Origin of the sequence: Anaerocolumna aminovalerica, from assembly GCF_900115365.1 — a bacterium.
Classification (GTDB): domain Bacteria; phylum Bacillota; class Clostridia; order Lachnospirales; family Lachnospiraceae; genus Anaerocolumna; species Anaerocolumna aminovalerica.
In genome coordinates, this window is sequence record NZ_FOWD01000020.1 from 1 (window position 1) to 57,671 (window position 57,671).

General features: G+C 36.5%; 48 protein-coding genes and 3 pseudogenes (1 of these 51 running past the window's edge). 40 read left to right on the plus strand and 11 right to left on the minus strand.

Annotated elements, in window-relative coordinates; all coding sequences use genetic code 11:
- Positions 1-323 precede the first annotated feature (323 nt).
- The 11 genes and pseudogenes from BM183_RS11900 to BM183_RS11955 form a co-directional block, all read left to right on the plus strand.
- Positions 324-464 (plus strand): annotated as a pseudogene (locus tag BM183_RS11900) (YdcP family protein); the annotation flags it as partial.
- A 52-nt stretch (positions 465-516) separates the two neighbouring features.
- Positions 517-1,911, plus strand: coding sequence for an FtsK/SpoIIIE domain-containing protein (locus BM183_RS11905; RefSeq protein WP_091687104.1), 1,395 nt, complete (start codon positions 517-519; stop codon positions 1,909-1,911).
- A 174-nt stretch (positions 1,912-2,085) separates the two neighbouring features.
- A complete protein-coding gene (mobT, locus tag BM183_RS11915; protein ID WP_091687105.1) occupies positions 2,086-3,303 on the plus strand; it encodes a MobT family relaxase in 1,218 nt (405 codons plus the stop codon).
- Positions 3,304-3,331: 28 nt separating this feature from the next.
- A complete protein-coding gene (locus BM183_RS11920) occupies positions 3,332-3,553 on the plus strand; it encodes a hypothetical protein (RefSeq protein ID WP_091687106.1) in 222 nt (73 codons plus the stop codon).
- Positions 3,554-3,625: 72 nt separating this feature from the next.
- Positions 3,626-4,318 (plus strand): DUF4145 domain-containing protein, encoded by a 693-nt coding sequence (locus BM183_RS11925; RefSeq protein WP_091687107.1) that lies wholly within the window; start codon positions 3,626-3,628, stop codon positions 4,316-4,318.
- An 84-nt stretch (positions 4,319-4,402) separates the two neighbouring features.
- Complete coding sequence (locus BM183_RS11930) at positions 4,403-4,897, plus strand: antirestriction protein ArdA (protein ID WP_425549703.1); 495 nt, start codon at positions 4,403-4,405, stop codon at positions 4,895-4,897.
- Between the two features lie 84 nt (positions 4,898-4,981).
- A complete protein-coding gene (locus BM183_RS11935) occupies positions 4,982-5,374 on the plus strand; it encodes a conjugal transfer protein (RefSeq protein WP_091687109.1) in 393 nt (130 codons plus the stop codon).
- Positions 5,358-7,808 (plus strand): annotated as a pseudogene (gene tcpF / locus BM183_RS11940) (conjugal transfer ATPase TcpF). Before BM183_RS11935 ends, tcpF begins: the two are co-directional and overlap by 17 nt.
- On the plus strand, positions 7,808-10,117 hold the full coding sequence (locus BM183_RS11945; RefSeq protein WP_422664686.1) for a CD3337/EF1877 family mobilome membrane protein: 2,310 nt from the start codon (positions 7,808-7,810) through the stop codon (positions 10,115-10,117). The pseudogene tcpF and the gene BM183_RS11945 overlap by 1 nt, the downstream one beginning before the upstream one ends.
- Entirely contained in the window at positions 10,114-11,112 is a 999-nt protein-coding gene (locus tag BM183_RS11950) for a bifunctional lytic transglycosylase/C40 family peptidase (protein WP_091687110.1), read from the plus strand. Before BM183_RS11945 ends, BM183_RS11950 begins: the two co-directional genes overlap by 4 nt.
- Positions 11,113-11,128: 16 nt before the next feature.
- Positions 11,129-12,034, plus strand: coding sequence for a conjugal transfer protein (locus tag BM183_RS11955; RefSeq protein ID WP_091687111.1), 906 nt, complete (start codon positions 11,129-11,131; stop codon positions 12,032-12,034).
- Between the two features lie 84 nt (positions 12,035-12,118).
- Here BM183_RS11955 and BM183_RS11960 read toward each other — a convergent pair whose 3' ends face one another.
- On the minus strand, positions 12,119-12,415 hold the full coding sequence (locus BM183_RS11960; protein ID WP_091687112.1) for a DUF6809 family protein: 297 nt from the start codon (positions 12,413-12,415) through the stop codon (positions 12,119-12,121).
- A 22-nt stretch (positions 12,416-12,437) separates the two neighbouring features.
- Positions 12,438-12,749, minus strand: coding sequence for a hypothetical protein (locus BM183_RS11965; RefSeq protein ID WP_091687113.1), 312 nt, complete (start codon positions 12,747-12,749; stop codon positions 12,438-12,440).
- Between the two features lie 115 nt (positions 12,750-12,864).
- Between BM183_RS11965 and BM183_RS11970 the strand changes: the two genes are divergently transcribed.
- The 9 genes from BM183_RS11970 (at position 12,865) to BM183_RS20730 (ending at position 19,735) form a co-directional block, all read left to right on the plus strand.
- Positions 12,865-13,134: a helix-turn-helix domain-containing protein gene (locus tag BM183_RS11970; protein WP_091687114.1), complete on the plus strand. Its 270-nt coding sequence runs from the start codon at positions 12,865-12,867 to the stop codon at positions 13,132-13,134.
- Positions 13,135-13,437: 303 nt separating this feature from the next.
- Complete coding sequence (locus BM183_RS11975; RefSeq protein WP_091687115.1) at positions 13,438-13,992, plus strand: RNA polymerase sigma factor; 555 nt, start codon at positions 13,438-13,440, stop codon at positions 13,990-13,992.
- 1 nt (position 13,993) lies between these two features.
- Positions 13,994-14,659, plus strand: coding sequence for a DUF4367 domain-containing protein (locus BM183_RS11980; protein ID WP_091687116.1), 666 nt, complete (start codon positions 13,994-13,996; stop codon positions 14,657-14,659).
- Between the two features lie 173 nt (positions 14,660-14,832).
- The gene (locus BM183_RS11985; protein WP_091687117.1) at positions 14,833-16,293 is read left to right on the plus strand and encodes a hypothetical protein; all 1,461 of its coding nucleotides are present in this window, start codon (positions 14,833-14,835) and stop codon (positions 16,291-16,293) included.
- A gap of 279 nt (positions 16,294-16,572) precedes the next feature.
- Positions 16,573-17,511, plus strand: a complete 939-nt coding sequence (locus tag BM183_RS11990; RefSeq protein WP_091687118.1) for a hypothetical protein — start codon at positions 16,573-16,575, stop codon at positions 17,509-17,511.
- 64 nt (positions 17,512-17,575) lie between these two features.
- Positions 17,576-18,019 carry a hypothetical protein gene (locus tag BM183_RS11995; RefSeq protein ID WP_170847984.1) on the plus strand — a complete coding sequence of 148 codons (444 nt, stop codon included), beginning with the start codon at positions 17,576-17,578 and terminating at the stop codon, positions 18,017-18,019.
- Positions 18,020-18,476: 457 nt separating this feature from the next.
- Positions 18,477-18,899, plus strand: coding sequence for a sigma-70 family RNA polymerase sigma factor (locus tag BM183_RS12000; RefSeq protein ID WP_091687119.1), 423 nt, complete (start codon positions 18,477-18,479; stop codon positions 18,897-18,899).
- A 14-nt stretch (positions 18,900-18,913) separates the two neighbouring features.
- Positions 18,914-19,126: a helix-turn-helix domain-containing protein gene (locus BM183_RS12005; RefSeq protein ID WP_253294823.1), complete on the plus strand. Its 213-nt coding sequence runs from the start codon at positions 18,914-18,916 to the stop codon at positions 19,124-19,126.
- Positions 19,127-19,567: 441 nt separating this feature from the next.
- Positions 19,568-19,735 (plus strand): hypothetical protein, encoded by a 168-nt coding sequence (locus BM183_RS20730; RefSeq protein ID WP_170847985.1) that lies wholly within the window; start codon positions 19,568-19,570, stop codon positions 19,733-19,735.
- Here BM183_RS20730 and BM183_RS12015 read toward each other — a convergent pair.
- Positions 19,732-20,094, minus strand: a complete 363-nt coding sequence (locus tag BM183_RS12015; protein WP_091687121.1) for a helix-turn-helix domain-containing protein — start codon at positions 20,092-20,094, stop codon at positions 19,732-19,734. The two genes, BM183_RS20730 and BM183_RS12015, sit on opposite strands and share 4 nt — an antisense overlap.
- A gap of 154 nt (positions 20,095-20,248) precedes the next feature.
- Here BM183_RS12015 and BM183_RS12020 point away from each other — a divergent pair, with 154 nt between their 5' ends.
- The 3 genes from BM183_RS12020 to BM183_RS12030 are packed head-to-tail and all read left to right on the plus strand — an operon-like array spanning position 20,249 to position 23,864.
- Entirely contained in the window at positions 20,249-21,766 is a 1,518-nt protein-coding gene (locus BM183_RS12020) for a recombinase family protein (protein ID WP_091687122.1), read from the plus strand.
- 15 nt (positions 21,767-21,781) lie between these two features.
- A complete protein-coding gene (locus BM183_RS21385) occupies positions 21,782-21,946 on the plus strand; it encodes a DUF255 domain-containing protein (protein ID WP_091687123.1) in 165 nt (54 codons plus the stop codon).
- A gap of 37 nt (positions 21,947-21,983) precedes the next feature.
- Complete coding sequence (locus tag BM183_RS12030; protein ID WP_091687124.1) at positions 21,984-23,864, plus strand: thioredoxin domain-containing protein; 1,881 nt, start codon at positions 21,984-21,986, stop codon at positions 23,862-23,864.
- A 52-nt stretch (positions 23,865-23,916) separates the two neighbouring features.
- On the opposite strand, the gene BM183_RS12035 is transcribed toward BM183_RS12030, so the two are convergent.
- The 3 genes from BM183_RS12035 to BM183_RS12045 all read right to left on the minus strand — a co-directional run bounded on the left by BM183_RS12035 (position 23,917) and on the right by BM183_RS12045 (position 26,749).
- On the minus strand, positions 23,917-25,185 hold the full coding sequence (locus BM183_RS12035; RefSeq protein WP_170847986.1) for a peptidoglycan-binding domain-containing protein: 1,269 nt from the start codon (positions 25,183-25,185) through the stop codon (positions 23,917-23,919).
- A 206-nt stretch (positions 25,186-25,391) separates the two neighbouring features.
- The gene (locus BM183_RS12040; RefSeq protein WP_091687126.1) at positions 25,392-25,646 is read right to left on the minus strand and encodes a YkgJ family cysteine cluster protein; all 255 of its coding nucleotides are present in this window, start codon (positions 25,644-25,646) and stop codon (positions 25,392-25,394) included.
- Positions 25,647-25,768: 122 nt separating this feature from the next.
- The gene (locus BM183_RS12045; RefSeq protein WP_091687127.1) at positions 25,769-26,749 is read right to left on the minus strand and encodes an aromatic acid exporter family protein; all 981 of its coding nucleotides are present in this window, start codon (positions 26,747-26,749) and stop codon (positions 25,769-25,771) included.
- A 362-nt stretch (positions 26,750-27,111) separates the two neighbouring features.
- Between BM183_RS12045 and rbr the strand changes: the two are divergent.
- From rbr to BM183_RS12105, 12 genes and pseudogenes are all read left to right on the plus strand, one after another.
- Positions 27,112-27,711 (plus strand): annotated as a pseudogene (gene rbr / locus BM183_RS21505) (rubrerythrin).
- Between the two features lie 308 nt (positions 27,712-28,019).
- Positions 28,020-29,552 (plus strand): response regulator transcription factor, encoded by a 1,533-nt coding sequence (locus BM183_RS12055; RefSeq protein ID WP_170847987.1) that lies wholly within the window; start codon positions 28,020-28,022, stop codon positions 29,550-29,552.
- Entirely contained in the window at positions 29,549-31,429 is a 1,881-nt protein-coding gene (locus tag BM183_RS12060; protein ID WP_091687129.1) for a sensor histidine kinase, read from the plus strand. The genes BM183_RS12055 and BM183_RS12060 overlap by 4 nt, the downstream gene beginning before the upstream one ends.
- 183 nt (positions 31,430-31,612) lie before the next feature.
- Complete coding sequence (locus tag BM183_RS12065) at positions 31,613-33,004, plus strand: ABC transporter substrate-binding protein (RefSeq protein ID WP_170847988.1); 1,392 nt, start codon at positions 31,613-31,615, stop codon at positions 33,002-33,004.
- Positions 33,005-33,119: 115 nt separating this feature from the next.
- Positions 33,120-34,052, plus strand: a complete 933-nt coding sequence (locus BM183_RS12070) for a carbohydrate ABC transporter permease (RefSeq protein ID WP_242960980.1) — start codon at positions 33,120-33,122, stop codon at positions 34,050-34,052.
- 11 nt (positions 34,053-34,063) lie between these two features.
- Positions 34,064-34,900: a carbohydrate ABC transporter permease gene (locus tag BM183_RS12075; RefSeq protein ID WP_242960981.1), complete on the plus strand. Its 837-nt coding sequence runs from the start codon at positions 34,064-34,066 to the stop codon at positions 34,898-34,900.
- Positions 34,901-34,913: 13 nt separating this feature from the next.
- On the plus strand, positions 34,914-37,262 hold the full coding sequence (locus tag BM183_RS12080) for a glycoside hydrolase family 3 C-terminal domain-containing protein (RefSeq protein ID WP_091687132.1): 2,349 nt from the start codon (positions 34,914-34,916) through the stop codon (positions 37,260-37,262).
- Positions 37,263-37,542: 280 nt separating this feature from the next.
- The gene (locus BM183_RS12085) at positions 37,543-38,376 is read left to right on the plus strand and encodes a MerR family transcriptional regulator (protein WP_091687133.1); all 834 of its coding nucleotides are present in this window, start codon (positions 37,543-37,545) and stop codon (positions 38,374-38,376) included.
- Between the two features lie 137 nt (positions 38,377-38,513).
- Entirely contained in the window at positions 38,514-39,551 is a 1,038-nt protein-coding gene (locus BM183_RS12090; RefSeq protein WP_091687134.1) for an NAD(P)H-dependent amine dehydrogenase family protein, read from the plus strand.
- Positions 39,552-39,831: 280 nt separating this feature from the next.
- Entirely contained in the window at positions 39,832-40,449 is a 618-nt protein-coding gene (locus BM183_RS12095; protein ID WP_091687135.1) for a DNA-3-methyladenine glycosylase, read from the plus strand.
- Between the two features lie 108 nt (positions 40,450-40,557).
- Positions 40,558-41,250 (plus strand): iron-sulfur cluster assembly scaffold protein, encoded by a 693-nt coding sequence (locus BM183_RS12100; protein ID WP_091687136.1) that lies wholly within the window; start codon positions 40,558-40,560, stop codon positions 41,248-41,250.
- A gap of 18 nt (positions 41,251-41,268) precedes the next feature.
- Positions 41,269-42,279 (plus strand): GGGtGRT protein, encoded by a 1,011-nt coding sequence (locus BM183_RS12105; protein WP_091687137.1) that lies wholly within the window; start codon positions 41,269-41,271, stop codon positions 42,277-42,279.
- Positions 42,280-43,586: 1,307 nt separating this feature from the next.
- Here the strand turns inward: BM183_RS12105 and BM183_RS12115 are convergent.
- The 3 genes from BM183_RS12115 to BM183_RS12120 all read right to left on the minus strand — a co-directional run bounded on the left by BM183_RS12115 (position 43,587) and on the right by BM183_RS12120 (position 44,830).
- Complete coding sequence (locus BM183_RS12115; protein ID WP_091687139.1) at positions 43,587-44,117, minus strand: rubrerythrin family protein; 531 nt, start codon at positions 44,115-44,117, stop codon at positions 43,587-43,589.
- A 334-nt stretch (positions 44,118-44,451) separates the two neighbouring features.
- Positions 44,452-44,604, minus strand: a complete 153-nt coding sequence (locus BM183_RS20735) for a hypothetical protein (protein WP_170847989.1) — start codon at positions 44,602-44,604, stop codon at positions 44,452-44,454.
- A gap of 19 nt (positions 44,605-44,623) precedes the next feature.
- Complete coding sequence (locus tag BM183_RS12120) at positions 44,624-44,830, minus strand: hypothetical protein (protein ID WP_091687140.1); 207 nt, start codon at positions 44,828-44,830, stop codon at positions 44,624-44,626.
- Between the two features lie 355 nt (positions 44,831-45,185).
- On the opposite strand from BM183_RS12120, the gene BM183_RS12125 reads away from it, so the two are divergent.
- Positions 45,186-45,440, plus strand: a complete 255-nt coding sequence (locus BM183_RS12125; protein ID WP_091687141.1) for a phage holin family protein — start codon at positions 45,186-45,188, stop codon at positions 45,438-45,440.
- A gap of 165 nt (positions 45,441-45,605) precedes the next feature.
- Here BM183_RS12125 and pepF read toward each other — a convergent pair whose 3' ends face one another.
- The gene (gene pepF, locus BM183_RS12130; protein WP_091687142.1) at positions 45,606-47,408 is read right to left on the minus strand and encodes an oligoendopeptidase F; all 1,803 of its coding nucleotides are present in this window, start codon (positions 47,406-47,408) and stop codon (positions 45,606-45,608) included.
- A gap of 435 nt (positions 47,409-47,843) precedes the next feature.
- On the opposite strand from pepF, the gene BM183_RS12135 reads away from it, so the two are divergent.
- The 4 genes from BM183_RS12135 to BM183_RS12150 all read left to right on the plus strand — a co-directional run bounded on the left by BM183_RS12135 (position 47,844) and on the right by BM183_RS12150 (position 56,592).
- Complete coding sequence (locus tag BM183_RS12135) at positions 47,844-49,673, plus strand: bifunctional homocysteine S-methyltransferase/methylenetetrahydrofolate reductase (protein WP_091687143.1); 1,830 nt, start codon at positions 47,844-47,846, stop codon at positions 49,671-49,673.
- A gap of 64 nt (positions 49,674-49,737) precedes the next feature.
- A complete protein-coding gene (locus BM183_RS12140; protein WP_091687144.1) occupies positions 49,738-52,236 on the plus strand; it encodes a homocysteine S-methyltransferase family protein in 2,499 nt (832 codons plus the stop codon).
- Between the two features lie 58 nt (positions 52,237-52,294).
- Positions 52,295-54,544, plus strand: coding sequence for an ABC transporter ATP-binding protein (locus BM183_RS12145; RefSeq protein ID WP_091687145.1), 2,250 nt, complete (start codon positions 52,295-52,297; stop codon positions 54,542-54,544).
- A 227-nt stretch (positions 54,545-54,771) separates the two neighbouring features.
- On the plus strand, positions 54,772-56,592 hold the full coding sequence (locus BM183_RS12150) for an ABC transporter ATP-binding protein (RefSeq protein ID WP_091687169.1): 1,821 nt from the start codon (positions 54,772-54,774) through the stop codon (positions 56,590-56,592).
- 533 nt (positions 56,593-57,125) lie between these two features.
- On the opposite strand, the gene BM183_RS12155 is transcribed toward BM183_RS12150, so the two are convergent.
- Positions 57,126-57,671, minus strand: the 3' portion of a protein-coding gene (locus BM183_RS12155; protein WP_091687146.1) for a MerR family transcriptional regulator. 222 nt of this gene lie beyond the right edge of the window; the window shows 546 of its 768 coding nt (coding positions 223-768); its start codon lies beyond the right edge, outside the window — the gene reads right to left on this strand; the stop codon is at positions 57,126-57,128.

Here is a 57,671-nt window from a genome sequence, read left to right on the forward strand (position 1 = left end):
GTTGTACGTAAAATAATAACTTTAATAGAATCATCAAAAGACTGGATTTACATATATAATGATTTAATTTACGAAATTCAAAAATGTCGTTCACAAATCCGCCGTAACCGGAAATATGAACGACAAATGACACGTAACAGAAGAAAATATCACAAAAACTCAAAACCAACTTTATAAGTATATTTAAGTGAATATTTGCAAAAAGCCTATTCTGTTAGGTTTATTTATTATACTCTTTTTTTAAAAAAATGAAAATATAAAATATAAATAATATAATATTTTTCTTGTAGAAATTTGCTATCATCTAAAGTTGACGACATTGGGCGGATACCGTGGCAACGGCTAGCTTTCAAGGTGCAAATGTGGACTGGTATATCAAAGCAGAGGATATTGTCTTGAAAAAGGGTGCTGCTTCTGCCGGAAATCCGCAGCAACCGAAAAAGGATATGCCTGCCGGAAAGTAAAAGTTCCTGTTAGGCAGGCGCTTTTAAATCAAAGAAAAGGAGTGATTCAGGCATGAAACAGTTTTTCTTCCGTGGCAAGCGGATTCGCCCCACGGACAAGGAGTTAGTTTTCCATGTTACCCTTGCCGCTTTGCTTCCGGTCTTTCTGCTGATTGTTCTGCTGTTTCATGGCAAGGCAATCATACAGATGGACTGGAAGAACAGCTCTCTTTCACAGATATGCAATATCAATTTCCCGTACCTGCTTATCAGCATGGGCGTGGCAGGCATGGTGTGTCTGGCGTTGGCTGTGCTGATTTATCATTATCGCCGTGATACTATAAAACAGCTCTATCACCGCCAAAAGCTGGCGAAGATGATTCTGGAAAACAAGTGGTATGAAGCAGAACAGGTACAGTCTGACGGATTCTTTAAAGACTTATCTTCCAGCCGTTCCAAAGAGAAAATTACTTATTTCCCCAAACTGTACTATCAGCTTCAAAACGGGCTGATTCAGATTCGGGTGGAAATCACACTGGGGAAATATCAAGACCAGCTTTTACATTTAGAAAAGAAGCTGGAAAGCGGCTTGTACTGTGAGCTGACCGACAAGGAATTAAAGGATTCCTATGTGGAATATACCCTGCTCTACGATACCATTGCAAACCGTATTTCCATAGAGAACGTACAGGCACAGGGCGGCAAGCTCCGGTTGATGAAAAATGTGTGGTGGGAGTATGACAAGCTCCCCCATATGCTCATTGCTGGCGGAACGGGCGGCGGCAAGACGTACTTTATCCTGACACTGATTGAAGCCCTGTTCCGCACCAATGCTGTCCTTTATATCTTAGACCCGAAGAACGCCGACCTTGCCGATTTACAAACCGTTATGCCAAATGTCTACTATAAAAAAGAGGATATGCTTGCCTGCATTGATTCGTTCTATGAAGAAATGATGAAGCGCAGCGAAGACATGAAGAAGATGGAGAGCTACAAGACAGGCGAAAACTATGCCTACTTGGGACTTCCAGCTCATTTTCTTATCTTTGATGAATATGTTGCGTTCATGGAAATGCTGGGAACCAAAGAAAATGCTGCTGTTCTGAATAAACTGAAACAGATTGTCATGTTAGGACGGCAGGCAGGCTTTTTTCTCATTCTTGCCTGCCAGCGTCCAGACGCAAAATATCTAGGGGACGGAATCCGTGACCAGTTTAATTTCCGTGTTGCTTTGGGGCGCATGTCAGAAATGGGTTACGGTATGATGTTTGGAGAAACCGACAAGGACTTTTTCTTAAAGCAGATAAAGGGACGTGGCTATGTGGATACGGGAACCAGTGTCATATCAGAATTTTACACACCTCTCGTACCAAAAGGGCATGATTTTTTAAAAGAAATAAAAGCTCTGATAGACAGCAGGCAGGCGGCACAGGCGGCGTGCGAAGCGAAAGCCGCAGGTGACGACTGACTAGCTGGCTGGTGTGGCGCAAGCCACGCCAGCACGTAACCCCCCGTATCTAACAGGGGGGTACAAATCAACAGGATACAGAACATAAAAAGGTGAAAATCCTTTGTGGTATAAGGGTTTTCTATAGAAATGGCGTATGTCAGCTTGGTATGAAAAGTTGACATACGTTTTTTGATGGGAGGAATTTTACTGAATACTGATACATGGGTACAAGAATTACGAGAAAAGCGTTCTTCTTACGGCATTTCCCAAAGAAGACTTGCAGTAGCCGCCGGAATCACACGCCAGTATCTAAGCGATATGGAAACCGGAAAGATAGTTCCATCAGAGGAATTGCAAGCGTCCATTTTGGAAGCACTGGAACGGTTCAATCCCGATTCTCCGTTGGAAATGCTCTTTGACTATGTGCGGATTCGCTTTCCAACGCTGGACGTTAAGCATATTGTTCAGGACGTTTTGAAATTGAAGCTATCCTATATGCTCCATGAGGATTACGGTTTTTATTCCTATGCAGAGCATTATTCACTGGGTGATATTTTTGTACTGGTATCCCCCGAACAGGAAAAAGGGGTTCTCTTGGAGCTAAAAGGGCGTGGCTGCCGCCAGTTTGAAAGTTATCTGCTTGCACAGGAACGGAGCTGGTATGAATTTTTCATGGATTGTCTGGTTGAGGGCGGTGTGATGAAGCGGCTTGACCTTGCCATCAATGACAAGGCAGGCATTTTAAATATTCCAAACCTGACGGAGAAGTGTCAAAAAGAAGAATGTATTTCGGTCTTTCGCAGCTTTAAGAGTTACCGCAGCGGCGAACTGGTACGGCGTGAGGAAAAAGAATGTATGGGTAATACGCTTTATATCGGCTCTTTGCAGAGTGAAGTATACTTTTGCATTTATGAAAAGGATTATGAGCAGTACAAGAAAAATGATATTCCCATAGAAGAAGCCGAAGTGAAAAACCGCTTTGAAATCCGGCTGAAAAATGAGCGTGCCTACCACGCCTTACGTGACCTGCTTTCTTATGACAATCCAGAGCAAACCGCTTTTAAGATTATCAACCGATATGTCCGATTTGTGGATAGGGATAATACAAAGCCCCGTTCCGATTGGCAGCTCAACGAAGAATGGGCGTGGTTTATCGGAGAAAATCGGGAAAGTATGAAGCTGACCACGAAGCCGGAGCCGTATTCCTTTCAGCGTACCTTAAACTGGATTTCTCATCAGGTAGCACCCACGTTAAAGGTAGCCATGAAATTAGATGAACTCAATCATACGCAGGTGGTAAAGGAAATTATCACCCATGCAAAGCTGACCAAACGGCACAGAACCATTTTAAAACAGCAAGCCGCTTCCACAAAGGAACTGATTGTAAAAGAAACGGACACTGCCCTGTGATTCGGGCAAAAAGGAAGGGAGAAATATTATGAATTTCGGACAGAACTTATACAACTGGTTTTTAACCAATGCGCAATCGCTGGTACTACTGGCAATCGTGGTCATTGGATTGTACTTAGGATTCAAGCGTGAATTTTCCAAACTGATTGGATTTTTGGTGATTGCCTTAATTGCGGTTGGACTGGTGTTCAATGCTGCTGGGGTAAAAGATATTTTGCTGGAACTATTCAATAAGATTATTGGGGCTTAAATGATTGTGAAGAAAGAAAAAACTTGTTATACTTGTTTATATTAAATACGATAAAAAGGGGTGGATTTTAATTTGATTAGCAAGGATATTCTTTCTTCAAAATTTGTTGATGACTATATCAATGAATGTCCCCATTGCAATAAGGGAATACAGGCAGAGATTTTATATCAATATTCAGAGGATTTTGATGGAACTACTTATGTAGACGTCATGGGGAAATGTCCAATATGTAAAAGAATTTTCTGGGGAAAATATAACTATGAACATTTATTTGACCCTCTTGGCTTTCCACAGTTTATCGAACCAGCTACATACTATCCTCAAAAGCAAACAGAAACAGCTTTTAGTAAGGAAATATCGACTATCTCAAAGGAATTTGTAAAACAATACCATCAAGCGGAAACAGTTGAACAATTAGGAATATCCGATGTATGCGGATTGGCTTATCGACGAGCTTTTGAACATTTAGTAAAAGATTTTGCTGTCGTTTTAAATCCCGACAAACAAGATGAAATACTTTCTGATACCAAATTATCAAATGTTATTGCTAATCGTTTGCCAGAAAAGTATGGAATCGAAGAAATTAAAGAGATTGCTAATCGTGCTTGGTGGCTGGGAAATGACTATGCTCATTATACAAAACACTATGTTGATAAAGATATTTCCGATTTAAAAGAATGTATTGATATTACGCAAAATTATATGACGCTATACTTAAAATACAATCATCAAGTATCAACCATTGAAAAAAAGCCTAATAGATAAGAGAAATTATGCAACTGATTCTTTGTGAGTTAGTTGCTTTTTTCATACCCATTTTTAGAAAGGACGTGATGATTTCACATGGAAATGCAGGTCTATATTTCAAACCTTGGCAAATACAATGAGGGCGAATTGGTCGGCGCATGGTTCACCCCACCCATTGACCCCGAAGACGTAAAAGAAAAAATCGGTTTGGACAGCGAATATAAGGAATATGCCATACATGATTATGAGCTGCCCTTTGACATTAACGAATATACGTCCATTGAGGACATTAACCGTTTGTGTGCTCTGGCAGAAGAACTCTCCGGCTCACCCATTGAATCTGAAATGAAAGAGATTCAGCAAGCCTTTTTTGGCAGCTTTGAAGAAATGGTAGAACACGCAGACGATATTCTCTGTTACCCCGATTGTGATGATATGGCAGACGTAGCACGCTATTTCATTGAAGAAACGGGAGCCTTGGGTGAAGTGCCTGCCAGTCTTCAAAACTACATTGACTATGAAGCCTATGGGCGTGACTTGGAGCTGGACGGAAACTTCCTAGTCACCGCTCACGGTGTATTTGAATATGCAGGATAACAACATAACGTAACTTTAAGGGCAGCTCTTTTCTAAGGACTGCCCTTTTCTTATGCAAATTTTGAAAAGAAAGGACAGGTATTTATGAAGAAAATACGAAGCTATACCAGTATCTGGTCAGTGGAAAAAGTTCTTTATTCCATCAATGACTTTAAGCTGCCGTTTCCCATTACCTTTACCCAAATGACATGGTTTGTAGTATCGCTCTTTTTCGTGATACTCTTTGGCAGCCTGCCGCCGCTGTCCCTGATAGACGGGGCGTTTCTCAAATACTTTGGGATTCCACTTGCCATTACTTGGTTCATGAGCCAGAAGACCTTTGACGGAAAGAAGCCATACGGCTTTTTAAAATCGGTTATGACCTATCTGGCACGCCCCAAAATCACCTATTCCGGAAAGCCTGTAAAGCTGCAAACAAAGCGGCATACCGAAGCCATCACAGCAGTTAGGAGTGAAGTTTATGACGTATCCGATTAAATATATCGAAAACAATCTGGTCTGGAACCATGACGGATAGTGCTTTGCCTACTATGAACTGATTCCCTACAATTACTCGTTCCTAAGTCAGGAACAGAAATTTCAGGTACACGATTCCTTTCGTCAGCTCATTGCACAAAACCGTGATGGAAAAATCCATGCCCTGCAAATCAGTACGGAATCCAGCATACGGGCAGCGCAGGAACGTTCTAAACAGGAAGTGACCGGCAGATTAAAAGAAATTGCTTATGAAAAAATTGACCAGCAGACAGAAGCCCTGATTTCCATGATTGGAGAAAATCAAGTGGACTACCGTTTTTTTATCGGGTTTAAGCTGCTCTTAAACGAGCAGGAAGTCACGTTAAAAAATATTGGAAAGAACATGGCAAACACCTTTTCTGATTTTATCCATGAGGTCAACCATAAGCTCATGGGGGATTTTGTTTCCATGAGTAATGATGAAATTGGACGTTTCTCGAAGATGGAAAAGCTGCTGGAAAATAAGATTTCTCGCCGCTTCAAGATCCGCCGCTTGAATAAAGACGATTTTGGATATCTCATGGAGCATTTACACGGGCAGTCCGGCACTGCCTATGAGGATTACGAATATCCTCTGCCAAAGAAAAAGCTAAAAGGAAAAACGCTGGTAAAGCGTTATGACCTGATTAAGCCTACCCGCTGCCTGATAGAAGAAAATCAGCGGTATTTGAAAATCGAACAGGAGGATTCCACCACCTACGCCGCCTATTTTACCATTAACTCCATTGTAGGAGAACTGGATTTTCCCTCTTCTGAAATCTTTTATTATCAGCAACAGCAATTTACCTTTCCCATTGATACCAGTATGAATGTGGAGATTGTGGCAAATAAAAAAGCCCTTTCTACTGTCCGCAATAAGAAAAAGGAACTGAAAGACCTTGATACTCACGCATGGGAAAGTGACAACGAAACCAGCAATAACGTCATGGAAGCCTTGGATACGGTCAATGAATTGGAAACCAATTTAGACCAGTCCAAAGAAGCCATGTATAAGCTCTCTTATGTGATACGGGTATCGGCTCCTGATTTGGAAGAATTGAAACGCCGCTGCAATGAGGTCAAGGATTTCTACGACGATTTAAGCGTGAAGCTGGTGCGTCCCTTTGGAGATATGCTGGGCTTACACGGTGAATTTCTTCCTGCCAGCAAGCGGTACATGAACGATTATATCCAGTATGTAACTTCTGATTTTCTGGCAGGCTTGGGTTTTGGAGCAACACAAATGTTAGGAGAAAATGAGGGTATTTATGTGGGATACAGTCTGGATACGGGAAGAAATGTGTACCTAAAGCCTGCCCTTGCCAGTCAGGGTGTCAAAGGCTCCGTTACCAATGCCCTTGCTGCCGCTTTTGTAGGCTCGCTGGGTGGCGGTAAATCCTTTTCTAACAACATGATTGTGTACTATTCCGTATTATTCGGAGCACAGGCAGTCATTGTAGACCCAAAGGCAGAACGTGGGAACTGGAAAGAAACGCTGCCGGAGATTGCAGAAGAAATTAATATTGTCAATCTCACCAGTGAAGACAGGAACAAAGGCTTGCTTGACCCATATGTGATTATGAAAAATCCAAAGGATTCGGAAAGCCTTGCTATTGATATTTTAACTTTTCTGACGGGAATTTCCTCCCGTGACGGGGAACGCTTCCCTGTCCTTAGAAAAGCCATTCGTGCGGTAACAAACAGCGAAGAACGGGGATTACTAAAAGTCATTGAGGAATTGAGGGTAGAGAATACGCCTGTCAGCACCAGTATTGCTGACCATATCGAGAGCTTTACGGACTATGATTTTGCACAGCTTTTATTTTCCAATGGTGAAGTCACACAGTCCATCAGTCTAGAAAAACAGTTGAATATCATACAGGTGGCGGATTTGGTGCTGCCGGACAAAGAAACCGGATTTGAGGAATATACCACCATGGAACTGCTCTCTGTTGCCATGCTTATTGTTATCAGTACCTTTGCCCTTGATTTTATCCATACTGACCGGAGCCTTTTTAAGATTGTAGACCTTGACGAAGCATGGAGCTTTTTACAGGTGGCACAGGGAAAAACCTTATCTATGAAGCTGGTGCGTGCCGGACGTGCCATGAACGCAGGTGTTTATTTTGTGACCCAGAATACCGACGATTTACTGGACGAAAAGCTGAAGAACAATTTAGGGCTGAAATTTGCGTTCCGCTCTACGGATATCAATGAGATTAAGAAGACCTTGACCTTTTTCGGTGTGGACGCAGAGGACGAAAACAACCAGAAACGCTTACGCAACTTGGAAAACGGTCAATGCCTGATTAGTGATTTATATGGTCGTGTAGGCGTGATTCAATTTCACCCGATATTTGAAGATTTGCTTCATGCCTTTGATACCCGTCCTCCGGTCAGAAAAGAGGTGGAATGATGAATCAGCTTGTAACAGGCAGTGAAAAAAGAAAATGGAGCTGGCAGCGTACAAAAAAAGTGGTGATGACCGTATTTTTAATACTGGGAATTGCTCTTTTTCTTGTATCCGCATTGGGAACGGTGGCATATGCCGCCGGACTGGTTGATGATACTGTGAAAGCCGGAAATGAATACAGCCGATACCCATTAAATAATTACCAGCTTGATTTCTATGTGGATAACGGCTGGGACTGGCTTCCGTGGAACTGGCTGGACGGCATTGGAAAGCAGGTCATGTATGGGCTTTATGCCATTACCAATTTTATCTGGACGATCAGCCTGTACCTCTCCAACGCAACGGGCTATCTGGTGCAGGAAGCTTATTCGCTGGATTTTATCTCCGATACGGCGGATTCCATTGGAAAGAACATACAGACCATTGCCGGAGTGAGTACAAGCGGACTTTCCCCTGACGGCTTTTATAGCGGCTTTTTGCTGATTCTCATTTTAATTGTGGGAATTTACGTTGCCTATACGGGGCTTATCAAACGGGAAACGACGAAAGCCATTCATGCCGTGATAAATTTTGTAGTGGTGTTTGTACTGTCGGCGGCATTTATCGCTTATGCGCCAGATTATATTGGGAAAATCAATGACTTTTCCTCTGACATCAGCAACGCCAGCTTATCCTTAGGAACCAAAATCGTCATGCCAGATTCGGAAAGTAAGGGAAAGGACAGCGTTGACCTTATCCGTGACAGCCTGTTTTCCATACAGGTGAAACAGCCGTGGCTTTTATTGCAGTTTGATAATTCAGACAGTGCGGCAATTGGAGAAGAACGAATTGAAAGCCTGCTCTCTACCAGCCCTAACGCAAACAGCGGCAAGGACAGAGAAGAACTTGTGAAAGAAGAGATTGAGGATAAGGACAATACAAATCTCACCATCACAAAGACCATCAACCGCTTAGGTATGGTATTTTTCCTGTTCCTGTTTAATATAGGGATATCTGTTTTTGTATTTCTGCTGACTGGGATTCTGATTTTCTCACAGGTACTTTTTATTATTTATGCCATGTTCCTGCCTATCAGTTTCCTGTTGAGCATGATTCCAACCTTTGAGGGTATGTCAAGGCGTGCTATTACAAAACTATTTAACACTATTCTCACAAGGGCAGGAATTACACTGATTATTACCACGGCATTTAGCATTTCCACCATGCTCTATACCCTGTCTACAGGATATCCATTCTTTCTAGTGGCATTTTTACAGATAGTCACTTTTGCCGGAATCTATTTTAAGCTGGGGGATTTAATGAGTATGTTTTCCCTGCAAAGTGGCGATTCCCAAAGCGTAGGAAGACAGATAATGAGAAAACCCCGTATGCTTATGCAGGCTCATATGCACCGCTTGCAACATAAGCTGGGGCGTTCCGTGGCGGCAATGGGAAAAAGCCAGTATACCACAAAAAAGACAGGAACAGGTGCAGGAACTTCCAGAACAACGCAGGCAGACCATACCCGACCGGACAAGGAAGCTGCCAGCAGACCCGAGCAATCTTCTTTTGGGAAACATGCCGGAGAAGTAGCCGGAAAAGTGATGGATACCAAAGACCGGATTCGGGATACCGTAGGACAGCTAAAGGAGCAGGCAAAAGATATGCCCGTAAATACCAGATATGCCCTTTATCATGGAAGAATGCAGGTATCAGAGGGAATACAGGATTTTACCTCCGGCGTGACACAAACCAGGGCTTTCAGACAGGAAGAACGGGAGAATAAAGCCAAAAAACGGAGAAACACCATTGCACAGCGTCGGTCAGAAATGGAACGGGCAAGCCAACGGACAGCTTCTCATTCATTTGATTCAGGAAAGGCACCAAAAGCTGGCGGTTTGGTTCATGAAAGACCTACTACTGCTCCAACCCGACAATCCCGTCCGATAGCTGACAGTCCGACACAAGCAACCAGACCAACCGTACAGCCAGAAACTGCCAGAACTACCACCCAAAGACCTGTTGTTTCTGCAAAAGGAGAACAACAAAGACTTGCCAAAGTACCCGACCATCAGGCTGACCGAACAGAGCGGCAGGCAGAAAGACAGGGTTCTTCTGAAAGACAATCCACACAAAGAGCCGCTTCTTCCGGTCAAAGGGAACGTACCTTCCCGGTGGAACGTCAAGTACAATCCATTGGTAGCACTGCTCCTGTTGAAAAACGGGTATTACGGCAATCTACTCAAAAGCGCAGATTTACTGTAAAACGAGAACCGAAAATAAAAGGTTCTACGATTCCTCCGACCAGCAGGAAGGAGGAATCAAAGCCATGAGAGGAAAGCATATCCTGATTGCATTTTCCGGTGTCTTCCTCTTGATTTTCTCTCTCCTTTTACTGGTGGTGATTCTTTTTTCGGAGGAAGAAGACGGAGGATATGACCTGTCATATGGTGGTGCAAATGTGTCAGCGGAAGTGCTGGTACACAAACCAATGTTAGTAAAGTACGCCAGAGAATACGGTATAGAGGATTACGTCAATGTGCTGCTTGCAATCATACAGGTAGAATCCGGCGGTATGTTGGAGGACGTAATGCAGTCCTCGGAATCTATGGGCTTGCCACCAAACACGTTAAGTACAGAGGAATCCATCAAACAGGGGTGTAGGTATTTTGCTTCTCTGCTGGAATACACAAAAGAAAAGGGCTGCGACTTAAATTCCGTTATCCAGTCTTATAACTATGGCGGCGGCTTTCTTGACTATGTGGCAAAGCGTGGAAAGAAATACACGTTTCAGCTGGCGGAGAATTATTCAAAGATACAGTCGGACAGTGTGAAAGTTCCCTATTCCAATCCTATCGCTGTCCAGAAAAACGGCGGCTGGCGGTACAATTACGGAAATATGTTCTATGTATTGCTGGTATCGGAATACCTGACCATGGTGCAATTTGATGATGAAACGGTGCAGGCAGTCATGACGGAAGCCCTAAAATATGAGAGCTGGCAGTATGTTTACGGCGGTGCTTCTCCGACCACTTCTTTTGATTGCAGCGGTCTGGTTCAGTGGTGCTATGGAAAGGCTGGAATTTCCCTGCCACGAACCGCACAGGAGCAATACGACGTGACCCAGCATATCCCTTTATCTGAAGCAAAGGCTGGGGATTTGGCCTTTTTTCATTCCACTTACGACGCAGGTACTTACATTACTCATACAGGGATATATCAAGGAAATAACCGCATGTTCCATGCCGGTGACCCAATCGGCTATGCCGATTTAACCAGTTCCTATTGGCAGCAACATTTAGTTGGTGCAGGAAGAATCAAACGATAGAAAGGACGATACTTATATGGATTTAAGGAAAAATGACAGAAAGCCAAGGCAGGAAAAAGAAAAGAAAATACGCGTTTACAAAGTAAACACCCACAAGAAAACGGTCATAGCCTTATGGGTACTTCTGGTAGTTAGCTTCTGTTTTGCGGTCTATAAGAATTTCACCGCAATCGACATACACACCGTTCATGAAACAAAGGTAATTGAGGAAAAAATTTTGGATACCCACAAGATAGAAAATTTCGTGGAGGATTTCGCCAAAGCCTATTATTCTTGGGAACAGACAGCGGTTTCTATTGATAACCGGAATGAAGCAATCAAGCATTACCTGACCGCAGAATTACAGGCACTCAATACCGATACAATCCGAAAGGACATTCCTGTTTCGGCTGCCGTCAACGAAGTACAGATTTGGTCTGTGGCGCAGGACGGAGAAAATCAGTTTAACGTGACCTATACGGTAGACCAGCTTATTACGGAGGGAGAAAACAAAAAGACGGTACGTTCTGCTTATGAAGTGGTGGTTTATGTTGATGGCTCTGGAAATATGGTTATCACAAAGAATCCCACCATTTGTAGCGTACCTGAAAAATCCGGCTATGAACCAAAAGCAAAAGAAAGTGACGGAACCGTAGATGCAATAACGATTAATGAAATCAATGAGTTTTTAGCAACGTTTTTCAAGCTCTACCCCACCGCCACCGCAAAAGAATTGTCCTATTATGTGAATGACAGTGTATTAAAACCAATTGGGAAAGAGTATGTGTTCTCGGAGTTGATAAATCCAGTCTATAGCAGAAGCGGCAATCAAGTGTTGGTATCTATTTCTGTAAAATATCTTGACCAGAAGACAAAGGCAACGCAAATATCACAATTTGATTTGGTGTTGGAAAAGAACGGGAGTTGGAAAATTGTAAAATAAAAATAACTAGAAGGGATTCTTTTATTTAATCAGCTTAAAATTAGTGGGAAGACTGTTGTATCCTTCCCACTAATAAAAGCTATTTCAGTCATTGTAAATTTCTTCTGTTTCCTTTATTATATCCATAGCCAATAGCACTCCAATTGTAAACGCATAAGAAAAAAGATTATCTTCCTCGCTGGTGGATAGTTCCATATGCAATTGCGATAATTCCTGAAATCTTTCACAATCGTCCAATGACATTTTCGATATAAAATAGCGTTCTTCCTCTTCTATCTTACTTAGCAATTCATTGTACTTTTCACTGTGAGAACCGTGTCGTTCCCATGGGATAATATTACCGTTATAAAGATCATGCAAAATCCGTTTCTTAAAAAGCATAATTTAATTCCTCCTGTTCTCTTCAATCAAAATGATGTATAAGTTCCTCAATAATATCTTCTTTATGTCCGTCTTCCCATTGGGCAATTAGCATTTGTATAAACATTGCTTCTGTTAAATTTTCCATATAATTATCTTTCCTGTGAACCATCAAAAATACCAGCATAATTTCATACATAGATTCTTTTGCAAGTTTTTTTAGTATATCCTGCATCGTTTGTATATTAATGTTTTCACAGTCAGGTGTACAAATTATATGCCACCAGCCAGGATAATCCTCAATCCATTTTAAAAATCTAATTGTTTGCTTATCCCTTTCATTTTCTTTAGCCATATAATATCCCTCCTTTCTATCACTTTCTATCACTTTCTAGTGATAATTTTACCACTAAACCGTGATACAATCAAGAAAAAATCACTATAAAGTGATAATCGAGGAGGTATCTGTTATGACAAAGATTATTCAAGATGTTAATTTAGGTACCAATATACAAAGGTTCCGAAAAGAAAAAGGGCTAACACAAGAACAAATGTGTGCAAAATTAGAGTTAAGCGGAAGACCTATGATACAGTCTACATATGCTCAAATAGAAACTGGCGTTCGTAATATATTTACAAGTGATCTAATTGCTATTACCAGAATATTGGGCGTTAACTTTAATGAGATGTTTAGTGGATTGGAACCAATAAACAAATACGAAATAGAAAGTCAGGATTAACCATTTTCTTCACTTTTTACTTCATCTACAAAAATCTTTCTTACAAATAGTTATAAAATAATAAAAAAATAACGGGTTACTACATACGATTTTTATATGTAACCCGTTATTTTTTTATTATATTTCCATATTGGTTGTATTTTTTATTGTACTAAACCATTTGTATAATACTTTTAGTTTCTTATAATTTAATGTATAATATTGTTATATTTTAGAATCAGTATTAAGAAATTATGTAAAGGTGTAAGTATAATTTTTGATAGAGAAAATTGATAAAGCTTATGGTTTTAAAGGGGGTACATAATGCTGACTTTTTATTTAAGTGTTATAGATACAGAGGAAGATAAAATAAAATTTGAATTGATATATGAGCAGTATGGTAAATTAATGTTTTATATAGCAAATCAAATTTTAAAAGATAACTTTTTAGCGGAAGATGCGGTACACGATTCATTTATTAAAATAATAGAGAATTTAGATAAGATCCAAGATGTGAATTGTCACAAAACAAAGAGCTTTATTGTTATTATTGTGAAGAATCATGCAATTAACATGTACAATAATCGTAAAAGAAAATTCTGTGTTTCTCTTGATGAAGTACAGCATATACTTTTTAAAGACTTTGATGATTCTGTTTTAGAAAACGGTGATGAAAATAATATAAATAATTTAGGTGACATAGGTAAAGCAATTGTGCAATTACCCGCGATGTACAAAGATGTCATGATTCTAAAATTTGTACATGAATTAGCGAATAAGGAAATTGCGGCTTTACTGAATATTAATGAAGCTACTGTACGCAAGCGTATAGAACGTGCGAAACAAAAAATTCAAGCTTCATTAGAAAAGGAGAATTGAAATGTCTTATAGTTTTGACGATGATAAATTGAAAGAAGCTGTAAAGAAAGTTGATGAATATTATATTAATTCTCTTCCAAGGAATGATGATATTGAATATCAGTTTTCTAAAAGATTTCAAAGGAGAATGAAAAAACTTATAAAACAAAGTATGAAAAAAGAAAATTCTGTAAGAACAACTTTTATAAACAAACGGATAGCAGTTGTTTTCTTAAGCATCTTTATACTGCTTGCCTCTTCTATGAATGTATCTGCTGTTCGAAGGGCAGTTTTTGAATTTATATCCTATGTATATGAAAAATACACGGAAATAATATTTGATAATTCTAAACCTATTACAAAAGGTGAATTTACACCATTTACACCTTCCTATATTCCAGAGGGCTTTACGATTAACTTAGAAGATTTGGATGGTAGTGTGTATCTGGAATATATAAAAAGTGATGATTATATTATATACGAACAAAAAAATAAGGAAGATGTTACCAGACATATAAATACAGAAGGTATTGAAGTTGAGGACACAGAAATAAATGGGCAGCCAGCAATATATTACTCTAATTATGGAGTACAAAATCTGATCTGGCATGATGAGTTATATATGTACTCCATCTTTTCAACACTAAATAAGGAAGAAGTTTTTCGAATTGCAATGAGCATTCAGTAATAAAACATAAAAAAATAGAAATTACTCCCTCTTTTTTGTCACAATACCCCTCTCTCATTTGTTTTTATATGTATAAGAGCAGATGAAAGGGGTGATTCCATTGGTTTAAATATTTACTTTTATAATACAGAAACGATTGCAAGGAAACTATTGGATAAAAAGGAGGGAATTTTATGAACATAAAACGATTATTAGGTTGTATATTAGCCGTGTGTATGGTATTTAACACATCTGTTGCTGCTTATGCTGCAAGTGCCACGGTTCTCCAAGGAGATACGGATAGTGCCAGCGATGTTGAGGAATTTGAAAAACAATTAAAAGCTAATGGATATAGTGTTACATATAAAGGTTTTAGAGGTAATAGGACGAGCAGCAGTACGAAAGCTACGGGAGCAAATTTAAAAACTGCGAGTACGAGTGGAAACGATGTAATTTATTGGAGTAGTCATGGCAGTAGTACACCAAGCTTAAATGTGATTAATGGGCCATCGTTCAAGACATTGGATTATTTCAATCCAACCTCTTCATCACCATTAAAGATTGCTATTTTTGCGGCATGCTATCAGCTTGATGGAAATTCAAACCGTGTATCTTTCGCAAATAAAATGCGTAACTCAAAAGTTCGAGTCATAGCTGGTTATCATGAACAAGCACCTTCTTCGCAAGATAAAACGCTTGTGGATCATTTTTTTGTAGCAGTTAAAGATGGTAATTCAGTACGTTACTCATGGGAAGCGGCGAATGTCGAGGTTGGAAAAAGCGGTTCGTGGATAGTACTTGCCTATAAAGACGGGTATAATGAATACTATCGAATGCCGGGATTTAAGAATGAACGTAATAGCGAATATCCAACACCTACATCATCTACACCTATTTATCGTTACTGGGGGTTATCTAATCCGGCGGCTGAAGTTAAAGCAGTTATGCCTTCCGGTGATAAAGCATCTGAATACTTGAGTGAGGGTGTTCCTTTAAAAATTGTACCAATCAGTGACGAACCTAAAATTGGAGCAGATGATATTAAAAATATAATGCCAGACGTTACCATTGCTTCTTCAAATGATTCTCAAAGAATTACAGTTCGCGAGCCAAATGATATAGCTATAGGTAATGTAAATGAGGCAAATACTATTGCTCGTGAATTATTATCTAATCAGCTTAACCTTGGTAACGTTGTAGATAATTCTCTTGTAGAAGAATATCTGGTTAAGTGCGCTGAAATTAAGGAGGATGGTACAGACGGTCCAAGTGAAGTTATATCAAAACGTATTACATACAATAATTCTGCCTATGGTATACCTATTGAGGGAAATATGGTATCCGTTGGAGTAGACAATGATGGCGTTTACGATATTATTGACTCTTGGAGAGATATTCAGCCGGTGTCCGAGATAGCTGGATCTGATTATAGTCGAAGCCAGAAGTATACTTATTCAGATGTGATATTAAGCGCAGAAGAATATTTAAAATCTGAAGGAAAAGAAATAAATGATATAGAAGATAGTGGATTGATTTATGTTAAAAATGATATTGGAGAATATGAACTCTCCTATTCTATAGAATATACAAATGGACTTCAATTACATGTAAGTCTTTCTGATTTGGCTGTAACAGAGATTTCCTCTGGTAAGTAGAGCTATAATATGTACAGGACAAAAGGTATCTATGACAAATGCGGCTAGAAACTGCTGATTAAGGCTTGTTTTAGAATCCGCAAATGGCTGGTTTAGTCATTTGCGGATTAAACAGAGAAAATGAAAAAAGTACAGTTTCTAATACTTAGCCAAATAAGGTTTTAATTAGTATAAGCTTATCAGTTTTTCATATATTAAATTGGAGGAACTGTGGTTATATTTTTAATAAAGGCAGCATTTTTAATTACTTAAATTTAATTGAAATGAGGAAATATCATTATGAGAAAGTTATTTGCTATTTTACTGATATGCGTAGTTAGTTTATCAGGGTGCTCTTCTGATAAAAACAAGACAACAGATAAAGATATTTCGGAGGAACAAGCTGATATAAAACAAGAGGTTTCTGCAATGCCGTCCACAGATGCCACGGAGTCCCCTGTTGATGCCACGGAATCCGATTCACTAGATAAGGAACTCCTGTCAATTAAGGGAGACGAAGCACTTAATAATTTTTCTATAAACGAAAACGGCAGATTGCATTTTCCAAGTGGTGTGGTAAACGATATTTCATTTCTTCTACCCGGGTATAAGAATGTAGTTTTAGATAAAGAAGAATATCGTAAGGATATTGAAAAAATCTTTGATTTACTTACACAAACAGAGCTAAAGACAAGTGAAACTCCTTATTCTCAAATGGACGGGGCGGGACTTAGAATTGACTATGCCCATAATAACAAAGTTACGCAGTTGGAACTTCTTTCCCACTATGATAAGAAAACAGTTTTTGTGAGATTTAGTACAGAAGATAACCTTCTTCATGACAGCGAGGATATTTTATCCGAGGAATTGAGCGAAATAATTCATCATCTTTCCGGATGGAAAACTTTTGATACCGCTGCTTTAAAAGAAATAGATTCTATGATCATCCAAGTTATCAGTGGCATACAAGCCAGTGATTCCATTGTTACACTTTCAGGAGAACAGGCTCGTAATCTACTGGACAGAATGAGCAGTTCTGCCGAAGTAATTGATTGGAATAATGGTGGCTATAATATTTTAATAAAAATGTTTAAAGGGGACGTATTAACTTATAATGCTTACTTATCAGGTGACAGCAGTCCAACCATAGGAATTGAAACCCAGTTTTTTAAAATTGATAGTGATATTGTGCAGGAAATATATAAAGAACTGGACTATGATATGGAGGTATCTAATTAAAATATACAACTGTATATTAATTGCAGTTAAAAGAGATTGTATTTTAACTATAGGAGGTTTATATATGTGGAAAAAAACTGTAAATACCATTAAAATTAGTTTTTTGATTATAATTTCTTGTGTCTTCATTTCAACTCCAGCACTGGCAGGTGAAAAAATGATTAATACAAGCGATATACCAATCATCACACCTCAATATACTTATATCAATAGTGCAAGTAGTTTGCTTACTATTTCTGATGGAACGGCTACAATAAAGGGAAGCGTGCAAAAGACCCCATCAGGAAAAAATATTTCTCTTACCTGCACATTACAAAAGAAATCTGGAAGTACATGGACAAATATCAAAAGTTGGTCTGATTCTTCTTCTACTGATCCTTCTGTTTATATTTCCGAGAAATATACAGTCTCAAAAGGAGAATATAGAGTCAAGACAAATTATTCTGTAAGTGGCACAAATGGAACGGAATCAGGTACGGTTTACAGTAAGACCGTTGAATATAATTAGTTTCTTGTGAGTTAAAACAAGTTAAATATAATTCAAGTAAAACTATTTATATTGTCATTACAGCAATAATTAAAAAGTTTCTTGTGTGAATACCGTTTTCTTGCACAAAATCAAATTATCCTATCAGAACAGACGGCGGTCATCTGCTGTCTGTTTTTATACGCAAGATATAAACTTTTTAAATTATGCAAGCTTACCGGAGGAAAGCTGCTATAGAATAATTGAATCAATTCAGAGGGCTTGCTAACAATCAGTTTGACTTCCAATACTTTTTAATATTGCAAGAATTAACAGGCACACATTCAGACATAGAAATCTGTTTGTGTGCTTTTTTGTTCCAAAAATTTTTACTCCCAATGCAACTGAGAGACCTCCCTTATCGGGACTTAGTGTGAAAGGGGAGCAAAAGAGTTGACGCTCACTCCCTTTTTATGGCAAGGAAGGGGGGTGAGATACCATGAAGCCATCTTGTTTTCAAAACACCATAGAGAATCAGTTTGATTATATATGTAAACGAGCTATGGAGGACGAGCGAAAGGACTACCAGAGATATATTTCCAGGTTATCAAAACGGGAAGTCCTGTTTTCTGATATAGGTGATTATCTTGTCAGTCAATTTTCAGCCATAGATAGCTATTCAACTGATTTTCATACTTTTACTCTAAATGGCTCAACTATAGGTGTGGAAAATGATTTATTAAGTGAAGCATTAAAAAATCTGACGGAAAAAAAGCGAGAAATTATTTTACTCTACTACTTTATGGATATGAATGATTCTGAAATAGCAGAAATGCTAAAGTTGAACCGTTCTACGGTCTATCGTCACAGAACCAATGGACTAGCCTTTATTAAAGAATTTATGGAGGAGCATACGGAGTGAAAACCACATATCCCATGGTTCCCTATTCTGTTATCGTAGCGGCAACAGATGGTGATACAGAGGCTATCAATCAGATTGTGAAGCATTACAGGGGTTATATTGCCAAAAGATCTCTCCGCCCGATGAAAGACGAATACGGGAATCAGCATATGGTCGTTGATGAAACTTTGCGAAGCAGAATGGAAACCAGACTGATTACTAAGATTTTATCTTTTGAAATCAAATAACTATAATTCCCTTCGTGGAAGCGTGCTGATACGCTCCACGCTTCCCGAACGGTGAAATTTGTCATTCTGTCAAAGCATACTGCCGTCAGTGTGTTTTGACAGGCTGTCAAGTCTGCTGTTCTTTGAAAATTAAATAAAAGCAATCGAATACATTTCAATAGGGAGAGAGCCGACGGACTGACACGCCATGACCCGAAAGGAGGAAAGAAATAGAGCGATTCCTGTCAGGGTTCCGTAAGCCGCCTTTGGCAAGGCAGCTGCCATGACTTCCCTATCGTGATAATGATACTCCCGTACAGCCATAGTCCGAGCGTGAAAGAACCGTCGCAGGCAATGGGTACGGCTGCATGAGAACCATGCAGGGGTGAAATTCCCGTGAGCTTTGCCAGAGCTATTCGATTTTGCTGTTAAAGTAAATTCATTCAAGTTATTGGGGGTAATATGCAAAAATCAGATAAATTAAAAATAATAGTATCTTCTAATATGCCGACAGAAAATGCATTAAAGAACTTCCATAATCAGCTTTATAAATTAATGTTAAATGCAAATAAGAAAAAAACGGACTTTACTTCTGATGATAGTAAAGCCGTAAAAATCGAGAAATACTAATTGTTTGATAATTTGTTACGGTCAAGTTCTTGGTAAATAGTGGCATGGATAATATGTCGTCCTCGATTGTCTAATAGCCTATAACTGTTTAACAATTCTTGTTCATCGTCCGTAAGTAATGGAACTTCTAAGTTGAGAGGTTCCCCTTCACCTAAAAGCAACCATGAGAAAGAAAACGAATTATCCCCTTTTGAATATTTACACAAGTAAATTAAGGCTTCCATTGATAGCCCTCTATTACCGTTTTCTATATCGCTTAAAGCACCTTGAGATACTCCTATAAGATTTGAAAAATCTTTTTGATTCAGCTTAAATATATTTTTTCTGACGTATGATAAACGTTTACCAATATGCTCCATAGTATTCCACCTTTTATCCAAAATAGGATATTTATTATTGACAATATCCTATTTTGGATATACAATATCATTAACAGGATATATTAAATAAATAATATCACATTCCAGAATAAATGTCCAATATTTTGAGTATTACAACAGGAGGTGAGTATCTATGGACTTTAATGATAACAAATATGATATTCGTTTTGTTGCAAATTATTTGAGAAAATCTCGTGCTGAAAGCATGAAAGATTTAGAAAAGCACAGAATGATACTCACAGACTTGTGCCATAAATACAACTTTAGATTTGTTGAATACTTAGAGGTTGGTACATCAGATAGTATTGAAATGCGTCCCCAAATGTCAAAATTACTGAAAGAAATTGAAGAGGGGGTATATGATGCTGTATGTGTTGTGGATTATGATAGACTTAGCCGTGGCGATATGGGTGACCAGGACAGAATAATAAAGACTTTTAAAAAGTCTGAAACACTAATTATAACGCCGGATAAGTTTTATGATCTTAACGACGATGTTGATGATGAAATGGTTGAATTTAAGGGGTTTTTGGCAAGACGAGAATACAAGATGATAACAAAAAGATTACGTCAGGGTAAAAAAATAGGAGCAAGGCAAGGTCAATGGACGAACGGCATTCCCCCATTTCCTTATGTATATCAATCGTACAAGGATAAATTTAATAAAAAGGGGCTTGTTGTGAATGACGAAAGATTACTTATTTATCGTGAAATGATAGAAATGGCTTTGCTAGGCATTTCACCACAAAAAATTGCTGAAAGTTTTAATAAGAGAGGTATGCTTACACCAAAAGGAAATTATTGGAGCAACACAGCTATTCAAAGGTTAATTACAAACGAAATCCATTTAGGTAAAATCATCAGCAATAAAACGCAAGGTGACGGACATAAAAATAAGCGTCCTAATGCAAAAGAATACAGGGTTTTACCTAAAAGTGAATGGGTGATAGTGGAGAATTGCCATGAAGCAGTTAAGACACTTGAGGAACACGAAAAAATAATATATATTATCAATCAAAGGCAAAAGGTACCTGTGAAATGTCGTAAACAGACACATTCATTGACCGGTTTAGTAAAATGTGCAAAATGTGGACATTCTCATTCGTTACATACTGTTGATGGTTGTGTATATATAAAGCCTTGCTGGTATAAAGACAGGCTGGGTAATAAGTGCAGAAACTCTGGTATCCTTTCAGACACTTTAGAAAAAATTATTTTGAATGAAATATCAAAATATAAGAATGAGTTTATAAATAGCACTTGTGAAACGGATACACAACTTTACGATAGGATAAGCAGTATGATTCATGATAACGAGGTACTGTTAGCAAAATATCAAAAGGCTTTAGATACTGTAAATGACAGCTATGATTTAGGTGATTACGGTCGTGATGAATGGCTTAAACGTAAAGAAAAATGGAATAAGGCTATTGACAGTGTCACAACTGAAATCTATGAGTTAAAAAAACAGTTACAGGCTACACAACAAAAAAACAATGAAGAAAGGCTTGAAAACTTATTATACTTTTTTGATAATATAACTGCTGCTGCGGACGGTAAAGAACGAAATGACTTGTATAAAACCATAATTGAATGTATCTTTTACCAACGTGACGGGGATAGTATTAATGTAAACATTATATTTAGATAAAGGGGGTGATTACGCATGTTATCAGAGAAAAAAATACCCAATAGATTAATCAATGAAAAATCTCCATACCTATTACAGCACGCACACAATCCTGTAAATTGGTACCCATGGGGAGAGGAAGCATTTGAGAAAGCAAGGCTGGAAGATAAACCTGTTTTCCTTTCTATTGGGTATAGCTGACAACTTGCTTTTATGAACTTGTCATTGGTGTCATGTAATGGCACATGAATCTTTTGAGGATGAGGAAGTAGCTAATTTATTAAACCAATATTTTATTGCTATTAAGGTAGATAAAGAAGAGCGACCGGATATTGACAGCATTTATATGTCTGCCTGTATTAAGATAAACGGCAGTGGCGGATGGCCTTTAACAATTATGATGTTTCCAGATCAAAAACCTTTCTTTGCAGGAACATATTTCCCTAAAAGGTCAAGATATAATATGCCTGGCCTTATGGAATTATTAAAAACGGTTCATGATAAATGGGTGGATGACAGAGAAAGTTTATTAAGGTCTGGTGAAACTTTAACCAATGCCATTAAAGAAGAATATGCCATGGACTATTCGGAGAAGGTAAATCCGGAAGATTTATTAAGGGATGCTACCCATACATTACTAAACCATGGAGATAAAAAGTATGGTGGCTTTGGCCATGCGCCCAAATTCCCAACACCTCATAATTTAATGTATTTGCTGCGGGCAGCATATTTTGAAAAAAACGAAAAAGCCTTGAAGCTAGTGGAAAAAACTCTTACCGGCATGTACCAAGGTGGGATTTTTGATCATATTGGTTATGGGTTTTCCAGGTATTCCACAGATCATAAATGGCTGGTTCCTCATTTTGAAAAAATGCTATATGACAATGGGTTACTGATAATCGCTTATTTGGAATGTTATCAGTTTACACATAAAAATCAGTATAAAGAAATTGCCGAAATGACTATGGAGTATGTTTTAAGAGAACTTACTTCTTCGGAAGGCGGATTTTATTGTGCCCAGGATGCTGATAGTGAAGGTGTGGAAGGAAAATATTATGTTTTTACTCCTGAAGAAATTATTGAGGTTCTAGGTAAGGAAGATGGTGAATATTTCAATCAATACTATGATATTACAAAACATGGTAATTTTGAAGGCAAAAGTATTCCAAACAGGCTGCATGTGGACTACTCTAATTTTGAGGAAGAGGGAAGTTTGGAATCAGATAAACTTACAGCGATAAGAAAGAAAGTTTATGACTATCGTATAAATCGTACAAAACTTCACAAAGATGATAAGATACTAACCTCCTGGAATGGAATTATGATTACTGCATTTGCAAAGGCTTATATGATTTTACGGGATGAAAAATATTTAAATGCAGCAAAATCAGCAGAACAATTTATTCAGAATAAATTAAGTAAGGATGGAAGATTATTTGTACATTACAGAGAAGGCATATCAACAGGAGTGGGTCATATTGATGATTATGCTTTTTATATCTGGGCATTGCTTAGTTTATACGAGGCCACACTGAATGTGGACTATTTAAAGAAATCCCTTGATTTTACAAAGGTAATGACAGAACAGTTCTTTGACCAGGAACATGGTGGTTTTTATTTGTATTCCCAGGAAGGGGAGCTTTTAATACACAGGCCAAAAGAAGTATATGATGGGGCCATTCCTTCCGGGAACTCAACGGCAGCCTATGTATTATCAAAACTTGCACTCTATACCGGAGATATAGCTATAAGTGAAACAGCTGAAAAACAAATGTATTTCATAATGAAACAAATATCCGATTATCCAAGCAGTCATACTTTTTCAATGATGGCAGTCATGCTTTGGCATTATCCTACAAAGGAATTAATATGTGTGGCAGGTAAGGATTGGCAACTGAAAGAGTTTCAAGAATTAATGGCTGTGAACTTTCTCCCTAATGTAAGTATTATTGGGAAGACATTGGAGAATGAAGGAGAATTAAAAACCATTGCTGAATTTACTTCTGGTTACAGCATGAAAGAAGATGTGCCAACCTATTATCTGTGTGAAAATCATGCCTGTATGGCTCCAACAACAGATATTCATGATTTGGAAAGCTTGTTAAATATATCATTATAAAATAAGAGTGTCAAAACCGGTTATTGTGGCTTTGGCACTCTTATAACTTTTTCTAAGTACATCTTTCTTCTCTGGTCAGGCGGTTATAAAGTTTGGCAAGGCTGAAGTAGGTAGCAGCATTTACCACTCCCGTTACCGGCTCGTTAAAAATAGCTTGATATGCCCTTACTGCAGCTTCAGTGGCGGGACCAAAGATTCCATCTGTTTCAGGAGCAGGGATAGCCACATATACCCGGGATATAATATTTAATTGATTCTGCAGGGCAGTTACATTATTCCCTGTAGATCCAAGACTTAATACCTGCTGTTCCCAAGGAACTTGTATTCCCTCAATATCATTGGTGGAAGTGATAAATACATTATCTCCAAAATAATATCGAATAATAGATAAATAGTCATATCCAGTATCAGCAAACATTTTAGACCCCCAAAGAGAAAGCATACCCGGACAGTCGTTAGTGATACCTGAGCAGATTTGTGTAAGCAGAGGCTGGGAAATTCCAGGGCTGACGATAAAAAAGTTAAATATATTGTCTACGGCAGTATTAATGTTTAAAAAAGTGTTTCTGCCATATACCCATAACTGGTCATATGCAGTTGATGAGGTTATGTTAAAAGAGTACCCCTGATTAATATACCAGTTAGTATAGATTCGGTTCAGGGTAAATGATATTACTGATAAAATTATAGAATATAGGGCTTCCTCCGGCCAGGTGGGATATGAAATACTGGAAACAACATTTTTAATATAGCTCCCATATTCTACATAATAGTTTTTTGCAGACTCATCACCGGGAATGCCATTGTGTACAATAACATGATCTGGAATTGTAACGGTGGATATTTCTCCAGTTTCAAATTCATATTTAATGGTATCCTCCTCAACTTTTGGAGGAAAGGAACCATTTAAGTAATTGGGGCTTATAATTATGATTTTAGGATCATTAGTAGTGTCATCTATTGGTGGAAGGGTAGCTCTTTGTGTGGATACCATATTGGGGAATATCTGTGCACTGTCAATTATTACAGTTCTCAGCCCAGGTGCGGAAATGACTAAAATGTATTCTGAATATGGTAAAGCATCTGTTGGTGCCATACTGTACTCTAAAGGTGGAGCAGGCAGCTCAATGGGGGAAATATTACCGGAGATATTCGTATAAAGCCTGGTCAGTAATGTATTTGGATCACTTTTATTGTAAATCTCTACATTTGCTGTATCAACAGGTCTTGATCCAAGTTCACATATAACATGAATATAAAGTGTACCGTAATAACCGGTTTCTGATTGGGCAAGGCGAGTTGTTTGATTATTATTATCCATTTCATGCTCCCATCTGGTTTTGAATAAAAATATCATGTTAGTTTTATATATGCCAGATTCTTTTAAATGATTACCTGTACTTTATAAATAGGTATGGAAGTAATAGGAGAATGGATAGAAAGTAGCAGACCTTATTCCATAGTTTATTAAATGAACATATTATAAGAAGCAGTATTCACTGTATTATGGAGTTAGAAGAACTTAAGTCATGGACCAGTAAGTTCTTCTAACTCTTTTAAATAGCCCATAGCCTCCTCCTTAGTTGTCCTGCACATATCTTGCGAAGGTTTAAGACTTAAACATACTTTAGGTCTTTTTTTATCTCCGAATAATTTACATTTTAAGTCCGGTGTTAACTGAATGCAGGGAATACCGGCAGGTTTACCTTCAGGCATTCCGGGAATAGGAGAGGAAATGGATGGAGCAATACAACAGGCAGCGCAATTACTTCGGCATTCCATAAGTCGGTCCTTTCTTACATTTTTTATATGTTAATTATACAAGTCCCAAGACACAACTATTAAATCCGGCCATTTGCTTAACCAGATACTTTAGTTTCATAAAATCTTTTTATAATTGACCACTAGGACCAGTACTTTTGTATCTGATCCTTTGTTAATGTATCTGCAAACTGTTCTTTTACTAAGAGAAACATTTTAAAATCCTTTAATATCATATATAGCACAGCACGGTCTTCAAATTCCTCTCTTGTAAGCGGGAGAGAACTTTGTCTATATTTATCTTCAAGATTATCTTCTAATTGTAATAGTCCTTTGGCGTTATTGGATTCTGCCAAAGAATTAGCGATGCTTTCTATAAACTGTGAAATTGGTAAAGCTTGTTTTGGTACAGAGTGGAGAGATATAATTTTTTTATAAATTTCTGTAAGTATCTGTAACTGGTGTTTTCGCATCTCCATATAACGGATAAAATATTCTGACTCCTGGAATAAGGTATTATTCATGTTTGTATATGCATAAGTAAGGCCTAGATTGATATCTTCTTGCAATGGTGTAAAGCAGTGATCTTTATATTCACTTTTGTCTGCTTCTCTAAGAAAATAGGCCATGCGAAATAATATTTTACGTAAATCAGATTCGATTCGTTCCTGAACTTCCCGGATTTGCTTAATATTACTTGGCATATATAAATTAATAAGTGTTCCAATTCCTGCTCCGATGAATAGAAGAAGGGCTTCGTTTGTTATCATGTGGATACTTATACTCTTAGAGAGAATGTAGTGAGTTGCAAGTACAGAATTCATAGCAATTCCATCCTGTAACTTTACCATAGAACAACCTCCTACAAACAAAAATAGAAATATACCAAAAGGAATTGTAGTAAATCCGAAATTTGAAAAAAGAATAAGAGCAAGTATTGTGGCAAATAAAAATGCAATTATACGTTTTAGGGAGATAAAAATAGTTTCTTTCTTTGTATCCTGTATTGTTAAAAGGGTTATTATCCCTGCTGATATACTATAGTCCAGTCCAATAGAACTAGCAAGCAAGATGGCAAGAGTACTACCTACAGCAATCTTACTAACTTTATTAAACTTTTTCATTGCTACTCCTCTTTAAATATCATTTTATTTTAATCATACCATAAATTTCTACTACTGCATAGGATTGATGGCTTTATTCTAGAAAATTAAAGGTTTGAATACCCCAAAAGATGTACTAATAGAACTCATAAGATTTTTAGTTTCCTATTACAACTCAAGGGTATTTAAGGTAAAAAAATAATTAATTCAGATTAGATTGGTAAAACTGGAAAATTACCAGAATGGTATGGACAGATAAATTCTTTGGAACTAACAATATTAAAAAAATTATTAATAAAAATTCCAGAAGATGTATACACTAAATTAGGCAGGGTTATGGTCATGCTACCTTATCTATTAAGATAAAAATTGGAGGATTTTTTATGGCAGTTGAGTTTAGAAACAGTGAAACCAAGGATAATTTAATGCGGGCCTTTGCGGGAGAAAGTCAGGCCAGAAACAGATACACCTTTGGGGCTTCTTTGGCAAAAAAGGAAAATCTTTATGTAATTGAATCAATATTTACATTTACAGCAAATTAAGAAAAAGAACATGGGGAAATATTCTATAATCATTTGCAGGAATTAGTAGGAGAACATATACATGTAGATGGTAATTATCCGGTAGACTTACAAAAAGACATGGTCGGTTTGTTAAGGGCGGCCCAGCACAACGAATATGAAGAATACGAAGATGTATATAGGTATTTTGGTGACAAGGCAAAAGAAGAAGGTTTCTTAAATGTGGCAAATTCCTTTTATATGATTGCTGAAATTGAAAAAACCCATGGTGACCGGTTTAAAAAATTTGCAGACATGCTTGAAAAAAATGAGTTATTCGTATCCAATATGAAAACAGGCTGGATGTGTTTGAACTGTGGGCATGTACACTATGGAAAAACAGTACCGGAGAAATGTCCGGTATGTGACCATAATAGAGGGTATTTTATCCGTCTGGAATTGGCACCGTATCAAAATAAATAAAATTCGTTCAGGTAAAAGACATTTTACAGAATATATCAAGCCTATCTATAAAAAAGAATTGAATATCATAAATGTAATTAAAAAGCTTTTATGGACTGAATCCGTATATAATGGATTTGGTCCATTTTATTATGGGCATGGCAGAATTTATCGGGTGAAAGTCCCGGTGTGGGTTAGTTTCCCAATTACACATTTAATTGGTTTTCATTGCAAAGGCTAAAAAATGCTAGTATTATGAGTTTAATTATTAAATGTAATAATGGAGAAGTGTAAAGATATCGTGGTATCTATTTGAAATGGAGGTAAAAATGTATAAATTAATAATCACAGATGATGATGAACTTATACGCAAAGGATTAGAAAAGGTTATACCATGGGAAGAATTGGGGTTTACTGTTATTGGAGTGTATTGTAATGCATTGGAAGCGCTGGATTCCATGAAGGCTTATCCCGCAGATGTAATTTTAACTGATATCAGAATGCCTGAAATGAGTGGATTGGAATTAATTGAGCAGGCCAGAGAGTATCATTCTGATTTGAAGGCAGTTATTGTAAGTGGATACAGTGAATTCGAATATGCGAGACAAGCTATTGAGCTGAAAGTTGAGAAATATTTATTGAAACCTTTGGGGCAGGAAGAAATAGAAGATACATTTCAAAAAATAAAGGAACAGTTGGATGCGGTCCAGGAGCCGAGCGTGCAGGGAAAACCAGCACCTTTTAATAAAGAATATGAATTAATGCGGATTCTTAATACACGGCTGCAGGCTGATAATACATTTTTTAAGCTTTTGGCACGTGAGAGATATTGTGAGCTAATTGTTATTAAGACTTTTAAAGCTTTGAACTTAACAACGAATATGGATAATTTGAAAGAATGCAATAAGAAGATTAGTATTATTTTGGAGCAATATTTTTATTGCGGCATAAAGTGGATATTTGCCGCATTGGTTCTGCCTAGTCGGTTGAATGGACTTATGCTGCAGCTAAAGAAGGAATTTTCAAATTATCCTGATGTGGTTTACAGAATTGCAATAGGAAAAGAAATTTATTCGGAAACAGAGGTGATTTCTTCATATTGGTCTGCTATTGAATTAATGAAAGAAAGTGAGAAGAGTGTAATCATTCATTATGAGCGAGAAGGTAATGGTTATAAGAAAGATTGGGATAAAGTAGGGGAAATTCGGCGGAATCTTGTAGAAGCATTGGAACATGGACGATCTGAACAGGTGGATAAGATTCTAAATGACTTGTGGACTATCCTGGATTCCTATAAATGTAAAGACGGCTACTATTTTTGTTCAAGTATTATTACTAAGTTAATTAAATACTTTAAAATAGAACGGGATACGGACTTTATTTTCGGAAATTATTCTTTTGAAATAGCAGAGCTGGATGGGGACAGGGAACAATTGAAACGGGACTTTATGCAGGATATGGACAACTTGCAACAGGTTTTAAGAGAGAATTCGGAAAGTATGTATAATATTATTGTTAATAAGGCAATTCAAATAATAGATGAAAAATATGCAGATAGTGATTTAACATTAGCAAGCCTCGCCAATGAGCTGAATGCAAGCTATGGATATCTATCTACAATTTTTACGAAAGCAATCGGTAAGAGCTTTAAGACTTATATGGTTGAAACAAGGATGGAAAAAGCCAGAGCTATGTTAATCACAAGAAAATATAAGGTTTATGAAATAGCAGAACAGGTGGGATATAGTAATCCTAGATATTTTACCGATGCATTTAAAAAATATTTTGGTTGCTCACCGGCAGATTATATTTCTAACTTTCATGGACATTTGGAGGATAATGGGGATGGTAAAGTGGTATGAAAGTAAAACAAATAACCAATAAAATTTCATTAAAATTCTATTTGATATTTATTTTTATTCTATCCATTCTTGTAGCAGTGATAGTGACAGGTATTATCATTGTAGCGGAAATCACGGACAGATCAAAAACACGTATGGAAAGTAGTGATGCATGGTTAGTGTCGCAGCTGTGCGAGACGGCCATTTATCAAAGCAGTCAGGTGGATAACCTGGTTAATAGCCTTGTTTTTGACAATGATATTCAGTCGGCAATGATTGCTTACGAATATGGTGAAACCATTAATATGAGCCAGCTAAAAGTTAAAATTAACACCAGTTTGGTAGATAGGAGCCGGTTTAATAAAGCACTGTACGAATGTACCAATATTGTTATGTTTTCCAGAAATGGAGATGTAATAGGAAGTAAGGAGACCTTTAACCAGCAGGCAAAACTTACTGATTACGAATGGTATGAACAGATTAAGGAATCGCATGGAAGAAGCTTGTGGATGAATTTATGCTATGATAATAACAGTAAATATACTAAGAATACCTTAACTTTGCCCATTATTAAAAAAATTTATTCTACGCAAAGCAGTGCTAATAATTCTATGGATGAAATTATGAGTGTAGGAAAAGAGCTGGGATATGTGATGCTTAATATTAATGTTGATATGTTTTCCAATATTGTTGCAGATAATCTGAATGGGGTAACAAAACAGTTTTTATTAGTAGATGGAAACAATATTATCATCAGCAGTAAAGAAAAAGGAAAAGTAGGCCAGACATTTACTTATAAAAAATTAAGAAACGGATACATAGAGTATGATGGGCACAGCTATCTGATGACGCAAAAGTCTGTTCCGGATAAAAATTGGAATTATATTTGTCTTACCAATCGTGAGGAAGTTACCAGAGAAAGTAATCTTGCGTGGATTGTATGCTGGGTAATTGGATTTATATTGATTTTTCTATTTTCCATCAATGGTTTTTTGATTGCCAAATATATTGGTAAGCCGGTTACTGTACTAAAAGATCATTTTAGACAGGCTGAGAATGAAGAAAATGTAACAATTGCAGATAAAGCATTTCTTGTGGAGTTTGAAAGCCTTTACCAATCCTTTAACCATATGGTAAATAAAATTCATAATTTAGCGAATCAGATTTATGAAGATAAACTGGAACACCAGGAGTTGGTAACAGAAATGAAAGAAAGTCAGATTCAAGCTCTTCAGATGCAGATTAATCCCCACTTTTTATATAACACACTGGATTGCATTAATTGGCAGGCAAGGTTGGACGGAAATAAAAAGGTTTCTGAGATGATACTGTGTATTGGTAAGTTTTTCCGCTCTAATATGAGTATGAGCAGTGAATTCACAACAATTAAAGATGAAATCGAAAATATCCGATTATATATCAAACTGTCACAACTTCGTTTTGGCTCCAGACTGCACTGTTTTATTGACGTAAAGGAAGAACTGTATCCATATCAGGTGATTAAACTCTTGTTGCAGCCTTTTGTTGAAAACTCCATTAAGTATGGCTTAGAAGAAGAAAATACCAGTGAGAATATCTGGATTTGGGTAGGAGAAGAAGAGGAGGAACTGGTTATATCCATCCGGGATGACGGAAACGGAATAGAGCCGGAAAAACTGGACTATATCAGAAACCTTTGGGCTACCATAGAAAGTGGATACCAAAAAACAGATTCAATAGGTATGTATAATGCAATGAGACGGCTTTATTTATGCTATAAAGACCAGTGCAATTGTGAGGTGTTCAGCAAAAAAGGAAAAGGAACAGAAGTTGTGCTGACTTTTCCAAAACGAAAGACCAATGAAATAAAGCAAAAAGACTCTGAAGACAGAGATATGAAAAAAACAGAAATTATATGAAATTATTTTATTTGAATAAGAAAAAATCAGAAGAAATCTGAAATGGAGCTCCTTGTTATTCCATCCCCTGCTGATATAATAAATCATGTAAAGATATAAAGAACGTGGCATAAGCAGTAACAGTAGCTGAGAATGGGAGGAATAAACCCATTTGTGGAATCAAAATTTGCGAGGAGGAACGTTATGAAAAAGAGTGTATTAAGACTTATAGTGGTTGGAGTTTTAGCAGCAGTTATGCTTACCGGATGCGGCGGAAAGAATGGGGATTCAGATGGCGGGAAAAGTACAACAAAGGATGTAAAAGAGGATTCACCGAAAACAGCAGAAGTTGATAAGAAGACAGCAGAAGACACTGGGTCCAAGGATAAGGTTACAATTAATTATTATGATTGGGTTAACTTAGATACATCCATTATTGATGATTTCAATGCAGCCAACCCGGATATTAAGGTTGTATATCATATGATTCCGGATAATGGTTCTGATAAACTAACACAATTAGATGTGCTTGCAATGGGCGGGGGTGAAATTGATGTTATGCCCGGATCTGACGGAGAACAGATGCTTCGTATGAAGAATGGGATATATGCACCTCTTGATGAGTTTATTAAAAAAGACGGAATTGATATGGAAGCTAATTTTGGAGATATTTTAGATTATGCAAGATACGACGGTGTGTATTATGGATATCCCTACCGTTCTACAGTTGAAGGAATCTGGTACAATAAAGATATGTTTGATGAAGCCGGTATTCCTTATCCTGACGGTTTATGGACATGGGATGAATATATTGATATTGCAAGAAAACTCACAAAGGGTGAAGGACAGGACAAGATATACGGAACATATACCCATACATTTAACGGACAGTGGGCCCCTATAGGTAATGAGGTTTCTGACTGGTATACGGAAGATGGAAAATGTAATATCAAAGCGGAGGGCTTTATTAAGGCTCTTGAAACCAGAAAGAAATTAGACGATGAGGGCATTCAACTATCTTTTAATCAGATTATAGCAACAAAAGCAACCCAAAGCGCTTATTTTTTAGGTGGAAAATGTGCTATGGTACAAGCCGGTTCATGGATTGTACAAAATATAAAGGATCAGGAAAATTATCCTCACGATTTCAAAATTGGAGTAGCACCGCTGCCAAGATATGATGAAAACGTTAAAGAAAATAATAATTTCTGTGTGGCAGCATCCATATTAGCTATTCCGGCCAATTCTGAGCATAAAGAAGAAGCATGGAGATTTATTCGCTATATAGTTGAAGAAGGAGCAAAAAGAACTGCAGGAATAGGCAATTATCCTTCTTATAAACCGTCATACAATGATGATTTAATCAATACTTTTATTGAAGGTTCCAATTTGGAGGCAGATGATATAAAAGTTATATTTGGTGACTTGACTACCTGTACACAAAAGCCTATTGGTATTGGTTCTGCTGAATACCAACAGTCCATGCAGGAACAGACCCAGCTTTACTTTAATGGTGAAAAAACAATTGAGGAAATTACGGATACCATTGAAAAAGTGACCAATGAATCAATTAGTAAGGAATTAAATAATAAATAGTTTATAAAATTAGTGTGATATGATAACTGCTTACTGCCACAAAATGGATTGGATTAGTTCTGACACTGTATTTTGTGGCAGTTTTTATGCCCAAAAATAAGAGAAGGTGATTGATTTGAAGGAAAAAACCAACGGGATAAAAATTATTACAGCAAGAAAAAAGCTAACCAAACGGGAGCTAAGAGAAGAAAGGGCAGGATATTTGTTTGTTATTCCTAATTTTATCGGAATATTGATATTTGTTGCACTTCCAATTCTGTTATCCCTGCTTCTGGGTTTTACAAAATGGAACCCTATGCAGGGTTTACAGGGAATAGAGTTTGTAGGCATGGATAACTTTACTGATATGTTCAGTGATGAACGTCTAAAGGCAGCTCTAATAAACAATCTGGTGTATACAGGACTATATGTTCCTATATCTATTTGTATCGCTATGGTAATGGCAGCTTTATTAAATCGTTTTGTGTTTTTTAAAATCCCATTAAGGCTTATGTGCTTTATGCCTTATATTTCAGCTATGGTTTCCGTAGCCTATATCTGGCTTATTTTATTAAATCCGGAAGGGGGACCGATTAATTCCATACTAAGTGCATTGGGTATGAGTAATTTACCGGGCTGGTTTACCAGCAGTGCTTCTGCATTGGGAGGAATCATTATCATGTCTATCTGGCATGATGTTGGTTACTATATGATTATTTTCCTTTCTACCATGCAGGGAATATCAAGTGAAATTTATGAATCTGCAAAAGTTGACGGTGCTGGAGGAATTCAATCTTTTTTCAAGATTACAGTACCAATGATGGGACCTAACATTTTCTTTGTTTCTATTTTAGCAACCATGAATTCCTTTAAGGTTTTTGATCAGATTAACGTATTAACAGAAGGCGGACCGGGTTATTCAACTAATGTATTAGTTTATTGTATTTACCATTATGCATTTAAGGAACATAACATTGGCTATGCTTCTGCAGTTGCCGTATTACTATTTGCAATAATATTTGTCATCTCTATGTTTCAGGTAAAACTGAAAGATAAAGTGACGGTTTAATAAGGAGGAGTATGATGAATTCAAAGTGTAAAACATTTCTTCTTCGACTGGTTATAACTGCATTGGTAGGTATATTTGCGTTACTATGCATATTCCCTTTTATATGGATGGTTTCAGCTTCTTTTAAGAATGAAATCGATGTTATGGAATTCCCAATACGAATAATACCAAAGGTTGTGAACTGGAACAACTATCCTACGGTTTGGTTTAAGAGTGATTTCCCATTGTATTATAAAAATAGTTTAATCGTCACATCTGTTACTTTAATAGGTACCATGATATTATCAACTACCGCCGCCTATGGATTTGCAAGGCTGAAATTTCGTGGGAAAAATATAATATTTGCCGTATATCTGGCAACATTGATGGTTCCTGTACAGGTTGTATTATTACCCAAATATATTTATTTTGGCCAGCTTCACTTAAACAATACATTTTATGCTTTAATATTACCGGGTATTTTTTCGGCATTTAATACATTTTTAATGCGCCAGTATTTTGAGGGAATTCCCTATGAACTAACAGAAGCTGCACAATTAGACGGTGCAAATCATTTTCGTACATTTTTTCAGGTTATTTTACCTTTAACCAAGTCCGGGCTTGTGACTCTCCTTTTATTTTCATTTTCATGGACATGGAATGACTATATCAATCCCCTGATATACTGCAATAAGGAATCCCTTCTTACATTAACTGTGGGACTGCAGCGGTTTCAACAAGCGCAGAGTACACATTATGCATTGATTATGGCAGGATGTACATTAGCCTTAGCACCATTAATTATTTTGTTCTTATTCACCCAGAAATATTTCATTGAAAGTTTCGCATCCAGCGGAGTAAAAGGATAAAGGAGGATGAACTATGAATCAGATTGATAATATTATGAAGAAATTAACATTGGAGGAGAAAGTATCCTTGTGTTCCGGTATAGGACTTTGGCAGACAAAAGATATAGAGGACAAAAGAATTCCTGCAATATGGATGGCAGATGGTTCCAATGGAATCCGTATTATGAAACCTGTTCATAATCAAAGAAAACAAGATACTTCTGAATTTTTGCAGGTAACAGATTTAACCCAGAACTCACCTACTATCACCAAGCAGTATGAAGCAGTATGCTATCCCTCCGGTGCAGCATTGGCATCAACCTGGAATATGGAACTCATAGAATCTATGGGGGCCATGCTGGGAGATGAGTGCAATTTCAGAAAAGTAAATATTTTACTAGCTCCGGGTATTAATATAAAAAGAAGTCCTTTAGGAGGAAGAGGCTATGAATATTATTCAGAAGACCCTTATTTAACCGGTAAAACGGCAGAGGCCTTTATTAAGGGGGTTCAAAGTCAGGGTGTGGGAACCAGTATCAAGCATTTTGCTGCAAATAATGCGGAAACCTTGCGAATTAATATGAGCTCAGATGTTGATGAGCGTGCCCTGAGGGAAATTTATCTTGCGCCATTTGAATTGGCAATTAAAAATGCAAAACCCTGGACGGTTATGTCCAGTTATAATAAGGTAAATGGTGTACAGATGGCAGAGAATAGAAGGCTGCTTACAGATATTTTAAGAGATGAGTGGAACTTTGATGGGGTTGTTGTATCAGACTGGGGCGGTATCAAAGACCGTGTGCAGGCTTTAAAAGCAGGAAATGATTTGGATATGCCTGAAAACAGAAGAAATAACAAATCTATTCAGGAAGCGGTGGAAAACGGAACTTTAGATGAATCTGTACTAGATGTTAGTGTGCGCCGTATCTTAGAAATGATATTTAAAGCAAAAGCACAGGAACGTTTTAAAGACAGTATTGATTGGGAATCTCATCGGGAGATTGCAAAAAAAGTGGCAGAAGATTCAATTATTTTATTAAAAAATGAGAATAACTTGCTTCCAATTACCAAAGAAAAATATAAGAAAGTAGCTGTTATCGGTGCTTTTGCAACAGAACCAAGATATCAAGGGGGAGGCTGTACTTTGGTAAACCCAACCAGAATCAGCAATCCATATGATGAAATCTGCCGGTTAGCAGGTAATGATATTAAGATAACCTATGCAAAAGGTTATGAAATAAATAACAGGATAAATGATCAGTTACTTACAGAGGCGGTAGAAAAAGCCGGGGAGGCAGATGCAGCTGTTATTTTTGCAGGTTTATGGGTTGCTTATGACAGAGAAGGATTTGACAGGAAGACCTTGGATATTGATTCCTCTCATATTCGCCTGATTCAGGAAATCTGTAAGATTCAAAAAAGGGTTATTGTTGTCTTAAATAATGGAGATGCGGTTACTATGGATCCATGGATTAATGGAGCAGGTGCTGTGGTGGAACAGTTTTTAGTAGGTGAAACCGTTGGAGAAGCCGTAGCAGATATATTATTTGGTATAGTAAATCCATCCGGTAAACTGCCTGTATCTTTTCCAAAACGCTTGGAAGATACTTCTGCCTATCCTTTATTCCCAGGTGAATGCAACCATCATATATATGGAGAAAGTATTTTCGTGGGATATCGTTATTATGAAAAGAAAAAGATTGATACGTTATTTCCATTTGGATTTGGTTTAAGTTATACGGAGTTTGCTTATTCAAACTTGAAATTAGATAAAACTGTAATGAATGGCATCCAGAAATTGACAGTTCAGGTAACGGTTGCTAATACAGGTTCCTGCAAAGGGAAGGAAGTTGTTCAATTATATGTGTCTGACAAAGAATCCAGATTGCTGCGTCCGATAAAAGAACTAAAGAAATTTGAGAAAATTGAATTAGAGCAGGGAGAGAGTAAAACCGTTACTTTTGAACTGTCTTACAGAGATTTTGCCTATTATGATCCAGAGGCTGAGGACTGGGTTGTGGAGGATGGTATTTTTGATATTCATATTGGAAAGTCCTGTGAAGATATTGTGTTAACTGCAAGTGTGGAAATGAAAGATGCCAAAAAGAAGTTCAGGTATCTGTATCTGGATTCCCAGCATGCCAGAGTATTTGAAAATACCGTATCAAAAAAAATGTATCTTGATTTCCTTGTTGAAAAAGGAGTTCTTACTAAGGATAATGTGGACGCTATGGTACCATTATTAAAGGGTAATTATATGGGAATCTATAATGTAATTACATCTTTATTAGGTGGTGATATTACAAAAGAAGAGATGCAGGAAAAACTTGATGAAATTAATCAGGTATGTACAGCTAAGTCCAAAGCAGAGTCTTGTTTTTAGTAAAGGTTTATCCCACTGGCACTGAACGATATCTAAGTAAATAAGTTTTAAGGGCTGAATTTGATATTGCATTGGATTCAGCCTTTTTATATAAATGTCTATGTTTTGTGGGTGATTACTAGTTTTTTATAATAAAATATATGTTTATGGGATATGGGCAACATTGACAATGGCTGTACAAATGCTATAATTTTTATAAGCAATATTCTTTCTATAAAAGGGCACATGACAACCATTACTTTATACCTGCTATAAAGTTTTCAAAAAAGGATGTGTAATAATGGAGCGTTTATCAATAGGAAAAATGGCGAAACTCAATCATGTTTCTGAACAAACCCTGCGTTTATATGACCGGCTTGGTTTATTAAAGCCTGAGATGGTGGATGAAAGCAATGGCTATCGTTATTATGATGTAAAGCAAAGTGCTCAGTTGGATATGATTCAATATATGAAAGAATTAGGTATGCCGTTAAAAGAGATTAAGCTGCATTTAAAGCAGAATAACATTGCATTCTTTAAAGAGATATTGGAGAAACAAAAAGATAAAATCAATGATGAAATAAGAGAATTGCAATATAAGAGAAAGGCCATTAACAGAACCATAGACTCCTATGACAGATATCTAAATTCACCTCCTCCCGGTACTATTACCATAGAGTACATAAGTAAGAGGCAATTATATGTAAGGGAAATAGGAGTAAACTTTTATGATTATGGAATAGAAACTTATGAAAAGCTATTGAGAAAGTTCAAAGAACAGATGCTAAAAGATGCCCTTCCTCAAGTTTGTTTTTATAATGCTGGAACTATAATGAAAAAGAATAAACTTTTAAATCGGGTATTTGAATCAACAGAAATATTCGTACAGCTGGATGAAGATTTTGTAACGGAAGATCTAATTACTACCATACCCAGTAATATGTACGTCTGTATATTTTGTAACAAATTTGAAGCTGAAATTCCTTATGCAATGCGGCTTTTAGAGGAGATAGATAAAAAAGGATATGAAATTGTGGGAGATTATATATGTGAAGTAATTGCCGAATTGCCTGCCTTAAAATGTAATGAGAGGGAAATGTTCTTAAAATTACAGATTCCAATTCGTATAAAATAAATTGTTAAAAAAATATCAATATTCTATTGACTTTATACCTCCTATAAAGTTTATGATAATAATGTAACCAAATATATCTGCAATATCAGATATATTAAGTTTCCGAAAAATATTCACATTGAATTAAAGGAGGTATTATTATGTTTCATGAGAAAATCAGAGTTGTGCAGTACGGTTGCGGTAAAATGGCTAAATATGCCCTTCGATATCTGTATGAGAATGGTGCGGAAATTGTTGGCGCAATTGATGTAAATCCAGAGGTTGTTGGAATGGACGTGGGGGACTTTGCAGGTCTTGGAATAAAGCTTGGAGTACCTATTCGTAGTGATGCAGATGCCGTCCTTGATGAATGTGATGCGGATATTGCTATTGTCACTTTATTTAGTTTTATAAAGGACATATATCCCTATGTGGAAAAGGTAGTTAGCCGTGGAATTAACGTAATTACTACCTGTGAAGAAGCAATTTATCCATGGACTACGGCTGCAGCTTTGACTAACAAGTTGGATAAACTGGCCAAAGAAAATAACTGTACCATTGCAGGATCCGGAATGCAGGATATATATTGGGTAAATATGATAGCTTGTGTGGCAGGTGGTATTCATAAGATAGAAAAGATAGAAGGAGCTGTCAGTTATAATGTAGAAGATTATGGGCTGGCTTTAGCTAAGGCTCATGGCGCAGGTTTAACACCGGAACAGTTTGAAAAAGAAATTGCACATCCGGAAGTACTGGAGCCTGCGTATGTATGGAATTCCAATGAAGCTATCTGCTCAAAAATGGGATGGACCATCAAATCCCAGTCTCAAAAATGTGTTCCTTATTTTTATGATAAAGATTTATATTCTTCCACCCTTGGTGAAACTATTCCGAAAGGTAACTGTATTGGTATGAGTGCGGTTGTAACTACAGAAACCTTCCAGGGACCAATTATTGAAACTCAGTGTATTGGTAAAGTATACGGACCTGATGATGGAGATATGTGTGACTGGAAGATTATCGGAGAACCGGATACAGAATTTCATGTTAACAAACCGGCCACGGTGGAACATACTTGTGCAACCGTTGTGAACCGTATTCCAACTATCTTAAATGCACCGGCCGGTTATTATACAATTGAAAAAATGGATAATGTAGAATATCTTTCCTATCCTATGCAATACTATGTAAAGTAGAAGTAATAAAAGAATTATTTAACATAAGTTATACAGTTAACTCTAAATGTTGCATATAGGTTCTTATTTGACTAAAAAATAAAAGTATCGTAAACTTTAAATAACGTTTACGATACTTTTTATTTTAATTACTATTTAAAAAGAAAAAGAAGTTGAAAGAAAGTAAGAATATAGAGAGGATGCCACAAAATGATTCTTTCAACTTGATATTTGTGGCAATATCAAATCTGTAGGCAGAGTATACATCGATAAACAGATTTGATATGCAATGGGTGTATATATGAAAGTCACCAGAGATTTCTACCAAAGAAGCGCTGTAGAGGTGGCAAAAGATTTATTGGGCCTTGTACTTGTTCATGAAACCAAAGAAGGAATTACAAAAGGAATCATTGTGGAAACAGAAGCTTATATGGGGCCAAAAGATGCTGCTGCCCATTCCTATAAAAATATAAGATCCCAAAGAACAGAGATTCAATACGGAGAAGGCGGGTATGCTTATATATATTTAATCTATGGAATGTATTACTGTATGAATATAGTTACCAATAAAGAAGAGATTCCCGAGGTTGTATTACTTCGGGCTTTGGAACCTGTGGAAGGAATCGATTTAATGAAACAACGCCGTAAAACAGATAAGCTTAAGAATCTTTGCAGCGGGCCAGGGAAATTATGTGCTGCAATGGGTATAGATAAGAATAATTATGGTATGGATCTTTGTGGAAATAAGTTATACCTGGAATATCAGGATAGCATTTCCTACAAAGAATCTATCAATATCGTCTCTTCCAAACGAATTAATATTGATTATGCAGGAGAGGCCAAGGATTATCTTTGGAGATATACTATCGAAAACAATGAATATGTATCTGTAAAGGATAAAAAAGTACTAAAGAAATGAAAACTTTGAAAAAAAATTAACAAAACTATGGACTAATCAGATTATTTGTGAGAAAATAGGTGCGAATGCGTAATATGCATTATTATGTATATTGAAAGGAGTCTCAATATGATTTATTCACATGAAGTAGAAATGATGTGTCCAGTTGCACAAGGTGTTAACCATGGAGCAGCCCCTATTCCAGAAGAGGCAAAATGGGTAAAAGCTAAGGATGTAACTGATATTTCCGGCTTAACACATGGTGTTGGCTGGTGTGCACCACAACAAGGTGCCTGTAAATTAACACTTAACGTAAAGGATGGTATTATCCAGGAAGCATTGGTAGAAACAATCGGATGTTCCGGTATGACTCACTCTGCAGCTATGGCAGCAGAAATTCTTCCGGGAAGAACTATCCTGGAAGCTTTAAATACAGACTTAGTATGTGATGCAATCAACACCGCTATGAGAGAACTTTTCTTACAAATCGTTTATGGAAGAACACAAAGTGCTTTCTCAGAAGATGGTCTGCCTGTAGGTGCAGGACTTGAAGATTTAGGAAAAGGACTAAGAAGCCAGGTTGGTACTATGTATGGTACATTAAAGAAAGGACCTCGTTATCTTGAAATGGCTGAAGGCTATGTAACAGGAATTGCTCTTGACGAAGAAGATCAAATTATCGGTTATCAATTTGTAAGCTTGGGTAAAATGACTGACTTTATTAAGAAGGGCGATGACCCTACAACAGCTTGGGAAAAGGCCAAGGGACAATATGGTCGTGTTGCTGATGCAGTGAAGATTATTGACCCTAGAAAAGAATAATAGAGGAGGATACATAAAATGGCTTTATTTGAATCATATGAAAGAAGAATAGATAAAATTAATGCAGTATTAAACAGCTATGGTATATCTTCTATCGAAGAAGCTGAGAAGATTACAAAAGCAGCCGGACTTGATGTATATAACCAAGTAAAAGGTATTCAACCTATTTGTTTTGAAAATGCTTGCTGGTCTTATATTGTAGGTGCTGCAATTGCTATTAAGAAAAATTGCAGAAAAGCTTCTGAAGCTGCTGCAGCAATTGGTGAAGGACTTCAGGCATTTTGTATTCCAGGTTCTGTTGCTGACCAGAGAAAAGTTGGTTTAGGACATGGTAACTTAGGGAAGATGTTACTGGAAGAAGAAACGGAATGTTTCTGTTTCTTAGCAGGACATGAATCCTTTGCGGCTGCGGAAGGTGCAATCGGTATTGCATTATCTGCTAATAAAGTTAGAAATAAACCTTTAAGAGTTATCTTAAATGGTTTAGGAAAAGATGCGGCACAAATCATTTCCAGAATTAATGGATTTACATTTGTTGAGACAGAAATGAATTACTATACAGGTGAAGTAAAAGAAATATTCAGAAAATCCTACTCAAAAGGTGACAGAGCAAAAGTTAACTGCTATGGTGCTAATGACGTAACAGAAGGTGTTGCAATCATGCATAAAGAAGGTGTTGACGTATCTATTACCGGTAACTCAACTAACCCTACAAGATTCCAGCATCCAGTGGCAGGTACATACAAGAAAGAATGTATGGAACAAGGAAAGAAATATTTCTCCGTAGCTTCCGGCGGCGGTACAGGAAGAACTCTTCATCCGGACAACATGGCAGCAGGTCCTGCTTCTTATGGTATGACAGATACTATGGGAAGAATGCACTCTGATGCACAATTTGCTGGATCTTCTTCCGTTCCTGCTCACGTTGAAATGATGGGACTTATTGGAATGGGTAACAATCCAATGGTTGGTGCTACAGTTGCAGTTGCAGTTGCTTTACAGCAAGCTGCTGATGCAGGTAAATTCTAATAACTAGCATAAACACTGATTGTTAGATAGCGGCACATTACATAAAACAATGTGTAAGGAACGCGTAAGGAACAGTCGTAAGGAACAAAACATTTTATAAAAATTGCAGGCATATCGATAAAATACGATATGCCTGCTTATTTTATTTTAATAATATATTCCTTAAGAAAATTTGCCTTTTGTTATAAAAGCATACAAACAATGGGGGTATATCTTTAATCCGCATTGTGCCATTACCTTTACAAATCTACCGCGATATTTATCATATGTCATCTTAGTGCCTTTTGCCCTTCATTTACCTGTGCCAGATTCTGTTTTATTCCACCCAACATGGTGTCGTTAATTAAGTTAATATTTTCTTTCTAGTGTACTAATTATTATATAAATATAAAAAAGGAGAAGCCAGCAGGTAATCCCTACTGGCCACTTATGAAAAAGGAAGGTTACTATGTAAAACTCTATAACTATATTGTATCGTTCATATATGTACTATATTTGAATGGTTATTAAAAAGTTTATGAACAGTTAGGGGTGATAAGATGACAAAAGATATTTTAGTGCAGTATTGTGATTTCATAAAAAAGAGATGAATTAAAAATATAAGTCTGATTCTGTAAAAGGTGGATTAGGAGGAATGTAGAATTTTATGGAGTACTTAGGCTATAGCTTAGGTACTTTTATTATGTTTAAAAATAAAGAAGTTAGATAAATAAGTGATGCAAGAAATAACTTTGATCAATTTACCAACCAAACGAAATAAAAATAGAATAGAAGTAACACTTTACGGAAAAAAGAATTAATTTTACAGTTAATACGCATATATAGACAGAATGGCTTCCATACTATTCTTAAATCAAGAAAAGAAGAACAGGAACGCTTCATTACAAATAGAGAGAGTGACTTAAAGAAGCTAATACAATTAACTAATCTGGAGCTTTTAAAGGATTTTAGAATTGAGTTTATAAAGGAATGATAGCATGAACAAAATTACCCTTTGTTTAATACTAAATTTTTTTGCATTATTAGCATATGCAGCTGAACTATGGAAAGATTATGGTGTAATACTTGACAATACAGAACTTGTTAAAAGTAGATGTAAGTATACTATAAGACTTATAACATCCTCCATAATCTTTATTATTGCTCTAAGTGCTATGTATAGCTTGTTTAATATAAACACGACAGATGTATCTTATTATTTTAAACATGGCGGCAGGTGATTGAACGGATAAATTATATGATGAGACGGGAGCGTGAAAAGGAGTCCACGCTCCCGCACAGCCTAACGATGTTAGATGGCGTAAATTTTAACATTGACAGTATATCTGATAATATCCTTGAGGATAACCGCAGATTGGACAAATTTCAGGTGCACACAATCCGCCTATAATATTACCGCAGCCTAAGCATATCCATAAAGTTTCCGTAGGTTTGCAAAATAATTCTGAATTTTGAATGTCCTCAGCCGTTCTATGAAAAGCTACATCGTGACTTAATTTTATGTTTCCTATACCGTTAAATAATGCTGCAATATCCTGATATCCTTCTTCAAGAGCAATTCGGGAATATTCCCGGTAACTTTTTTCCGCTTTTTCAGCATCAGCGGAAGCTTCTAATAAGTTATTTAAAGTTGATGGATCACCGCCATATAATATTCTTCGAAGTCTTTCTGAGATAAATTCAGCATTTCTTGCGGCAGTATCAAAAATATACCGAATTACCAGCAATTCATCCTGATCAGCTTTTTTTCGGAACAATTGTAATTTAGCATTTGATTGAAGTTCATTCTGCAATGCAATTTGTAAGTTTATGTAGGTTTTACTTTGCTGAAAATCCAATATTACTCCTTTTGAATAAAGCATTCATATTGACTTTGTAAAATATATGGCATATTCGGTTTTTTATGTATTCATTTATTAGTTATTTTTATGATCTGAGAACATAATAATATATAAAGGAGGAGAGGCCAGTAGAAAAACTACTGCCTCTCAATGGAAAAATATATGTAAACAAGTTGGGGAACTTGATAATTGTTATTGTAAGAAGAAACTGTGTTGAATGTTTGTTATTTCTGTGAAGTTAGTGTGAACTTTTAATAAAAAAAGGAAATTATGCAGTTTTATGGAAAAGGAATGAAGTATAAAAAAGAGACTATAAAAAGAAAACCAAGGTTTAACCCTTGGTTTCTTCTTTTGGTTCGTATGCAATTAATACAACGTCTTTATTAGAACTGTTTTTAATGGATTCTTGTAACTCATCTATTTTATCAATTTCATTTGTTGATATATGAGCTATTTTATAATCATCATATAATTTGTTTTCCATGACGGCTCCTTCCTCGTAATTATTTGTCTCCGTTTAATTCATTTATACATGCTTTGATATCATTTATAGAGCTTAAATCATCTACATGTTTTGCTACATAGTCTTTCGTATCAGAATCCAGAGAATCAAAGTAGTCATTTCCATCTTGTGAATAAGCAAAATAATTAATTAAGAATCCAGGGTAAAGAGGAGGCATTGCTGGAGTGGGTGTTCCACTAGGGTCCATAAACTTTCACCTCCGGGTAAAATTATTAAAAATATATTTTAAGAAAGAATGAGAATATCAAAAAATTCATGAAATTTAAAAAAATATACTTACGAAAAACCTTAAAAAAGCTTTCATTAATTTCAATAAAATTATCATGAAAAGATTTCTCTTATAAGAAGTATTATCTGAAATTAAGAAATTATGCAATTGTGTTAAAAAAGCAATGTTGGATGAAAAAACTTTAATAAAAGTAAGGAACTTGGCTCTTTTTTTATGACCTTATTAATATAATATAGAAAGTAATAGAATTATTTTTTATTGAAATTCAAAAGAGTCATAGATTTTAAAAATATTATGAAAAGGAGGAGTTTTTGTGGAGTTCTTAAACCAATATGTGGTGGCATTAATCGTTGGTATTTGTTTGGCTTTAGGGTACATAATCAAGCACAGTTTGGATTTTATCCCCAATAAATACATACCACTTATTATGGGTATTGTGGGAGTATTACTAAATGTTTGGATGAATGATTGGAAATTTAATCTACAGATTCTTTTAGGTGGCCTTGCAAGTGGTCTGGCCAGTACCGGAGCTTTTGAAATGGTCAGAAATATACGGGATAAAGAATGAGTGGTTAAAGCTGCAGAGATTTATTTTTTTATAATTGACTTCTTATCTTTCATAATGGTTTATACAACAGGTGTCATTCTAAGCAAAAAAGGGATTAGCTTTGTTAACCCGATTGGTGCTTAGAGTGACACCTGTTTATTATAATCTGTTCAGTTTTTCACAAGCTTAACTTAATAAGGTATCTAATTCGTCAATTAATTTATTAAATAAAGCCAAGGCATCATTAACCGGTTTTGCAGTGGTCATATCCACTCCTGCATCTTTTAATAGGGAAACCGGATCTTTGGAACAGCCACCGCTTAAAAATTGAAGATAATCTTTTACAGCAGGTTCTCCTTCCGTAAGGATTCTTCTGGATAGAGCGATAGCAGCAGAATAACCTGTTGCATATTGGAATACATAATAATTGTAATAAAAATGGGGGATTCTTTCCCATTCTAAATCAATTTCAGGATCAATTACAATATCGTCTCCATAATACTGTTTATTTAGATCTCTATAAAGGCTGCAAACTCTTTCAGCTGTAAGGCTTTCTCCCTCTTCCACCGTTCTGTTAATCAGCAATTCGAATTCTGCAAACATAGTTTGGCGGTATATGGTAGTTCTGAATTGCTCCAGGAAATAATTAATTAAATAAGCCCGTTGGTATTTATCCTCTGTTTTATTTAACAAATATTCCATCAATAATGCTTCATTACAGGTAGAAGCAACTTCAGCAACGAATGTTTTATATTCAGTGTATATAAATGGCTGTTCCCGATTGGAAAGGTAGGAGTGTATTGCGTGGCCCATTTCATGTGCCAGAGTAAATTCACTATCCAAATTTTCTTTGTGGTTTAATAAAACGTATGGATGTACACGGGCGCCTGCACTATATGCACCGCTTCTCTTACCTACATTTTCATAAACATCTATCCAACGGTTGTTAAAACCTTCTTGTAAAATACGTTGATATTCCTCTCCTAAAGGCTTTACTGCTTCCATTACATTTTTCTTAGCCTCTTCATAGGTTATGGTTACATCTACATCCTTTATTATAGGAGTATAAAGATCATACATATGAAGTTCATCCAGTTTTAATAATTTTTTACGGAGCCTTACGTATTTATGCATATAGGAAAAATTATTATGCACTGCATCAATTAAATTATGGTATACTTCAACAGGTACATTGGTTTCATCTAAAGATGCCTGAAGGGTGGAAGAATATTTTCTTGCTTTTGCATTAAAAATTAACTGTTTAACCTGAGAATTTAAAACGGTAGCCATAGTATTTTTGTAAGTTCCATAGGAATGATAAAAGGACTGGAAGGCAGATTTTCTTAACACACGGTCTTCACTTTCCATTAAAGATATAAAGCTGCCCTGGGTTACCTGATGTGGAACGCCATCCTTATCAATGGCATCCGGGAATTGCAAATCAGCATCACCGAAAATAGAATAAATATTACCCGGTGCTAAGGTCATTTCACCTGCTAAAGCAATGATTCTTTCTTCTTCCGGTGAAAGTATATGTTCTCTTTTTCTCCGTATTTCATCCAGATGTTTCTTATAAAGGGATAATTCCGGCTTTGCTGCATAAAAGGATTCTAACACTTCATCTGATATCTGCAGTAATTCCGGTGTTTCAAAAGATGATACACTTTGAATTTCAACTACTAAGGAATAAAACTTGCCGTACATATCCTGATAAACAGATACTTTTGTATCTTCATCGTGTTTACGGGCTGCATAATGTCCTAAATAACTCATTAATATATTTACTTCATCACTTAATTTCAGATATTCATATAGTATCTCTGCTGATTCTCCGAGCTTTCCTTTATAGGAAGCAATTTTTTCAAGGTAAGTCTTTACGTTCTCAAACTCGGATTTCCATGCTTCATCAGATGGGTATAAGTCCTCAATTGCCCAGGTATATTGTGGGTCTAACTCACTTCTTACCGGTATTTGTGTTTTTGATGCCATAATAGTAACCTCCGATTTTATGTAGTAAATCCCTGGTTAAGACCAGAAATTAATGCTGATATGTTAACCAAAGATTCCATACTAATAATAAAATTATGAAAATAGTATTTACTACCTCTAATATTAGTAAATACATTTTTTACATTATACATCAAAATGAAAGAAAGGGCTACCACAATTTACAATTATAAGAAATATAATACAGTGGATTGAAAGTACCAATTTTACAAATATAATACAGTAGATTAAGGGGATTTGACCCTTAAATTGTACAGTGGGCTAGGAACAAGAAATGAATCAGGAAACCTTGTGATGAAAAATAATTTAAAAATTTATACAATTTTTCTTTCAATTTTAAATATTTATGCTATTATATTTAGAAGATTAAACCAATGAATAAATCCTGTATAGGATATTAGGATATGAGGAGATTTCATGAAAATAAAAGATTATTTACTACAACATAAATTAGTCATGGACGGTGCAATGGGGACTTATTATTCCAGATTAGTGAATAATAATAATGAGATATCAGAATATGCCAATTTGAATGCTCCGGACACCATTATAAATATTCATAAAAGCTATATAGAAGCAGGTGCCAAACTGATTCGAACCAATTCTTTTGCGGCTAACCGGGAGGCTCTTTCCATTACCAGCGGGGAACAAGAGAAGCTAATAAAAGCTTCCTATGATATTGCCAAAAAGGCGGTGGAAGAAAGCGGAAAAGAAGTTTATATTGCCTGTGATATAGGACCCATATCGGAAAGTTCAAAAACAGAAGAAGAATTATTGGAAGAATACAAGTTTATATGTGATGTGTTTTTAAAAGAGAAACCGGAAGTTATTTTATTTGAAACATTTTCAAGTTTTAAGTATATACGGGAACTAGTTCCGTATATTAAAGAAAAATTGCCGGATACTTTTATTATTACAAATTTTTGTTTGGATAAGAATGGTTATACCGCCGCAGGCATTAGTATAACCTCCCTTCTTGAAGAGTTAGCAAAAACAAACGAAATAGATGCAGGAGGGTTTAACTGCGGAATTGGTTCCGGTCATATGTATCACATATTGAAGAAGGTTCCTTTACCGGATAATAAATACATTGTGATTACACCCAATGCAGGCTATCCGGAACAGTTTCAGAATCGAATGGTATTCATGGATAATGAAGGCTACTTTACGGAAAATATGAAACGGATTGCTGGTCTTGGGGTAGATATAATGGGCGGTTGTTGCGGAACAACCCCTAACTATATTAAAAATATTAATCAGCATATTAATATGCAGGATCTGAATCGGGGAAACCGGATAACTTATTCACAACAGGTTACTCTTTCCTTAAAACATGAAAATTCTTCAGAAGAGAATAAGGAAAATAGGAGTGCAGATGGGGTAATTCATAAGAATAACCTTTATGAATTATTTCAGCCCGGCAAAAAAGTTGTAGCTGTGGAGTTAGATCCTCCATTTGATGCAAAGGATGAAAAGATTCTTGAGTGTGCCAATAAATTAAAAAACAGTACGGTAGATGTAATTACATTGGCAGATTCCCCTATGGGCAGAAGCCGTGTTGACTCCATTTTAATGAGTGTTAAGATAGCCAGGGAAACGGGAATGGAAGTGATGCCCCATTTATGCTGCCGGGATAAGAATATGATAGCTATGCGATCCGGCATTCTGGGTGCGTATGTTAATGGTATCCGCAATATTTTAGTAGTAACAGGTGATCCAATTCCCAGTGAGAACAGACAATCTGCTACTGGAGTATTTGATTATAACTCTATACAGCTTATGGACTTTGTAAAAGAGATGAACCGGGAACATTTCAGTGAAGAGCCCATTTATTACGGAGGTGCTCTTAATTATGGACGGGGAGATATTAATAAAATTGTAGAACGGATGCAGAGAAAAATAGATGCCGGTGTAAAATATTTTCTGACCCAGCCTATCTTTAGCAAGGAGGATGTTGACCGGATTCAAAGTATAAAGGAAAAGATAGATACAAAAATACTTTGCGGCATTATGCCTCTTGTCAGTTATCGTAATGCTAACTTTATTAAGAATGAAATTACAGGCATTCACGTGCCTGATGAAATAGTTAAACGTTATCATCCGGATATGTCAAAAGAAGAAGCGGAATGGACAGGGGCGGAGATTGCCAATGAGATTATTGAAAAGCTTAGTCCATTTGCAGACGGATATTACTTTATGCTGCCGTTTAACCGTGTTAGTTTAATGGATAAAATTCGAATTATATAAATTGGAGTTAGTTACAAATAGTGGGTGATACCGTTGGCTGTATCATTAAGAAAGGAATGATAAGATGACAAGGAAAGAATTTTTAGACTTAATAAATAGCAAGATAGTTCTTTTAGACGGAGCTACGGGAAGCAACCTTCAAAAGAGGGGGATGCCCACCGGAGTCTGTCCTGAAAAGTGGATATTGGAAAATAGCCGTATACTCATTGATTTACAAAAGGAGTATATTGCGTCCGGCTCAGATATTCTCTATGCTCCTACTTTTTCCGGTAACCGTATTAAGTTAGGAGAATACGGTCTGGCAGATGAGATTGAAGATATAAATCGGGGATTGGTGAGGATATCAAAGAAAGCAATTGAAGAGTCAAATGCAGAAAAAAACGGACGTAAAGTGTTTGTTGCCGGAGACTTAACTATGACCGGAGAACAGTTATACCCAGTGGGCTCCTTACAATTTGAAGAACTGGTAGATATTTATAAGGAACAAGTTGCCTATATGTTGATGGAAGGGGTAGACTTATTTGTAATTGAAACAATGATGAGTCTGTCTGAATGCAGAGCAGCTCTTCTTGCAGTAAAGGAAACCTGTGACTTACCAGTAATGATAACATTGACCTTTGAAGAAAATTTAAGAACCCTTAACGGCACAGATCCTGCAACTGCTATTATGGTTCTTCAGAATATGGGGGCGGATGCAGTTGGTGTAAATTGCTCTACCGGTCCTGAGAAAATGTGTGAGGTAGTAAAGCTTATGAAGGAATATGCTACCGTTCCTATAGCGGCAAAGCCCAATGCAGGACTTCCGGTTTTAATAGAATCGGAAACCGTATTTGACTGTGGACCGGAAGAATTTTCTCTGGAGGCCAAAAAGTTAGTAGAGGCCGGTGCAAGTATGGTTGGGGGATGCTGCGGAACCACACCGGAACATATTCATCTTCTAAGCAGGGAAATAAGTAGTTTAAAGCCTCGTTCTATAAGTAAGAACAAGAAAAGAGCCCTTACAACTGAAAGAAATACTTTAAATATTGATTTAAATGGAAAGTTCCTGATTGTAGGGGAGCGTATTAACCCTACCGGTAAGAAAAAACTTCAGGAAGAGCTAAAGGCAGGAAATCTTGATACGGTAATAACCATGGCCAATGAACAAATCGAAAATGGTGCAGATATATTGGATATTAATATGGGCATGAATGGTATTGATGAGAAAGATAGTATGGTAAATGCAGTGCAAGAGGTTGCTGCCATATCCAATGTACCTTTATGCATTGATTCCAGTTACGTTAGTGTTATTGAAGCTGCTCTTCGTATTTATCCCGGCCGGGCTTTAATAAATTCTATTTCGCTGGAGAAAAATAAATGTGAGCAATTGCTTTCTATAGCTAAAAAATATGGTGCTATGTTTATTTTACTTCCTGTTTCAGAAAAAGGTCTGCCTAAGAACATAGAAGAGAAGAAAGAAATTATTCAAACAATTATACATGAAGCTGAGAAAATCGGATTAACAAAAGAAGATATTATAGTGGATGGCCTTGTTAACACAATTGGGGCTAATAAAAATGCCGCCAAAGAAACTGTGGAAACCATTCAGTATTGTAAAGAAGAATTAGGAGTGGCAACGATAATCGGCTTATCCAATATTTCTTTTGGACTTCCGGAAAGACAATTTATTAACAGTACTTTCTTAGCTTTTGCAGTACAAGCGGGACTTACTATGGCTATAGCTAATCCTGCTCAGGATTTATTAATGAATACAGTTTATGCAGCAGATTTATTAAGGGGAAAAGAAGAAGGGGATATTCGTTATATCCATCGTGTTACATCCAGACTAATGGTGATTACCGGCAGTAAACCGGTCAATAGGGATGAAAAAGGAAAGAGTCCATCTTCTCCTTCTGATAATAGAAATCTTATTGGAGAAAACTCAGAGAACTCCTTAGATTCAAATCCTGTTTATGAAGCAGTTATAAAAGGAAACAAAAGAAATATAGTGTATTTGGTAAAGAAAACATTGGAAGAAGGGAAAGCACCCTCCTATATTCTTGATCATCTGCTGATTCCTGCCATTAATCAGGTGGGAATATTATTTGACAAGCAAATTTATTTTCTGCCTCAATTAATATCTTCTGCTGAAACTATGAAGCTGGCTATTGAGCTGCTGGAACCGTTATTAAAAAAAGATGAGAAAGAAAAACACCTTGGTACCATTGTCCTTGCCACCGTATCGGGAGATATTCATGATATAGGCAAGAATCTGGTAGTTCTAATGCTGAAAAATTACGGCTTTCGTGTGATCGATCTTGGGAAAGATGTACCTTCCAAGAAGATAATTGAAGTGGCTGAGAAAGAAAAAGCGGATATTATCGGGCTATCTGCATTAATGACCACTACCATGTTAGAGATGAAAGAAGTAATTCGCCTGAATAAAGAAACCGGTCTTAATGCAAAGGTTATAATCGGGGGTGCTGTTATTACACAAAGTTATGCAGATGAAATCGGAGCGGACGGATATGGTAAGGATGCAGGAGAAACCGTTATGCTGGCTAAGAAAATAATGGGACTATAAACATCCGGTATCAGTTTCGGTCATTCACTAAATAAAACGGAATGAAGGAAGGATTTATATGCTTAAATTATTTAAATACTTAAAAAAGTCAATACCATTTATCATCTTGATATTTGGGTTATTGGTATTACAGGCTTTTTGTGATTTATCTTTACCTACCTATACATCTGATATTGTAGATATCGGAATCCAGCAAGGTGGTGTACAGGAAGTTGTTCCTGTTGCAATTAGAGAAAGTCAAATGGCTAATATAATAAAGCTGTTGGAAGCAGAGGAACAAGAAACTGTTCTAAATGCTTATACCCTTTTGTCTAAAGACAACTTAACAAAAGAAGAGTTTAAAGATTATCAAAAAAAATATCCGATTCTGGATAAGGAAAACATATATATACTGAAAGATAACAGTAAAAATAATCAGGAAGAGTATGAAAAATTGGAAGCAATTATGAAGGATGCCTTGATACTGGCAAGCATGCTTAACAGTGATTCCGAAGAAACGAAAGAGATGAGATCACAGCTGTTATCACAATTACCAAAAGAAATGGCTGATAAAAATTTACTTGATATTATTACTATTTTACCAAAAGAACAATCTAACAAAATAATAGGGTCTATAGAGGAAAAAATAGCCGCCATACCTGACGCTATGATTGGACAGGGGGTTATTGCAGCTGTAAAAAATGAGTATCAAGCCATTGGCATGAATGTTAATAGCATTCAAAGAAATTATATTATGCTAACCGGCGCTAAAATGCTGGGATTAGCTTTGGTTGCAACCGTAGCATCGGTATCAGTTGGATTCTTATCGGCAAGAATAGGTGCAGGTCTGGGAAAAGATTTAAGAGAAAGGGTTTTTACAACGGTTATACAATTCTCTAATCTAGAATTTGACCAGTTCTCTACCGCATCTTTGATTACCAGAAGTACTAACGACATTCAACAGGTTCAGATGATTATGGTAATGCTTCTTAGAATGGTGTTCTATGCACCGATTCTTGCTATTGGAGGCGTAATAAAAGTACTGAATACTAATACTTCCATGACTTGGATCATCGCTTTAGGTGTATGCTTGCTGCTTGGTCTGGTGGGAACTTTATTTGTACTGGCCATGCCTAAGTTTAAATTTATGCAAAAATTAGTGGACAAATTGAATCTGGTTACCAGAGAAATTCTAACAGGACTTCCTGTAATTCGTGCATTTAGTAAAGAGAAAACAGAAGAAAAAAGATTTGATAAAGCCAATAGGGATCTAATGAGAACAAATCTGTTTGTTAACCGGGTAATGGCTTTTATGATGCCGGTTATGACAATAATTATGAATGGCATTACTATACTTATTCTCTGGAAAGGTGCTGAGAGTATAGATTTAGGTACTATGCAGGTAGGCGATATTATGGCATTTATATCTTACACCATGCAGATAATTATGTCCTTTTTAATGTTATCCATGTTATCCATTATATTACCAAGAGCCTCTGTATCAGCTTCAAGAATTATGGAGGTATTAAATAAAAAGGCATCTATACAGGATCCGGAAACTCCCGCTGCTTTTGATACCATGAAAAAGGGTTATGTGGAATTCGAAAATGTTTCTTTTCGGTATCCGAAAGCAGAGGATGATGTGCTATCCAATATATCATTTACTGCAAAGCCGGGAGAAACTACAGCTATTATAGGAAGTACCGGCAGTGGTAAGTCTACTTTGATAAACCTTATTCCAAGATTCTTTGATGTAACAGAAGGCAGTGTAAAGGTAGATGGTGTTGATGTTAGAAAGATAACCCAGCATGATTTAAGAGATAAGCTTGGTTATGTACCTCAAAAAGGTGTTCTATTCTCCGGTACCATTGATTCTAATATTCGATATGGTAATGAAAAAGCAACACAGGAAGAAATAGAAGGTGCGGCAAGGATTGCACAGGCCTATGATTTTATTGAAGAAAAGCCAGATAGATATGATTCTCCTATTGCTCAGGGAGGGGGTAATGTTTCCGGCGGTCAAAAACAGAGATTATCCATTGCAAGAGCCATTGCTAAAAATCCGGAAATTTACATCTTTGATGATAGTTTCTCGGCTTTGGATTATAAAACCGATGTTGCACTTAGAAAAGCTTTAAAAACAGAAATCGCTGAAAGTACGGTAATTATTGTTGCCCAAAGAATCAGTACCATCCTTCATGCAGATCAGATATTAGTATTGGATGAAGGTAAAATAGTGGGAAAAGGTACTCATAAAGAACTTCTTAATAGCTGTGAGGTATATAGGCAAATTGCATTATCACAACTTTCACAGGAGGAATTAGAGTAAATTATTAAAAATCATAATTCATACCCTGTAGATGGCAGTGCACATCTGTAAGCAAAAGGGGCATGGCATGAGAGCTAGGTTGAAAAAGTAATATCTTTTTCCACTGAAAACTTGCGTTGAAATAGGAATTTGATATCAATTAAAAGGTGCTGAGCACTAGAATGGAGGTTCACATGAATAAAGAAAATACTCCTCAGGATAAAAATATAAATACAGATAACCCTAAAATGCGAAAGCCCGGGGGACATGGACCAATGGGGGGATATACAGGAGAAAAAGCAAAAGACTTTAAAGGGTCAATAGGAAAGTTAGCGGTGTATCTTTCTAAATACAAAATAAAAATTATTATTATGATTATCTTTGCAATCGGCAGTACCGTTTTTTCTATCGTAGGACCTAAAATACTTGGTAATGTAACTACCTCTATATTTAAAGGTTTAATGGCGAAGATATCCGGTACAGGAGGAATTGACTTTGAAAAAATAGGAAGAACATTACTATTTTTACTTGGGTTATATATAACCAGTTCAATATTCTCCTTAATACAGGCATTTATCATGAATAAGATTTCTCAAAATGTAACTTATCAATTAAGAAAAGAATTATCAGAAAAAATAAATCGCCTGCCGATGAAATATTTTGATTCAAAAACCCACGGTGAAGTATTATCTGTGGTTACTAATGATATAGATACGCTAAGTAATAGCTTAAATCAAAGTATGATGCAGATTATTACTTCTGTTACGTCAATTATTGGTATATTGATTATGATGTTATCCATCAGTTTATCTATGACTTTGGTAGCCCTATTGGTACTCCCGCTTTCCGGTGTGTTAATCAGTTTTATGGTTAAAAAATCACAGATCTACTTTAAATCTCAGCAGGAATATTTAGGCCATGTAAATGGCCAGGTGGAAGAAGTGTATGGGGGGCATCAGGTAGTTAGGGTATTCAACGGAGAAGAGAAAGTAATTGCAGAATTTAAGGAAGTAAATAATTCCCTTTATGATTCTGCCTGGAAATCTCAGTTTTATTCCGGTTTAATGTTCCCGATCATGTCCTTTGTTGGAAACATCGGGTATGTGGCAGTGGCAGTTTTAGGCGGTTATCTGGTTATTCAGAACCGTATTGAAGTAGGAAGTATTCAATCTTTTATACAGTATGTGAGAAACTTTAACCAGCCAATCGGACAGATGGCTCAGATATCCAATCAAATACAACAGGCAGCTGCGGCTTCCGAAAGAGTATTTGAATTCCTAAGTGAAGAAGAGGAAATACAAGATGTGGATAATCCTGTTTCCACAAATGGAATACAAAGTACAGTAGAATTTAAACATGTAAAGTTTGGATATACACCGGAGAAAATAATAATAAAAGATTTCTCATCTAAAGTAGAACCGGGTCAAAAAATTGCCATTGTTGGCCCCACAGGAGCAGGAAAAACAACCATTGTAAAACTATTAATGCGTTTTTATGATGTAAATGAAGGTGAAATCCTGGTTGATGGCCATAATATTAAGGATTTTGACCGAAGTGAATTACGTAAAATGTTCGGTATGGTTTTACAGGATACATGGCTTTTCCATGGCACTATTATGGAAAACATCCGCTATGGAAAAGAAGATGCCACAGACGAAGAGGTTATTGAAGCAGCAAAGGCTGCCCATGCCCATCATTTTATCTCTACATTGCCCGATGGCTATCAGATGGAATTAAATGAAGAAGCTAATAATGTTTCACAGGGCCAGAAGCAGCTGCTTACCATTGCAAGAGCTATTCTTGCAGACCCTAAGATTCTTATTCTGGATGAAGCTACCAGCTCTGTTGATACCAGAACAGAAGTCAGAATTCAAAAGGCAATGGATAACCTGATGAAGGGCAGAACCAGTTTTATTATTGCTCATAGGCTTTCTACAATACGAAATGCAGACTTAATCCTTGTTATGAAAGATGGAGATATTGTAGAGCAGGGTAACCATGAGGAATTAATCGTAAAGGGTGGATTTTATGCGAACCTTTATAATTCTCAGTTTGAACAGACAGCTTAAAATTTTGTATGACGTAAGGTAGTGAGAATTTGGAGAGTGTCTGGTGGGCTTTTTAAATTCATTGTGGGGTATTTATAACAAGTGGGTATCCTATATATGAAGTGGATTTTTCAGTAGCTACGTACAGTTTCAATAAAATGTCTCCGCTAACGAAAAATCCAATTTCATATATATGGAAACTATGGAAGTCTTTACTTTATTTCTTGTGCTTTTTGCATATGGAACATTTCTAATTGCAATTCTATCCTATATTGACCATAGAAAAAAGTAGCTATCCTCGCCCTAACCAAGGTGAGATAGCTACTTATATGGGATAATCGATTTATATTCGATTACTTGTTACTCTGATCATAACATAAGATTTGGGTAATATAAAGTAATATTTTCCTATATCTTACCTTTGACATAATATTCGCCTTTTATCTTTGTCTGCCTTATATTAAAGGATTCATCTCCATCTGGTTTCTTCCTTATTACTCTTGCATTTAATTAAAGAGCAGTGGAGAATTCTAATATAAATACAAGATTGGGAATTACTGTAACTTTTGACCTGTATAAATAAAGATGGCATCTCTTAAGAATTTTGCAGTTCCGGGTTGGTCTTTATCGTAGTAGGCAGTGAATCTTTCGTCGTCTACATACATTTGAGCCACGCCGGCATGGGCTTCTTTGGAATAGGAGTCCCAGTAATGGCAGAGCCATTTTTTATGGAGGTCAGCTGCTTCTTGGGCTAATTCACCGGAAGGATCATTGGTTTTCATGGCTTGACTTAGTTTTTCCATAAGTGCTTCTGAAAGTCTTGTAGTTTCTTTGTATTGTTCTTCAGTCATGTTCATGAATTTTTCGTTGGATTTTGCTACGGTACTTTCTCCATATTTTTCACGGATTTCTTTTCCGTATTTTTTTTCATTTTCTTCTAATAAGTTCTGTTTAAAGCCTTGGAATTTTTCTTTATCGGACATTGTTGTTCTCCCTTCTGTCATAGCTAATGTTTTTTCAACATTTGCTATTAATTGATTTAATTGTTCTTGCTTTTTGAGAAGCTTTTCGTGATGGTCCCTCAGGGCTTTAACACCGTC

Bases quoted from the DNA above. Each gene is read 5' to 3' on its own strand.
- BM183_RS11905 (WP_091687104.1), top strand. From the start codon at position 517: ATGAAACAGTTTTTCTTCCGTGGCAAGCGGATTCGCCCCACGGACAAG.
- mobT (WP_091687105.1), top strand. From the start codon at position 2,086: ATGGGAGGAATTTTACTGAATACTGATACATGGGTACAAGAATTACGA.
- BM183_RS11920 (WP_091687106.1), top strand. From the start codon at position 3,332: ATGAATTTCGGACAGAACTTATACAACTGGTTTTTAACCAATGCGCAA.
- BM183_RS11930 (WP_425549703.1), top strand. From the start codon at position 4,403: ATGCAGGTCTATATTTCAAACCTTGGCAAATACAATGAGGGCGAATTG.
- BM183_RS11935 (WP_091687109.1), top strand. From the start codon at position 4,982: ATGAAGAAAATACGAAGCTATACCAGTATCTGGTCAGTGGAAAAAGTT.
- BM183_RS11945 (WP_422664686.1), top strand. From the start codon at position 7,808: ATGAATCAGCTTGTAACAGGCAGTGAAAAAAGAAAATGGAGCTGGCAG.
- BM183_RS11950 (WP_091687110.1), top strand. From the start codon at position 10,114: ATGAGAGGAAAGCATATCCTGATTGCATTTTCCGGTGTCTTCCTCTTG.
- BM183_RS11955 (WP_091687111.1), top strand. From the start codon at position 11,129: ATGGATTTAAGGAAAAATGACAGAAAGCCAAGGCAGGAAAAAGAAAAG.
- BM183_RS11960 (WP_091687112.1), bottom strand. From the start codon at position 12,415: ATGCTTTTTAAGAAACGGATTTTGCATGATCTTTATAACGGTAATATT.
- BM183_RS11965 (WP_091687113.1), bottom strand. From the start codon at position 12,749: ATGGCTAAAGAAAATGAAAGGGATAAGCAAACAATTAGATTTTTAAAA.
- BM183_RS11970 (WP_091687114.1), top strand. From the start codon at position 12,865: ATGACAAAGATTATTCAAGATGTTAATTTAGGTACCAATATACAAAGG.
- BM183_RS11975 (WP_091687115.1), top strand. From the start codon at position 13,438: ATGCTGACTTTTTATTTAAGTGTTATAGATACAGAGGAAGATAAAATA.
- BM183_RS11980 (WP_091687116.1), top strand. From the start codon at position 13,994: ATGTCTTATAGTTTTGACGATGATAAATTGAAAGAAGCTGTAAAGAAA.
- BM183_RS11985 (WP_091687117.1), top strand. From the start codon at position 14,833: ATGAACATAAAACGATTATTAGGTTGTATATTAGCCGTGTGTATGGTA.
- BM183_RS11990 (WP_091687118.1), top strand. From the start codon at position 16,573: ATGAGAAAGTTATTTGCTATTTTACTGATATGCGTAGTTAGTTTATCA.
- BM183_RS11995 (WP_170847984.1), top strand. From the start codon at position 17,576: ATGTGGAAAAAAACTGTAAATACCATTAAAATTAGTTTTTTGATTATA.
- BM183_RS12000 (WP_091687119.1), top strand. From the start codon at position 18,477: ATGAAGCCATCTTGTTTTCAAAACACCATAGAGAATCAGTTTGATTAT.
- BM183_RS12005 (WP_253294823.1), top strand. From the start codon at position 18,914: ATGGTTCCCTATTCTGTTATCGTAGCGGCAACAGATGGTGATACAGAG.
- BM183_RS20730 (WP_170847985.1), top strand. From the start codon at position 19,568: ATGCAAAAATCAGATAAATTAAAAATAATAGTATCTTCTAATATGCCG.
- BM183_RS12015 (WP_091687121.1), bottom strand. From the start codon at position 20,094: ATGGAGCATATTGGTAAACGTTTATCATACGTCAGAAAAAATATATTT.
- BM183_RS12020 (WP_091687122.1), top strand. From the start codon at position 20,249: ATGGACTTTAATGATAACAAATATGATATTCGTTTTGTTGCAAATTAT.
- BM183_RS21385 (WP_091687123.1), top strand. From the start codon at position 21,782: ATGTTATCAGAGAAAAAAATACCCAATAGATTAATCAATGAAAAATCT.
- BM183_RS12030 (WP_091687124.1), top strand. From the start codon at position 21,984: ATGGCACATGAATCTTTTGAGGATGAGGAAGTAGCTAATTTATTAAAC.
- BM183_RS12035 (WP_170847986.1), bottom strand. From the start codon at position 25,185: ATGGATAATAATAATCAAACAACTCGCCTTGCCCAATCAGAAACCGGT.
- BM183_RS12040 (WP_091687126.1), bottom strand. From the start codon at position 25,646: ATGGAATGCCGAAGTAATTGCGCTGCCTGTTGTATTGCTCCATCCATT.
- BM183_RS12045 (WP_091687127.1), bottom strand. From the start codon at position 26,749: ATGAAAAAGTTTAATAAAGTTAGTAAGATTGCTGTAGGTAGTACTCTT.
- BM183_RS12055 (WP_170847987.1), top strand. From the start codon at position 28,020: ATGTATAAATTAATAATCACAGATGATGATGAACTTATACGCAAAGGA.
- BM183_RS12060 (WP_091687129.1), top strand. From the start codon at position 29,549: ATGAAAGTAAAACAAATAACCAATAAAATTTCATTAAAATTCTATTTG.
- BM183_RS12065 (WP_170847988.1), top strand. From the start codon at position 31,613: ATGAAAAAGAGTGTATTAAGACTTATAGTGGTTGGAGTTTTAGCAGCA.
- BM183_RS12075 (WP_242960981.1), top strand. From the start codon at position 34,064: ATGATGAATTCAAAGTGTAAAACATTTCTTCTTCGACTGGTTATAACT.
- BM183_RS12080 (WP_091687132.1), top strand. From the start codon at position 34,914: ATGAATCAGATTGATAATATTATGAAGAAATTAACATTGGAGGAGAAA.
- BM183_RS12085 (WP_091687133.1), top strand. From the start codon at position 37,543: ATGGAGCGTTTATCAATAGGAAAAATGGCGAAACTCAATCATGTTTCT.
- BM183_RS12095 (WP_091687135.1), top strand. From the start codon at position 39,832: ATGAAAGTCACCAGAGATTTCTACCAAAGAAGCGCTGTAGAGGTGGCA.
- BM183_RS12100 (WP_091687136.1), top strand. From the start codon at position 40,558: ATGATTTATTCACATGAAGTAGAAATGATGTGTCCAGTTGCACAAGGT.
- BM183_RS12105 (WP_091687137.1), top strand. From the start codon at position 41,269: ATGGCTTTATTTGAATCATATGAAAGAAGAATAGATAAAATTAATGCA.
- BM183_RS20735 (WP_170847989.1), bottom strand. From the start codon at position 44,604: ATGGAAAACAAATTATATGATGATTATAAAATAGCTCATATATCAACA.
- BM183_RS12120 (WP_091687140.1), bottom strand. From the start codon at position 44,830: ATGGACCCTAGTGGAACACCCACTCCAGCAATGCCTCCTCTTTACCCT.
- pepF (WP_091687142.1), bottom strand. From the start codon at position 47,408: ATGGCATCAAAAACACAAATACCGGTAAGAAGTGAGTTAGACCCACAA.
- BM183_RS12135 (WP_091687143.1), top strand. From the start codon at position 47,844: ATGAAAATAAAAGATTATTTACTACAACATAAATTAGTCATGGACGGT.
- BM183_RS12140 (WP_091687144.1), top strand. From the start codon at position 49,738: ATGACAAGGAAAGAATTTTTAGACTTAATAAATAGCAAGATAGTTCTT.
- BM183_RS12145 (WP_091687145.1), top strand. From the start codon at position 52,295: ATGCTTAAATTATTTAAATACTTAAAAAAGTCAATACCATTTATCATC.
- BM183_RS12150 (WP_091687169.1), top strand. From the start codon at position 54,772: ATGCGAAAGCCCGGGGGACATGGACCAATGGGGGGATATACAGGAGAA.